Source organism: Paenarthrobacter sp. NPDC089714 (genome assembly GCF_044748905.1).
Taxonomy (GTDB): Bacteria; Actinomycetota; Actinomycetes; order Actinomycetales; family Micrococcaceae; genus Arthrobacter.
The window spans coordinates 1-57,671 of record NZ_JBIVGX010000008.1 but is presented as its reverse complement, the minus strand read 5'-3'; the positions used below and the strand labels follow the sequence as shown (position 1 = coordinate 57,671).

49 protein-coding genes (1 of these 49 running past the window's edge) are annotated in these 57,671 nt (G+C 61.5%); 12 read left to right on the top strand and 37 right to left on the bottom strand.

Features of this window, described 5'->3' with window-relative positions:
- The 13 genes from ACIPY3_RS14665 to ACIPY3_RS14605 all read right to left on the bottom strand — a co-directional run.
- Positions 1–49, bottom strand: the beginning of a protein-coding gene (locus tag ACIPY3_RS14665) for a methylaspartate ammonia-lyase (RefSeq protein WP_400335153.1). The gene continues 1,235 nt to the left of window position 1, outside the view; the window shows 49 of its 1,284 coding nt (coding positions 1–49); its start codon is at positions 47–49; its stop codon lies off the left edge, out of view.
- Positions 46–915, bottom strand: coding sequence for a MaoC family dehydratase N-terminal domain-containing protein (locus ACIPY3_RS14660; protein WP_400335151.1), 870 nt, complete (start codon positions 913–915; stop codon positions 46–48). Before ACIPY3_RS14660 ends, ACIPY3_RS14665 begins: the two co-directional genes overlap by 4 nt.
- Before the next feature lie 243 nt (positions 916–1,158).
- Positions 1,159–2,580 carry an aldehyde dehydrogenase family protein gene (locus ACIPY3_RS14655; RefSeq protein WP_400335150.1) on the bottom strand — a complete coding sequence of 474 codons (1,422 nt, stop codon included), beginning with the start codon at positions 2,578–2,580 and terminating at the stop codon, positions 1,159–1,161.
- Positions 2,581–2,735: 155 nt separating this feature from the next.
- Positions 2,736–3,632, bottom strand: coding sequence for a pyridoxal 5'-phosphate synthase lyase subunit PdxS (pdxS, locus tag ACIPY3_RS14650; RefSeq protein WP_400335403.1), 897 nt, complete (start codon positions 3,630–3,632; stop codon positions 2,736–2,738).
- A gap of 482 nt (positions 3,633–4,114) precedes the next feature.
- A complete protein-coding gene (locus ACIPY3_RS14645) occupies positions 4,115–5,644 on the bottom strand; it encodes an amino acid permease (RefSeq protein ID WP_400335148.1) in 1,530 nt (509 codons plus the stop codon).
- A gap of 1,457 nt (positions 5,645–7,101) precedes the next feature.
- On the bottom strand, positions 7,102–8,346 hold the full coding sequence (locus ACIPY3_RS14640) for an alpha/beta fold hydrolase (RefSeq protein WP_400335146.1): 1,245 nt from the start codon (positions 8,344–8,346) through the stop codon (positions 7,102–7,104).
- Positions 8,343–9,164, bottom strand: a complete 822-nt coding sequence (locus ACIPY3_RS14635; protein ID WP_400335144.1) for an N-acyl homoserine lactonase family protein — start codon at positions 9,162–9,164, stop codon at positions 8,343–8,345. The genes ACIPY3_RS14640 and ACIPY3_RS14635 overlap by 4 nt, the downstream gene beginning before the upstream one ends.
- A 31-nt stretch (positions 9,165–9,195) precedes the next feature.
- Positions 9,196–9,633 (bottom strand): carboxymuconolactone decarboxylase family protein, encoded by a 438-nt coding sequence (locus ACIPY3_RS14630; RefSeq protein ID WP_400335142.1) that lies wholly within the window; start codon positions 9,631–9,633, stop codon positions 9,196–9,198.
- Positions 9,634–10,000: 367 nt separating this feature from the next.
- Positions 10,001–10,759, bottom strand: coding sequence for an ABC transporter ATP-binding protein (locus tag ACIPY3_RS14625; RefSeq protein WP_400335141.1), 759 nt, complete (start codon positions 10,757–10,759; stop codon positions 10,001–10,003).
- On the bottom strand, positions 10,756–11,664 hold the full coding sequence (locus tag ACIPY3_RS14620; RefSeq protein WP_400335139.1) for an ABC transporter ATP-binding protein: 909 nt from the start codon (positions 11,662–11,664) through the stop codon (positions 10,756–10,758). Before ACIPY3_RS14620 ends, ACIPY3_RS14625 begins: the two co-directional genes overlap by 4 nt.
- Complete coding sequence (locus tag ACIPY3_RS14615) at positions 11,661–12,995, bottom strand: branched-chain amino acid ABC transporter permease (protein WP_400335137.1); 1,335 nt, start codon at positions 12,993–12,995, stop codon at positions 11,661–11,663. Before ACIPY3_RS14615 ends, ACIPY3_RS14620 begins: the two co-directional genes overlap by 4 nt.
- Before the next feature lies 1 nt (position 12,996).
- Positions 12,997–14,049, bottom strand: coding sequence for a branched-chain amino acid ABC transporter permease (locus tag ACIPY3_RS14610; protein ID WP_400335135.1), 1,053 nt, complete (start codon positions 14,047–14,049; stop codon positions 12,997–12,999).
- Between the two features lie 139 nt (positions 14,050–14,188).
- Positions 14,189–15,454, bottom strand: a complete 1,266-nt coding sequence (locus ACIPY3_RS14605) for a branched-chain amino acid ABC transporter substrate-binding protein (RefSeq protein ID WP_400335133.1) — start codon at positions 15,452–15,454, stop codon at positions 14,189–14,191.
- A 716-nt stretch (positions 15,455–16,170) separates the two neighbouring features.
- Here ACIPY3_RS14605 and ACIPY3_RS14600 point away from each other — a divergent pair.
- Entirely contained in the window at positions 16,171–16,962 is a 792-nt protein-coding gene (locus ACIPY3_RS14600) for a FadR/GntR family transcriptional regulator (RefSeq protein WP_400335132.1), read from the top strand.
- Positions 16,963–17,524: 562 nt separating this feature from the next.
- Here the strand turns inward: ACIPY3_RS14600 and ACIPY3_RS14595 are convergent.
- From ACIPY3_RS14595 to xylA, 6 genes are all read right to left on the bottom strand, one after another.
- Positions 17,525–18,733, bottom strand: coding sequence for a CaiB/BaiF CoA transferase family protein (locus tag ACIPY3_RS14595; protein ID WP_400335131.1), 1,209 nt, complete (start codon positions 18,731–18,733; stop codon positions 17,525–17,527).
- Positions 18,734–18,756: 23 nt separating this feature from the next.
- Positions 18,757–20,181, bottom strand: coding sequence for an aldehyde dehydrogenase family protein (locus ACIPY3_RS14590; RefSeq protein WP_400335130.1), 1,425 nt, complete (start codon positions 20,179–20,181; stop codon positions 18,757–18,759).
- 817 nt (positions 20,182–20,998) lie between these two features.
- The gene (locus tag ACIPY3_RS14585; protein ID WP_400335129.1) at positions 20,999–22,303 is read right to left on the bottom strand and encodes a M20/M25/M40 family metallo-hydrolase; all 1,305 of its coding nucleotides are present in this window, start codon (positions 22,301–22,303) and stop codon (positions 20,999–21,001) included.
- Between the two features lie 9 nt (positions 22,304–22,312).
- On the bottom strand, positions 22,313–23,626 hold the full coding sequence (locus ACIPY3_RS14580; protein ID WP_400335127.1) for an MFS transporter: 1,314 nt from the start codon (positions 23,624–23,626) through the stop codon (positions 22,313–22,315).
- Between the two features lie 599 nt (positions 23,627–24,225).
- Complete coding sequence (locus tag ACIPY3_RS14575; protein ID WP_400335125.1) at positions 24,226–25,242, bottom strand: aldose 1-epimerase family protein; 1,017 nt, start codon at positions 25,240–25,242, stop codon at positions 24,226–24,228.
- A 201-nt stretch (positions 25,243–25,443) separates the two neighbouring features.
- Positions 25,444–26,631 carry a xylose isomerase gene (gene xylA, locus ACIPY3_RS14570; RefSeq protein ID WP_400335123.1) on the bottom strand — a complete coding sequence of 396 codons (1,188 nt, stop codon included), beginning with the start codon at positions 26,629–26,631 and terminating at the stop codon, positions 25,444–25,446.
- A 272-nt stretch (positions 26,632–26,903) separates the two neighbouring features.
- Here xylA and ACIPY3_RS14565 point away from each other — a divergent pair, with 272 nt between their 5' ends.
- Together ACIPY3_RS14565 and ACIPY3_RS14560 are read left to right on the top strand one after the other, a co-directional pair.
- Positions 26,904–27,575, top strand: a complete 672-nt coding sequence (locus ACIPY3_RS14565; protein ID WP_400335121.1) for a GntR family transcriptional regulator — start codon at positions 26,904–26,906, stop codon at positions 27,573–27,575.
- The gene (locus ACIPY3_RS14560; protein WP_400335119.1) at positions 27,572–28,783 is read left to right on the top strand and encodes an MFS transporter; all 1,212 of its coding nucleotides are present in this window, start codon (positions 27,572–27,574) and stop codon (positions 28,781–28,783) included. Before ACIPY3_RS14565 ends, ACIPY3_RS14560 begins: the two co-directional genes overlap by 4 nt.
- A gap of 103 nt (positions 28,784–28,886) precedes the next feature.
- Here the strand turns inward: ACIPY3_RS14560 and ACIPY3_RS14555 are convergent, their stop codons facing one another.
- Positions 28,887–29,927 carry a LacI family DNA-binding transcriptional regulator gene (locus tag ACIPY3_RS14555; protein ID WP_400335117.1) on the bottom strand — a complete coding sequence of 347 codons (1,041 nt, stop codon included), beginning with the start codon at positions 29,925–29,927 and terminating at the stop codon, positions 28,887–28,889.
- A gap of 260 nt (positions 29,928–30,187) precedes the next feature.
- Here ACIPY3_RS14555 and ACIPY3_RS14550 point away from each other — a divergent pair, with 260 nt between their 5' ends.
- The 3 genes from ACIPY3_RS14550 (at position 30,188) to ACIPY3_RS14540 (ending at position 34,410) form a co-directional block, all read left to right on the top strand.
- Positions 30,188–32,050 carry a right-handed parallel beta-helix repeat-containing protein gene (locus tag ACIPY3_RS14550; protein ID WP_400335116.1) on the top strand — a complete coding sequence of 621 codons (1,863 nt, stop codon included), beginning with the start codon at positions 30,188–30,190 and terminating at the stop codon, positions 32,048–32,050.
- Positions 32,051–32,115: 65 nt separating this feature from the next.
- Complete coding sequence (locus tag ACIPY3_RS14545; RefSeq protein ID WP_400335114.1) at positions 32,116–33,417, top strand: MFS transporter; 1,302 nt, start codon at positions 32,116–32,118, stop codon at positions 33,415–33,417.
- Between the two features lie 150 nt (positions 33,418–33,567).
- Positions 33,568–34,410 carry an ABC transporter ATP-binding protein gene (locus ACIPY3_RS14540; RefSeq protein ID WP_400335113.1) on the top strand — a complete coding sequence of 281 codons (843 nt, stop codon included), beginning with the start codon at positions 33,568–33,570 and terminating at the stop codon, positions 34,408–34,410.
- Between the two features lie 1,310 nt (positions 34,411–35,720).
- Here the strand turns inward: ACIPY3_RS14540 and ACIPY3_RS14535 are convergent.
- A complete protein-coding gene (locus tag ACIPY3_RS14535; RefSeq protein ID WP_400335111.1) occupies positions 35,721–36,527 on the bottom strand; it encodes a helix-turn-helix domain-containing protein in 807 nt (268 codons plus the stop codon).
- Between the two features lie 71 nt (positions 36,528–36,598).
- Here ACIPY3_RS14535 and ACIPY3_RS14530 point away from each other — a divergent pair, with 71 nt between their 5' ends.
- The gene (locus ACIPY3_RS14530) at positions 36,599–37,111 is read left to right on the top strand and encodes a VOC family protein (protein ID WP_400335109.1); all 513 of its coding nucleotides are present in this window, start codon (positions 36,599–36,601) and stop codon (positions 37,109–37,111) included.
- Positions 37,112–37,174: 63 nt separating this feature from the next.
- Here the strand turns inward: ACIPY3_RS14530 and ACIPY3_RS14525 are convergent, their stop codons facing one another.
- From ACIPY3_RS14525 to ACIPY3_RS14480, 10 genes are all read right to left on the bottom strand, one after another.
- Positions 37,175–37,537, bottom strand: a complete 363-nt coding sequence (locus ACIPY3_RS14525; RefSeq protein WP_400335107.1) for a VOC family protein — start codon at positions 37,535–37,537, stop codon at positions 37,175–37,177.
- Positions 37,538–37,540: 3 nt separating this feature from the next.
- Positions 37,541–37,801 (bottom strand): DUF4235 domain-containing protein, encoded by a 261-nt coding sequence (locus tag ACIPY3_RS14520; RefSeq protein ID WP_400335105.1) that lies wholly within the window; start codon positions 37,799–37,801, stop codon positions 37,541–37,543.
- A 79-nt stretch (positions 37,802–37,880) separates the two neighbouring features.
- Positions 37,881–38,057, bottom strand: coding sequence for a CsbD family protein (locus ACIPY3_RS14515; protein WP_400335103.1), 177 nt, complete (start codon positions 38,055–38,057; stop codon positions 37,881–37,883).
- A gap of 86 nt (positions 38,058–38,143) precedes the next feature.
- Positions 38,144–38,818, bottom strand: coding sequence for a dihydroxyacetone kinase phosphoryl donor subunit DhaM (gene dhaM / locus ACIPY3_RS14510; RefSeq protein ID WP_400335102.1), 675 nt, complete (start codon positions 38,816–38,818; stop codon positions 38,144–38,146).
- Positions 38,815–39,465: a dihydroxyacetone kinase subunit DhaL gene (gene dhaL / locus ACIPY3_RS14505; RefSeq protein WP_400335100.1), complete on the bottom strand. Its 651-nt coding sequence runs from the start codon at positions 39,463–39,465 to the stop codon at positions 38,815–38,817. Before dhaL ends, dhaM begins: the two co-directional genes overlap by 4 nt.
- Before the next feature lie 2 nt (positions 39,466–39,467).
- Positions 39,468–40,469, bottom strand: coding sequence for a dihydroxyacetone kinase subunit DhaK (dhaK, locus tag ACIPY3_RS14500; protein ID WP_400335098.1), 1,002 nt, complete (start codon positions 40,467–40,469; stop codon positions 39,468–39,470).
- A 98-nt stretch (positions 40,470–40,567) separates the two neighbouring features.
- Entirely contained in the window at positions 40,568–40,738 is a 171-nt protein-coding gene (locus ACIPY3_RS14495) for a hypothetical protein (protein ID WP_400335097.1), read from the bottom strand.
- Positions 40,739–40,747: 9 nt separating this feature from the next.
- Positions 40,748–42,136: an FAD-binding oxidoreductase gene (locus tag ACIPY3_RS14490; protein ID WP_400335096.1), complete on the bottom strand. Its 1,389-nt coding sequence runs from the start codon at positions 42,134–42,136 to the stop codon at positions 40,748–40,750.
- 207 nt (positions 42,137–42,343) lie between these two features.
- Entirely contained in the window at positions 42,344–42,853 is a 510-nt protein-coding gene (locus tag ACIPY3_RS14485) for an amino-acid N-acetyltransferase (RefSeq protein ID WP_400335094.1), read from the bottom strand.
- Positions 42,854–42,930: 77 nt separating this feature from the next.
- On the bottom strand, positions 42,931–43,941 hold the full coding sequence (locus tag ACIPY3_RS14480; RefSeq protein ID WP_400335093.1) for an NAD(P)-dependent alcohol dehydrogenase: 1,011 nt from the start codon (positions 43,939–43,941) through the stop codon (positions 42,931–42,933).
- A gap of 95 nt (positions 43,942–44,036) precedes the next feature.
- Here ACIPY3_RS14480 and ACIPY3_RS14475 point away from each other — a divergent pair, with 95 nt between their 5' ends.
- Complete coding sequence (locus ACIPY3_RS14475; RefSeq protein WP_400335091.1) at positions 44,037–44,696, top strand: TetR/AcrR family transcriptional regulator; 660 nt, start codon at positions 44,037–44,039, stop codon at positions 44,694–44,696.
- 112 nt (positions 44,697–44,808) lie between these two features.
- Entirely contained in the window at positions 44,809–46,047 is a 1,239-nt protein-coding gene (locus ACIPY3_RS14470) for a Fic family protein (RefSeq protein WP_400335090.1), read from the top strand.
- Here the strand turns inward: ACIPY3_RS14470 and ACIPY3_RS14465 are convergent.
- The 6 genes from ACIPY3_RS14465 to lysS all read right to left on the bottom strand — a co-directional run bounded on the left by ACIPY3_RS14465 (position 46,044) and on the right by lysS (position 54,578).
- Positions 46,044–48,140 carry an alpha/beta fold hydrolase gene (locus tag ACIPY3_RS14465; protein ID WP_400335088.1) on the bottom strand — a complete coding sequence of 699 codons (2,097 nt, stop codon included), beginning with the start codon at positions 48,138–48,140 and terminating at the stop codon, positions 46,044–46,046. The genes ACIPY3_RS14470 and ACIPY3_RS14465 overlap by 4 nt on opposite strands.
- Positions 48,141–48,261: 121 nt before the next feature.
- On the bottom strand, positions 48,262–49,482 hold the full coding sequence (locus ACIPY3_RS14460) for a glycosyltransferase (protein ID WP_400335086.1): 1,221 nt from the start codon (positions 49,480–49,482) through the stop codon (positions 48,262–48,264).
- Positions 49,483–49,564: 82 nt separating this feature from the next.
- Complete coding sequence (locus ACIPY3_RS14455; protein ID WP_397325474.1) at positions 49,565–52,057, bottom strand: ATP-dependent Clp protease ATP-binding subunit; 2,493 nt, start codon at positions 52,055–52,057, stop codon at positions 49,565–49,567.
- A 358-nt stretch (positions 52,058–52,415) separates the two neighbouring features.
- The gene (locus ACIPY3_RS14450; protein ID WP_387439078.1) at positions 52,416–52,745 is read right to left on the bottom strand and encodes an Lsr2 family protein; all 330 of its coding nucleotides are present in this window, start codon (positions 52,743–52,745) and stop codon (positions 52,416–52,418) included.
- A gap of 127 nt (positions 52,746–52,872) precedes the next feature.
- Entirely contained in the window at positions 52,873–53,046 is a 174-nt protein-coding gene (locus ACIPY3_RS14445) for a hypothetical protein (protein ID WP_397325475.1), read from the bottom strand.
- Positions 53,047–53,048: 2 nt separating this feature from the next.
- The gene (gene lysS, locus ACIPY3_RS14440; RefSeq protein WP_400335084.1) at positions 53,049–54,578 is read right to left on the bottom strand and encodes a lysine--tRNA ligase; all 1,530 of its coding nucleotides are present in this window, start codon (positions 54,576–54,578) and stop codon (positions 53,049–53,051) included.
- Positions 54,579–54,634: 56 nt separating this feature from the next.
- On the opposite strand from lysS, the gene ACIPY3_RS14435 reads away from it, so the two are divergent.
- Genes ACIPY3_RS14435 through ACIPY3_RS14425 form a run of 3 tightly spaced genes read left to right on the top strand, consistent with a single transcriptional unit; the run spans position 54,635 to position 57,272 of the window.
- On the top strand, positions 54,635–55,525 hold the full coding sequence (locus tag ACIPY3_RS14435; RefSeq protein ID WP_400335082.1) for an alpha/beta fold hydrolase: 891 nt from the start codon (positions 54,635–54,637) through the stop codon (positions 55,523–55,525).
- Between the two features lie 9 nt (positions 55,526–55,534).
- On the top strand, positions 55,535–56,389 hold the full coding sequence (locus tag ACIPY3_RS14430; RefSeq protein WP_400335080.1) for an alpha/beta fold hydrolase: 855 nt from the start codon (positions 55,535–55,537) through the stop codon (positions 56,387–56,389).
- 49 nt (positions 56,390–56,438) lie between these two features.
- Positions 56,439–57,272: an alpha/beta fold hydrolase gene (locus ACIPY3_RS14425; protein ID WP_400335078.1), complete on the top strand. Its 834-nt coding sequence runs from the start codon at positions 56,439–56,441 to the stop codon at positions 57,270–57,272.
- Positions 57,273–57,671 lie beyond the last annotated feature (399 nt).

Genomic DNA, 57,671 nt, shown 5'->3' with positions numbered 1-57,671 from the left:
GGGATGCGATGACATCGACGATGGTGCGGATGGGCTGAGGTGTGGTCATGGCCGTCGTGCCTCCGGGGTCAGGACCGCCGTGGCGGTCATGGTTTGTGTTCCGTTGCTGAAGGCTGCGATTTCGGCAACTCCGGCCCCGCCGGAGCTGCGGTAGCGCAGCACCAGGGGGGCGTTGTCGAAAGCCGGGGCCGTGGAACGGAACGAGAAACTGGTGGGTCGGTGGTGGGGCAGTACCACGGATAGTGCGTCTGCGAGGAGGACCGCCTGCAGCGGCCCGTGGACCACGAGGCCTGGGTAGCCCTCGGTGTTGACCGCGTAGTCCCGGTCGTAATGGATGCGGTGGGCGTTGTAAGTCAGCGCCGAGAACCGGAACAACAAAGCCGGGTCGATGTCCACCGTCCGACCCCATTCCCATCCGGTGTCCTGATCGGTGATGGCGGCCGTGCGTTGGGTTCCTCCCCCGGTCTTGCCCGGGAGGGGGGCCGGGTGTTTGTAGACAATGTCGTTGCGATCGCTGAGCTCACCAGTTGCGCTGGAGACTCCGTGCTCGACGGTAACGAACATGAGTTCACCGGACCGTCCGGACTTGTGTTGGACATCCGTCACGGTCGATTTGCGGGTCAGCGGGTCACCGATCCGCGGTGGCTTGGTGACCGTGACGTGCCCGCCGGCATACATGCGCTGCCTGCCACCGCTGGGCGGGAGGAACGTCCCAGTGACTGGGTGCCCGTCGGGGCCGAGATCAGATTGGCGGGCCTGGGGAAGGAAAGCCAACCAATGCCACAGCAGGGGCAGTGGGTCGCCCAACCTCGGTGCGTTCCCGCCGGTATCGAGCAGATCATGTAGCGCAGTCGCCGCAGCTACGCTCACTACGTCCCGGCGTTCAACGGTGGTGGGAAGCCACTGGTCAGTCACGGAACCACCACCGGCGCGGGAAGCTTAGCAAGTGCCCCGGATACGTGGGATGGTTCAGTCGCGGCCGAACCCATCTCCGCCAGCTCGGGCCACGGGGCCCTGCCCGAGGGCGTGGCGCGGTGAGGGGCTTGGGATTGTGAGCCACAGTCTTCTGTCGTGCCGTGTGGACGGCACTCAATGGAGAGGATCGTAATTCTTGCCTCGGGAAATGTCACAGTTGTTCTCCTGTACTGCCGCGGCGGCCTAGGCGGTTTCGCTCACGAGGCGAAGGTGGGTGAACGCCAGAATGCCTTCCAGACCGCCCTCGTAGCCGGAGCCGCTGTTGCCGAGGCCACCGAGCGGAACATCCGGCAGGGACGGAGCAAGCTGATTAACGCCGATGTTGGAGGCGTTCAGTTTCCTGGTTACGACGTTCTGAACGGCCAAGGAGTCAGTGAAGAGATATGCGGCGAATGAGTATGGTGCGGCATTGGCCAGCGTGATGGCCTCGTCAAGAGTGGAGAAAGGTATCACTGCACAAAGCGGACCAAAGGGCTCCTCAGTCATGATCCGTGCGGTTGACGGGACACCGGATAGCACGGTGGGCTGAAAGAAGAATCCTTCCCGGCTCAGGGTTTCTCCGCCGGTCTCGACGGTGGCACCTTTTTCGCGAGCGTCCTGCACCAGGTTCACGAGGGCCTCCACGCGACCTTGATGTGCCACCGCACCCAGGGTTGTACCGTCCTCGTTGCCATGGCCCAGTTTGTAGGACTCCGCCTTTTCCACAAGGGCGTCGACGAAGTCCCGGTACAGGCTGGAATGGACGAAATACCGGCTGGGAGCGACACAGGACTGTCCCGCGGACCCGAACTGGGCCGGTGCCGTCGTGGCAATAACCTGCTCGACGTCGGCATCCTTCCAAACGATCACTGGTGCGTGCCCGCCCAGTTCCAGGACGGGGCGGATGAGGTTTGGTGCGGCCAGGGCCGCGAGTTGCTTACCCACTTGGGTGGATCCGGTAAAGGTCAGTGCCTTGACTTTCGGAGATGCGAGGATCCGCTGTGTCACAGCGGCAGCATCGCCGAAAACAAGATTGATCACACCTGCTGGTACGCCGGCGTCGATGAAAACATCCAGCAGCAGCCGGGCTGTGGCAGGGCAGAATTCAGACGCCTTGAGTACCACTGTGCACCCGGCAGCCAAAGCAGCGCCGACCTTGCGGGTGATCAGGACGGCCGGGAAATTCCAGGCCGTGATTGCTGCTACGACACCCAGAGGTGTGGGAACGGAACGCCGGGTACTGCCCTCGACGTTGCCCGGATAGACCGCGCCGTGGATTCGACCGGCCTGCTCGCCGTTCCACGTCAGCGTGTCGATGGCACGAAGGATCTCGCCATGGGCGTCGACCTTGGTCTTGCCCGTTTCGAGCAGGATGGTGGCGGTTGCTTCATCGGCACGTGCGGCCAGGATCGCAGCAGCTTTCCTCAGCATTGCACCGCGGGCGCTGGGCAATGTGGAGCTCCAGGCCCGGAACGCCGTATCGGCGGCGTTGACGGCATCATCGATCTGCTGGGGACTCGCCAATGAAACCACACCCAGTACGGCCCCGTTGCCAGGATCAATATTGGGCAAGGTTCCGGCACCGCCAGGAGCCCAGGATCCACCAATATGCAGATCTGAGCTCATGTTGGGTGCAGGTGCCGGCTGTACCGCAGGTTTTGGTTGCACGCGTGCAGTGAGCGCAACCGGGTGTGGGTAAAGAGCGGATGAGCGCGGCTTCGAATGCAGCGCGATCGTCCCGGCACCGGTGTATCGTGACCTGGACTTCATGACTGTTCCTTCTACCAGCCGCGTTCGGCGAGGCGGTGGGGTTGCGGGATGTCGTCGACGTTGATGCCGACCATCGCTTCGCCGAGGCCGCGCGAGACCTTGGCGATGACGTCCGGATCGTCATGGAAGGTGGTGGCCTTGACCACGGCGGCGGCGCGCTGGGCGGGGTTGCCGGACTTGAAGATCCCGGACCCGACGAACACGCCGTCAGCGCCGAGCTGCATCATCATCGCAGCATCAGCAGGGGTGGCGATGCCACCGGCGGTGAACAGCACCACCGGAAGCTTGCCCGTGGCAGCGACTTCCTTGACGAGTTCGTACGGGGCCTGCAGCTCCTTGGCAGCCACATACAGTTCGTCCTCGGGCAGCGAGGAGAGCTTGGCGATCTCGGCACGGATCTTGCGCATGTGCCCGGTCGCATTCGACACATCTCCGGTACCGGCTTCACCCTTGGAACGGATCATCGCCGCACCTTCGTTGATGCGGCGCAAAGCCTCACCGAGGTTGGTGGCGCCACAGACGAACGGGACGGTGAAGTTCCACTTGTCGATGTGGTTGATGTAGTCCGCCGGGGTCAGGACCTCGGACTCGTCAATGTAATCAACACCGAGTGACTGCAGGACCTGGGCTTCGACGAAGTGGCCGATGCGGGCCTTGGCCATCACCGGGATGGACACCGCGGCGATGATCGCATCGATCATGTCCGGATCGGACATGCGGGACACGCCGCCCTGGGCGCGGATATCGGCCGGGACGCGCTCAAGGGCCATGACGGCAACGGCACCGGCATCCTCGGCAATGCGGGCCTGCTCGACGTTAACGACGTCCATGATGACGCCGCCCTTGAGCATCTCCGCCATCCCCCGCTTAACACGGCTGCTACCGGTTTCCGGGCGCGCGAGCTCGATTTCGCTGGAACGTCGGTGGTCTTCGTTGACGCTAAACACGGGAACTCCTGTTTGGGATGTATGTGCGGGGCACCCTCGCCTGCGGGTTACCGCTGCGGGTGCTGACTTGAGAAGGCGAATTGGCGGACGCCAGGCTCCGACGAGCGGTAGTACCGTCGGCTGGATCAGCTGGAGGCGCCTTGTCGATGCCTCCTGGAACCACCCTCAAGCTCGATGCCTCGGGCCGGGTGCCATGTCTAGCTTCGGGAAATGCGCGCCGCCGGCGATCAAGGACCACTGACTTCCTATTCATGATTCATAATACATCGTATCTATTTTGATGGGAAGAGGCTTCCAAACCACGACCGTCGAGGACCGGGCCCCTGCAGTCATCGATCTGGGCGGTACGCGGCATCCATCATGTAGGTAGTGTCGGCGAGTGAGGCCATCGCCATTCCTAAGATGTCGAGGAATCCGATCCCGCCCACGAATCAATGAACGTATTAGTTGTCGGTAAGGGACCGGCTGTCCTCGCCTGTCGGGTGTTCAACCAATCGGTTTCGTTCCTTGGCCAGTTCCAGGATCCGTCCCTTGCAGGCGAACCATCCAATGACCAGAAGCGGAACGGCCACCACAAGGGAGCCGACGGTGATTGAGCCAGCCGGATAGTCCAAAGCAATCATGACCAGGATTCCAACCAGGAAAATCAGAACCATGTACGAGGTGTAGGGTGCGCCGAACATTCGGTAGGACGGCCGCTGCACCAGTCCCTTCTTGGACCAGGCGACAAGCCGCATTTGGCAAAGGATGATGGTGCCCCAGCTGCAGAGAATGCACAATGTCGTAAAGTTCAGCACGATTTCAAAGGCTTGGTTGGGCACTGCGGCATTGAGGACCACGCCAAGCAGTGTTACCACGGCGGTAATGGCAATACCGCCGTAAGGGACGCCCGCCTTGCTTATGCGGCCCGCGAAGCGAGGTGCCGAGCCGGATGCTGACATGGAGTGCAGGATACGCCCCACGGAATACATGCCGGCATTAAGCGAAGACATCGCGGAGGTCAGCACCACGAGATTCATGATCGCGTCCGCGCCGTCCCAGCCAATGGAGCCAAAGAAGGTGACGAAGGGGCTGACCCCTGCCGAGTATGCCGTGTACGGCAGAAGCAGGCTAAGGAGCAGGACGGATCCCACATAGAAGACGACGATCCGGAAGATGACGGCGTTGATTGACTTTGAAATGATCTTTGCGGGGTTCTTGGTCTCACCTGCGGTGGTGCCGATAAGTTCGGCACCTGCGTAGGCGAAGACGACGCCCTGGATCATGATGATCGCCGGCAGTACGCCGTTGGGGAACCAGCCTCCGTTGTCCTGGATCAGCGTGAACCCGGCGGCATGTCCCTGGACTGGTGTCCCGAAGATGACGAACAAGACGCCCACGACGAGGAATCCGACCAGAGCGATGACCTTGATCAGCGCGAACCAGAACTCCAGTTCACCGAAGACCTTCACCGACACCAGATTCAGCGCAAGCACAATCAGCAAAGCGCCCAGCGCAAACACCCACTGCGGCACTGCGCTGATGGGCTCCCAGTACCGGCTGAAGAAGTTCATGTAGAGGGCGACCGCTGTGACGTCGGCGATGGCGGTCATCGCCCATGAAAACCAATATAACCAGCCTGAAACAAAGGCCATCTTCTCGCCGTAGAACTCTCTGGCGTACGAGACGAATGACCCGGAAGTAGGGCGGTGGAGGATCAGTTCTCCGAGAGCACGAAGGATGAGGAAAACAACAAACCCGCAGACGGCGTACAAGAGTGCCAATGAAGGACCGGCTCCAAGCAGGCGACCGCCGGCGCCCATGAACAACCCTGTGCCGATGGCGCCGCCCAGTGCCATCATCTGGATTTGGCGAGGCTTGAGGCTCTTCTTGAAGCCGTTGTCTTCCTGTGGAAGGGCGCTTGCAGCGGCTATGGATTTTCGGCCATCTTCGGGCGAGCCGGCGTCCTGTTGAGCTGATAGTGGGGTTGTCATGACATGAATCCTTCGATGCGTGAGGGGCCCGGCCCGCCCTGTCGGGATGAAGATGCGACCGCGAGGGCGTCGCGGGCCCCGAGGCGATCACCCTGGGTTTACCTGTGCCTTTGGCCGCCGGGCCGTGAGGACAGCCACAAGCATCCAGGGGTGGATGAACTGTGCAGTTGTCGGAGATCAAATAGCTTGCGGAAAGTCCGCCCGCTCAGGAGTGGAGGCTAGTCAAGCGGCCGCTGTATGCAACAACCGACACCGAGGACGCCACACCCTTGTACGTCAATGTCGCAGCCCCACTCCAATAGTTAAACAATCGCTCTGGTTGAACTTACATTTGGAAGAAACGAGCAGTATTTGTGGTGCAAACCACAGTGCACTGCGTGCTCTATCTTACATTCATCCATTCTTAGGTCAAGTTATGGTGATACATATTACTTTAGTCGATCGACGTCAGGATTCACATCCCTACATGATATGTATCATTGTAAATGTGATTGCGGTTACATGCAGGCCGGAGGCCCGACCATGCCGCATCGGGACCTTCCCGTCGACAGATCAGGAGAGAGTTCATGACGGAACATAAGGCTGAATACCTTCCGGGGTCGAATGCTCTTGATGCCAGACAGGGCCGGGAAGTTGATTCCACCGGAGCCAGACGATGAGCCCGTTCTTTCCCTCTCCCCTGCCGCCGATGGACAACTGGTTGAAATCGGAAGAAAGACTTCGTGCCTGGAAAACTCTCACCCCTGGATCCCGTGTCCGGGTGCTGCAGCCACGTCAGCTCGCCGAGACCGGAACCATTGAACGCATGACCCCAAGGTGCGACGTCATCTGGATCAGGTATGACAGCTCATCGCGCAGCCACGTCTTCCACCACGGTGATGATGTGGAACTGGAAGCCCAGACGGGGCATGGGTCAGAAATATTAGTAATGGCCTTCTCGGCCACCACCACTGCCCCTGGGAGGCCCTTGGCAAGTCTCCTGCGCGGGTGGTCCTGCTTCGCTCGCAGGGGAACGTCGTAGACCGGTTCAAGGGTCACAATGGGACTAAGTATGTGGGGCCGAGGCGTTAAGCCAGCAGTTCTCCCGTCAGCCCGCGGGCAGTACAGCCGATACCTGGCCGCCGGAACTCGGTCCCGGCCACCCGGAGCTCCCTCGACGGCCTGCCGGCTGGCACGGCGAGCTCATCCATCGCTGTCTCGTGAATCAGTCATCCACTGACTGATGTCAATGACTGGAAGAGGTCGTCGGCAGGTCCAGTCCCTTAGTGCCGTCAGGGCGCATCCGGACAGCAGGCTTATCGCCTGCTAACGCTTAAATGCCGCGTGGGCGCCCAGCTTTCGATGGCTGAGCACCCACGGCGGCCCGAGCTTGCGTTGCCGACGGTCAGGCGGAAGTCACATCCCGAGGCCCCAAAAGTGCCCTGTTGCTAACGGCACTTGCTGATGAAACGACGTGCTTATCGCCCAGACATTTCTGCAAGGGCTTCGAGGATCAACGGTCGGATCAGCCCGTAGTTTTCGGCCACGGGGAAGTGCCCGATGTCTTCGAGGATGCCGCCCTTTATCCCTGAGTTCTCTTTGAGGGTGAGCCGGGTGTCCTCCGGTGTGCAGGCATGGTCGTATTCTCCGGTCCACAAGTACACGGGGCACGCCTCGGTGTCGATTTCACTAATTCTTCCCCGGAGGTCGGAGTCCTCGGAGTAGAAGTAGGTGTCGCCGCGGTACATGCCCGGGCCGCCCTGGGCGTATTGCCACCACACTGCGCGCTTTGCATGTTCCGGACTCTGGGGCGCCATCAGACCATAAGTCCAGGATGGGATGGACTGGTGGGCGTTGACATCTGCATGCAATGACCAATCCGCAAAACGGCCCGTGACCTTTGCTGCCCCAGAAAAGCCGATGACGCCGGTGAACTCGTCCGCGTGCTCCAGCGCCAAATGCAGTACCAGGGAACCGGCCATCGAGCAGCCAACCACCATCGGGGTATCGAGGTTGAGCGCCTTACAGAATGCCCGCACCGTCTCGATGTACAGCGACCGGGTCAGCCGGTACTCGCGAAGCCACCACTTGCCGGCCGGCATGCTCTTGCCATGACCCGGCAGGTCGAACGCGATCACCCGGTACTTGCTGGTAAGCTCCGGATCCGCCAACATCTCGTGATACTGGCGAGAGTCTGACCCTGCCGTGTGAAGACAGACGACAGCCGGACCCTGTCCGGCTGATTCGTAGTAAATCGTCTGTCGTTCTCCGTTGATCTCACACGTCACGTAGCGCCCCACCGGACCGTCCTGGAGGTCTATCGGCCCATTGCTGACGGCAGCGCGTGCGTTGCCGGCCTCTCCTTCGAGCCCCTCACGCGCGGCCGCGCACCACCGGTTAAGCGTACGAAGGTGCCGGATGACGGTCTCGAGTTCGCTGTCAAGAGTGAACGTGCCGCTGTACTTGTTCAGGGCCAGGAGGCCGTTGTACTGCGGGCGGGGGAAGCGCTGGAGCAGCCCTGCCCAGTCCGCAAGACTTCCGCTCAGGGATACTTCTTCACTGTCGTGCTCCGGCTTCCCCAGATCCACCGCGAGATGCTCGCCGTCGATGTTGAATACCAGGCGAACTGGTGAGAAATGGGCCAAGAGTCTAAGTTCCTGGTCTTCCTCAAGGTGAAGCTCTCCGAGCCGGTGGATAAGTTGCTGGGCAGTTTCAAAGCTCATGCTGCCTCCTTAGGTGAAAGTACGACGGCGAATGGGGCGCGTTCGGCGTCAACGGGCGGATATTTGGTCGCAACAACGGGATCGTGACCGGTAACTACGTCGACGTAGGTGCCCGACTCCAGCCTGCTCTCGATCATGTCGAATACTTCGAAACCCGTCGGCAGGTCCGTCATTGAGCAGAACGGCATCCGCTTCTCAAGGGTGTCGTTGAAGTGGACCGCGTCGGAGGTGAGCAGCAGGACTCCGTCCCGCGTGTCGATCTCGACAATCGATTGCCCGGGTGAGTGCCCGCCAACCTCGAGGACCCGGACACCGGGGACGGGTTCTGCCACGCCACTGAAATAGCGCAGCCGACCTTCGGATTCCAGGATGTCCAGGTCCCTGCCGGCCTCAGGATCGAAGTAGGCAGAGAAGAGTTTGTTCTTGGCCAGATCGCTGTTCCAGAACTCGCGCTCGGACTTTGCAAGAACGAACTCAGCGTTGGGGAAGTCCAACAGGTTGCCGGCATGATCCCAATGAAGGTGGGTCATGATAACGAGCCGGATGTCTTTCGCGTCGACCCCCAGGGTCTCCAGGGCGGCTACAGGATGGCGGTTCATCTGCCGCTTACGACGCTCGCCGCCCTCGGGGTAGAACCCCGTGTCGACCAGAATCGGGCCCTGCTCATGTTCGATAAGCCAGAAGTAGTACGTCGTGTGCTGCTCGCCATCCGGCTGACCATAGAGCTGGTAGCTCATGTGCACCTCGCTCTTGAGCGATTCACGCAGGCCGAACTCAATCGCAATTACACGGCGGACCGGGGAGTGAGATTCACTCATCTCAACTTCTCCTCCATCTTGGTCGTTACTTTCAGCCGTTCGATCCGCTGCCGCCGTCGTGGGCCTGCACGCTGGGCTCCAGGCCCTCGGCGCCAACGACTTCCTTCCATGCGTCGAAGCCAGTCTGGAACGCGACAACGCCCGCTTCAGGAATTGCGATTTCGATTGCTTCGAGAATTTCCTGAGGGCTCAATCCGAGGTCGAGTGCCACGCGGATGTGGGACTGGATCTGCCCCTTGGATGCCCGCATGACCGTCAGCGAAACAATGAAGATCAGTTCCTTCGTCTTGCGGTCAAGCAGTCGTTGGTTAAGGTAAGCGGCTGAAACGATTCCGTTGGCCGCCTTAAGAACTTCAAAGTCATGCAGCGCCATCACTTTGTGGTAGTCCAGCACGTAGCCGCGCTTTGCGACCATGTCGTCAACATAGGCCTTTGCTTCAGGGTGAATTTCAGTAGTGTGTCCAGACATTTTCTGCTCCTCAATGCTTATGGGCTTCAGTTCGGGGTGGTTCCTTGGCTGTACTGCCGGTTCCGTTCCGTGGAACGTATGTCGTTCACTGCGCGAGACGGTGGTTCCGACCAGCGGAGGTCCCGAACTCCAAAGATCGCTTCATCATACATAATAGATAGTACCTATTTTTGGTGCTGTTTCAAGGCTTGTCACGCTGTCGCATGAGCAGCTTGATCCCGTCTTCCTGTTCCTCCCCAGGCAAACCAGGCGGGGGCCTCTGTTTCAATGGCCGACGAAGCGCGCGTCTGACCTGGTCGGTATGAATGGAGCTCGGGGCTGCCGACGGCGAGGGCCGGTTGCGTTCGACCCTCGCCGTTTTGTGACGTCAGTGGCCGCCGAGATAAGCCGCCGTTACCGCTGGCTCGTAAAGGAGGATGTTGGCATCGCCTTGGACGTTGAGCCTCCCGGACTCCATGACGTAGGCGTAGTCGGCTATTTCGAGGGCTGCGACGGCGTTCTGTTCGACGAGCAGGACGGTTACCCCTTGGTCGCGGATCCTTTCGATGGTCTCGAAGATAACGTCCACCAAGACCGGGGCCAGACCCATGGAGGGTTCGTCGAGCAGGAGCAGGGTGGGGTTGCCCAGCAGTGCTCGGGCAACGGCCAGCATCTGCTGCTCACCGCCTGACATTGTGCCGGCTTTCTGGTTGATGCGTTCACGGAGGCGGGGAAAGAGCTCCAGTACGCGTTCTCGGTCCTCATTGATCGCGGTAGTGTCGTTGCGCGTGTATGCTCCGAGGTCGAGGTTCTCCATGACGGTCATTTTCTGAAAGATCTTCCGTCCTTCAGGTGAGTGGCACACGCCGAGTTTGACGACGTCGTGGCCCGGAATACCGTTGATCTTCTTGCCTTGGAAGATCACTTCGCCTTGTCGGGGACGGAGGAGGCCGGAGATGGTGCGTAGTGTGGTTGACTTGCCTGCCCCGTTGGAGCCAATGAGCGTGACGATTTCTCCGGCATAGACGGTCATCGAGAGGTCCTGCACCGCAGCAATGTTTCCGTAGTAGACAGAGAGTTCTTTGAGGTCGAGAACGACGTCTTTGCCTTGTCCCCGCTGCTTCGTGGGGTCAACGAGTGTGCTCATGCTGGTTTGCTCCTTTTGCCTTCGCGGGTGCCGGTTTTACCCAGGTAGGCTTCGATGACGTTCTGGTTGTTCCTGATGTCGTCGGGGGTGCCCTCTGCGATTTTTGCTCCGCGGTCGAGCACCGTGATTCGTTCGCTGATCTTCATGATGACGCTCATGTCGTGCTCAATGAGCAGCACCGATATTCCGCGCTCGTCCCGGACCTTGTAGACAAACTCGTTGAAATTGGCTGATTCTTGCGGGTTCATACCGGCAGTCGGCTCATCGAGCAGAAGGACTTTGGGTTGCAATGCCATGGCCCTGGCGATTTCCAGGCGCCGCTGGTCGCCGTAGGACAGGTTCCGTGCCAGTTCACCTTCCGCGTGCGGGATTCCCACGTACTGTAGGAGCTCGCGTGCAGTGTCCCGGGCTTGCTTTTCCTCGCGGCGCTGCTGGGGCAGGCGGAGCACCGTGGAGAAAACCCCTGCTTTGAGGTGCGGATGCATTGCCACCATGATGTTTTCTTCAGCGGTCATCAGGTTGAACAGGCGGATGTTCTGAAAGGTGCGCGCAAGGCCGATTGACGCCCGAATGTGCGGTTTGGTGAGGGTGATGTCCTTGCCGTCCAGGAACACGGATCCGTGGGTGGCCCGATAGAGTCCGGTGATCACATTGAAGAAGGTCGTCTTTCCGGCACCGTTAGGACCGATCAGACTCACGATTGACCGGGGCGGGATGGAGAACGAGACGTCGTCGATTGCGACCAGGCCGCCGAACTTTATTGAGATGTGATCGGCGTACAGCACGTTCTCGGTGATGGGTCCGCCCGTGCCAGGCAGGGCAGCAGTGACAGTGCCGGAGTCGGCAGCGCCCAAAACCGCTGGCCTCTCCCCGAGTTGTGTTCCGTCAGGCAGCGACTGGCTCATCGGCCCTCTTCCTTCGTTGTGTGGCCGCGGTCGTGGCCGGGCTCATCTGCCAACGCCGGGCTGACTGCTACGGCGGAGGCGGCGATCTTGGCGTCAGCCTCGGGGTCGGAGTGAACTATCGCCTTGGTTTCGGCCTCGGCTTCCAGGCTCTCGGCACCAAGGTCTTCGGCTTCGGTCCGGCTCGGTGTGCTCAGCAAGGCTTTCGTCCGCTGCTCGGGCAGCAGACCTTCGCGCCTGAACAGCATCATCAAGACCAACAGCAGGCCAAGGATCATGTAGTTGTAGCGGGGAAGCACTGCGGCGAGCTCGGTGCCGAACCACGTGTCGATCTGAACTCCAATTTGCTTGAGCCCGTTGCCGTTCAGCCATGCCAGAAGGAAGGCACCGACGGTGACTCCCCAGACGTTGCCCATGCCGCCGAGCACCACCATCAGCAGGACCAGAACGGATTTGCCGAAGTCGAAGCCTGACGGGGAGACCGCGGTAGTAATGGCAGCTGCATTGGCAACGCCGCCGATTCCGCCGAAGATCGCCCCAACTGCATACGCGAGCAGCTTTACCCGCACCAAGGGGACACCCATCATGGAGGCGGCCAGCTCGTCTTCGCGCAGCGCCAGCCATGCCCTGCCGAGGCGTCCCTCACGGATCCGCAGCGAGACAAAGATGCACAATGCGACCAGGAGGCCGAGAACAAGGATTTTCCAGGTGTTGCCCGATGCAGAGTTGGTCAACAGATCCGGTGCGATATTGAGAGCGCCAAGGGGGCCGGTGCCAATGGGATCGATTGAGGTGATTCCTGAATCGCCATTGGCGATGTTCACGCCGGCGATGTCGTTGGAGTTCCGGAAGAACTGGGTGATCACTTCACCAAAGCCCAGGGTGACCAGGGCAAGGTAGTCCCCACGCAGACGCAGCGTCGGGGCACCGATAATCAGACCGAGGATGGCACAGACCACGCCCGCGACGAGCAAGACCAACCAGAAATTGATATGTGTACCCGGGGCGGAGTCAGGCACCGGTGAAAACAAATGGAAGTCCCATTGCCAGTTGAAGGGGTAGGCCATGAGCCAGCCGGCCGTGTAGCCGCCGACCGCCCAGAAGGCTACGTAACCCAGATCCAACAGGCCGGCGTAACCGACAACGATGTTCAAGCCAAGTGCCATGATCGCCCACATCAGGCATTCGTTGATGGTTGCGACGGGCAGCCAAGCGATGACTGGAGCCGAGGCCGATCTTCCAAGAGCAGGCAGGATCGCCTGATAGAGCAGGAAGAGGAACACGATGGAGACGCCGTAGCCAACCGGCCATCTGTACCTTTGCAGTGATTTCATGTCACACCTTCTCCGTCGTCGGGCGGCCGAAGATGCCCTCGGGCTTGAAGACCATCAGCACAATGAGAATGAGGAACACCACAGACTGGGACCAGTTCGAGCCCAGCCCATACGCCCCGCCTTCGTTGAGCGCCTGGATAATGCCAATAGACAGGGCACCCACCACGGCGCCCGTCAGGTTGCCAATGCCGCCAAGTACGGCGGCTGTGAAGGCGATCAGACCCAGCTGGGTGCCTGTGTCGTAGTAGGTCTGTGTCTGGCACAGGAAGTACAGGACGGCTGCGGCTCCGGCCAGGCCGCCTCCGAGGGCGAAGGTAAACGAAATCGTCCGGTTGACATTGATACCCATCAACCTGGCGCCGTCCTGGTCCTGGGCCACGGCGCGCATGGCCTTGCCCATCTTGGTCTTCGTCACGATGTAGGACATGGCCAGCAAAAGGGGAACGGTCACGATAACGACCATGAGCAGCTTGTACAGCGACACCCCTTCGATAAGGGGGCCATGCCAGATAATCGGCCAGTTCTTTTGGGCCGATCCGTTGATGTAGTCCTGCTGGGCGATTCCTCGGAAGAGAAAGGAGAGTCCGACGGCTGTCATCAGTGGGGCGAGCTTGGGTGCTGAACGGAGGCGCCTGTACGCGATGAACTCGGCCGAGACATTGATCAAACTGCCGAAGGCGATACACACGATGAGCGCCACAACGAGCGGGATGATCGTTGCCAGGGTGATGTCAGTGACACCCATGACGCCGACCAGCAGGCCCGCGGAGACGATCGTTGCCAGCATGAACAGATCACCGTGGGCGAAGTTGATCAGTTCGATGATGCCGTAAACCATGGTGTATCCGAGGGCGACCAGTGCGTACAGCAGCCCGTTCTGAAGCCCCACCAGTAGGGACCCGAGGAACCGCTCAGGATCTGCGACTAGATTCGCTACCACCCAGATCCCTCCTGCTGCGACGATGACCGCTCCGAGTGCCCGGGTCACCAGCGGGCTGATCAAGGCCGCTCTTCGGCGTTTGACGGCTCCCAGTGTCGTGGATGCTATGGACATGGGGACTTTCCTCTTCTTCTAACAAAGTTGGTAAGGGGCGGCCGCGATTTATCGCGTCACCAGGTGTGCCGGAGGCAGAGTGGAGCTTTGATGAGAGATGTTGCCGGGCCCCGGAAGCTGGGGCCCGGCAACATGTGGGTCACTGGACGGATTGCGTTTTCACGAATGTTTCCTGACCGCCCTTGACGACCTCGACGGTGATGTCGCGGGCCGTGGTGTCACCGGTCTGAGGGTCGATCTTGATCTCCCGCCCGGTCACTGACTGGTCTGCCGGGATCGTGATTCCGTCACCGTTGAATACGGCGTCATTGACGCTCTTGCGAGTGCCGTCGGACTTGGCGATCGCGGCGAGAATGACCTGTACAGCAGCGACGCCGTAAAGCGGGTAGGCACCTTCCGGGTCCTTGCCGTACTTGGCCTTATAGGCCTCCAGGAGCTTGGCCCCGGATCCACCGTCCTTAACCAGCTGCTCCTGGGTCAATCCAGCGAAGGTAACGTTCAATCCTTCGGACTGTGGGAGTTTCAGCAGGTCAGGGAAGCCGCTGAACCCGTCGGGAGCCATCAGCTTGACCGCTCCCTCGTTGCCGCCCAGCACGGCGACCTTGTCCTTAACAAGCTGGCCACCGTTATTTTCGTACGTGCCGCCGAGGTACACCATGTCGGCCCCCGAGGCCTTCACCGACTGGAAGAGAGCGGTGTAATTCGGCTGCTTCACGTCCCATGACTGCTGCCCGACGATTTCGATACCGAGTTTGGTGGCTGCCTCGGCAAACGACTTGGCCACGCCCAGACCGTACGTCTGGTTGTCATTGAGTACGAAGGCCTTCTTGACCTTCAGTTCGTTGAAGGCGAAGGTGGCGGCCGCCTGGCCCTGGTAGTCATCCGTGGTCGCGATCCTGGCGAAGTTGCGAGTTCCGGTCGGGTAATACTTGGTCGGCTCACCAGTCTCCCACGCCTTGGTCAGACCAGGATTCGTGTTGGAGTGGCTGACGATCAGCATCGAATCTTGATTCAGTGTCGGAACTTCGATCTTCGTGCAGCCCGAGTTGAACGTGCCCATGACGGCGACTTCGTCAGTGTTGGAGACATGATCTGTTGCGTTCTTGGCACAAGCGGCATCGTCCCAGCCACCCTTCGCCGCCGTTGAGTCATCGTAGGTCTTGAGGGTGATCTCGTAGTCGCCTGCCTTGTTGCCGATCTGGTCAAGGTAAAGCCGGATCAAGTTGTTCGTCGATTCGCTGTTGGTGGCGCTCGTTCCCTGCAGGGGCAGGTCGGTCGAGATCGTCAGCTTCTTGCTACCCGCATCGCCACCTCCCGCGCCGCCGGCATTTCCGCCACAGGCCGTGAGCGCCAGCGTCGCCGCGATACCTATGGCAGTTGCGCGGGCCAGTGATCCTCTTGCCATCGCTTCTCCTTCTCTCTGGAAGCACGTTCTGCGCACCATGCGCAAAGTGATTGATGTTCAGGCGAATGCACCGCGGTAATGCAGCACATCCGAGACGTCTCACAGCGGGTCTATGTCCGGGAGACTTCCGGGCCGGCCGCCTCTACGGTGCCCGCCGGGGCGTCCTCTTCGTCGGCCGCTTCCGCGGACCCACACCTTCCGCGATGGGGTGCGGAGAGTTTGTGAGAACCGTCACATCAAACATGATTAATAATACATACCATCAATCGGCTGGCAATGGTTTTCTCGTGATCTCGTCACAAACATGTTCTTTTGACCCCGAAGGGCCTTCTCGCCAGGCAGATGCGCCTGTGCTTGTTACTTCACCGCGTCAGATTTTCCTGCAACTAGGGGTAGGCGATGGGCGCGAGTGACAGTTGCTGCCGAAGGTTCGATTCGCCCAGTAGGCTGGCGGCCCGGCCCTGTGCCCTGAATCCAATCCGTATCCCGAAGGCCATCCCGGCGCGCTACGCTCCCGAAGCGGGCGGTCGGAGCTAGAGTAAAGTTGGCGGAACGCCTGGGCTTCGCGGTGGCGCCACTCGTTCGCCCTGGCTGGACAAGTCCACCAATTTACGCCGCGCCCCAGGATGTATCTTCGTAGGTGCTATCCACAGCCATGGCACACCGGTGCTAGCATTAGATACTAGATATGATGTATCTAGATGAAGGGACGGCCCATGCCAACCGCTGATATCGCACGAGAGCAATGGAGCAGTATCGCCAGCCAGGTCGGTGTTCTCAAGAGCGATCGCGTTGTCGCGGTGTTGGAGCAACAAATCCTAAGTGGCGCACTCCCGACGGGCACTGTGCTGCCCAAGGAAACGGATCTGTGTGAATCTCTCGGAGTGAGCCGCACTGTTCTGCGCGATGCCGTGCGGGCCTTGGTTGCCCGGGGTCTGTTGTCTGTGCGCCAAGGCCGCGGGACCGTCGTAACGGAGCCTAGTGATGACGCCTTTGCTGGCGCCATGGTGGCCCTGCTTGCACGATCCAATCTCTCCACCCGCGAAGTCATGGAGTCGCGCGAGATGTTGGAGACCCTCATCGTCGGAATCGCTGCTGAGACTGGCACTGAGGACGACTGGGCCCGCCTCCAAAAAGCCTACGATGCGCTGAGTGACGCCGTAGCCCAAGGCGACACCGATGCCGCAAGCCAGGCGCACGCCGATTTCCATATCGGCATCCTCGAGGCGACCCACCGGCCCGCATTGGCACTCATGCTCTCCCCCATGAACAAAATCGCGGTTCTGACTGGCTTGGCGTCAGTTCGGACGGGTTCGATGAGCGGCGACTGGGAACTCGAGGCGCATTTGCCCATACTTGAGGCCCTGCGCAACAAGGACCCTGAGGGGGCGCGGAAGGCCATGCGGGACCACTTCATCGCGTCGACCCGCCCGGCCGATTACCAGGAATTTCTCGATCAGTCGTTCGCTGCGACGCACTTCAGCCAGAACCCATCTGTCGTCGCCTGACGGGCGACCCAACCGCGGCATTAGGCGGCTGATGCAGCGCGGACAGCTCCGCCGCATCCGGCTGGGTGATGGTTGTCTTGAGTGCCGCGCAAGAGAATCATTTGCCTGCTTCGCCGGTCGCCGATGACCGGGGTGATCTTCTACCGCGAGCTGGAGTTCGGGGGTTCTGAGGGCACCGGATTTCCGACCTGCGGCGTCGAATCTGCTCCAACACCATACCGCTGCCATCGACACCGGTGTTCATCATGGTCAACTCATCACGAGCGCGGTGGCCGCTTCATCTAGCACCCTGCTGAGGCGACAGTTGATTACACACCGGGAGGGACGACATGGCGGTCGGCCAAACGAAACGAACAGCCGGGACGGCCACCTTCCCTCCGCCGGAATGCAGCTGCGAGGTGCCCAGCAGGCTTCGCGGCAAACCGTTCGCCCCAAAGACGGGAACCGGTCATGACGGTTGTGGCCGGGTCAGGTCACCCTGCCCAGCCACAGTCGTCAATCTATTAGTCGCGGACCGCGTCGGATGGACCCGCTTCTTGCCGGCTCCGACGCGGTCCGTGCCCTACGAGCCGGTCGTACCGAAGGCTCCGGCCGCCGCGGCGGCGGCGTATTCATCTGCGCCGACACCTACGAGTTCTGCAAGCACGGAACGGGTATGCTCGCCGCGTTGGGGTGCACGTGTTGGCTTGCGGGTTTCCGTTCCGGCTTTTACCGGCGAAGCGATGGTCCGAACAGTGCCATAACGCGGATGCTCAGCCTCGACGATCATGCCCCGCGCTTCGGTCTGAGGATCCCTGAACGCCTGTTCCACACTGTTCACCTCCCCCACTGGCACGCCCGCAGCCTTGAGAGAGTTAACCCAATGCTCTACAGGCTTCGTCAGGAAGATCCCATCCAGGATGGCGAGAAGCGCTTCCGAGTTGCGTTGCCGGTCGGAGAGTGACTTGAAGTCCGGGTTTTCAGCGAGATCGGGACGCCCAATTGTCTCCGCAACGCGTGTCCAGAATTTCGGCTTCGCGGCGGCTATGACGAACCAGCCATCGGATGCCTGAAATGCCTGGAACGGAACGACGGACGGGTGCGCGGAGTGCCGGGTTCGTTGGGGCTGGAACCCGGCATTAAGGTGCCACACTCCGGGATAGGTCAACATCGCGATTCCTGTGTCAAAAAGGCTGACATCACAGTCCATGCCCACGCCGTCGCGCTTCGCTGCCCATAACCCTGACATAAGTGCCAACGCCGCGACGTACCCGGCCGAGAAGTCCACGATGGACAGTCCCGATTTGGTCGGTGGTCCGTCGGGCTCGCCGGTTATGTCCATCCATCCGGTGAGACCTTGAATGACGTAGTCGTAACCGGGTTCCTTCTTCCGAGGGCCGGTCATGCCGTAGCCGCTCAGGGAGCAACAAACGATGGCCGGGTTCAGGTGTTTCAGCTGCTCGTAGGTAATCCCGATCTTCTCCGGTACGTCCCCTCGCATGTTCGAGTAAACCGCGTCGCTTTCCCTGACAAGCCTGGAGAAAATATCTCGGCCGGCCTCACTGTTAAGGTCGAGGCTGATGGATTTCTTGCCACGGTTGAACGACTCGAAGAACAGCGAGTCTTCCTCTTCAAAGTACGGGGGGATATATCGTCCTATGTCACCTCGAATCGAAGGGTCTTCGATCTTGATGACCTCGGCACCGAGATCTGCGAGATGCGATGAACCGAAGGGCCCTGCGCCGTATTGCTCAAGCGAGAGGATCCGGATTCCTTCCAGGGGTAGCACCACGGCGTAGGTACCTTTCTGCTCGGTTAGTTGGCTGTCTGGCTGACAAGGCGGAGCTGAGTGAAGGACAAGATGCCTTCGAGTCCACCTTCATAGCCGACACCGCTGTTGCCCAGTCCACCCAGCGGGACGTCCGGCAGAGACGGGGCCAGCTGGTTGATGCCGATGTTTGACACGTTGAGTTCTGTGGTGACTCGATCGCGGACGGCCATGGAGTCTGTGAAGAGGTATCCGGTGAAGGAGTACGGGTTCGAGTTGGCCAAACGCAGCGCTTCGTCGATGTCCTTGACCGGGATCACTGCGGCGATTGGACCGAATGGCTCCTCAGTAAGGACCTCCGCGTCCTCGGGAACATCGGCCAGAACGGTGGGTTCGAAGAAGAAGCCGTCGCGTTCCACTTGCTTGCCGCCGGTCACAAGGCGGGCCCCCTTCGCCACGGCGTCCTCGGCGAGGCGCACCAAAGCGTTAACACGGCCCTGATGGGCAACGGCACCAAGTGTCACGCCGTCCTCGTTTCCGTGTCCGATCACATAAGACTGGGCCTGCTTCGCCAAGGCCTCGACAAAGTCCGAGTAGAGGCTCTCGTGAACGTAGTAGCGGCTCGGCGCGACGCAGGACTGACCGGCGCTGCCGAACTTGGCACCCGAGGTAGTGGCGATCACCTTGGCGACGTCGGCGTCTTCCCAAACGATGACGGGGGCATGTCCGCCCAGTTCGAGCACGTGACGGGTCAGTGTCGGGGCGGCCTGTTCGGCGAGTACCTTGCCGACGTGCGTTGAGCCCGTGAAGCTCAGGATCTTGACCTCAGGCGAGGCAAGGAGTTGCTGGCTCAGAGCGGCGGGATCTCCGAATACCAGGTTGATCACGCCAGCGGGCACGCCCGCTTCTACGAAAATCTCGACAACGAGACGCGCGGTGGCGGGAGTGTATTCCGCGGCTTTCAGCACGACGGTGCAGCCGGCAGCCAAGGCTGCGCCCAACTTGCGCGATGCGAGTACTGCAGGGAAGTTCCAGGCATTGATGAGGGCCGCGACACCCAGCGGAACGGGGGTCGAGTAGCGTCGGCTACCGACGGCGATGCCTGGGAAACTCTTGCCTTGGACCCGACCGGCGGCCTCACCATTCCAGCGGAGGGTGTCAATAGAGCGTTGGATCTCGCCACGCGCATCGGCCTGTGTCTTACCAGTCTCAAGCAGCAACGTGGCTGCAGCTTCGTCGATACGCTCGCTGAGGAGTTGGGAAGCACGCTTGATAATTTCGCCGCGCGCGGACGGAAGCATCGTGCTCCACGACGTAAACGCCGTCTGGGCCGCAGCGATGGCCTGGGCTACCTGGTCAGCCGTTGCGAGGGATACCTGCCCCACAACGGAGCCGTTTCCGGGGTCGACGTTGTCGAGGGTGCCGGCTTCGCCGACAACCCAGGCACCGTTAATGAAAAGATCAGCGCTCATGCGCGGTTCGACATTTGACATTGTGTTTTCCGTTCTGTTTTGAAGGTAAAAATCGAGGAGGCCACTGTTCCAGGCGGTCGCCTCCTCATGGTCGGTGGGGCGAGAGGCAAACAGCTCGACCCAGCCTCCGGTGCGATCCCAGTTATCTCCGCGACCCGCTGTCAATCGGGGCCGCAGGTGCCCGCTATGCCCGACCAGCGGCCTTGCCACGCAACCTGCATTGGACACTCCCTTCAACCACGTGACGACCCGCCGGAGCCTGGCGGGGAGCCCCGTGGCGGTGTCCTCGAACGTCGGTTGATTTGATCGGCATTACTTGGTGTAAATCGTCGAGGCGTCGGGATAACAATCCGTTTGACCTACAGACAAAATCATAGGTGTTACGTATGATGATTTCAATGCCAAGGGTTAACCTGAGAGGAGCTTGGATGCTTCAGATCGGAAAAGATCCCGTCTCCGTTTTACGCCGGCGCCGGGGCTTAGGCCGGGGCTGCCGGCGACAAGCCACGCCGGACCCCAACGACCACAAACAGCAGCCCTACGCCCTCAGAAGCCCGACGGGGATCCAGACGCTGACAATCAACGCTTCATGTGCCCGCCCACCGTTGCAAAGGAAACCAATGCCTACGCTGTACCCCACCCGCACAGAAGAGTCTCTCGCCTTACTTGAAGCTGAGGATGTATGCGATGGCACCTATCCGGCAGGGTGCCACTATTGCACGGGACCCGAAACAGATTAGGTGCCGTGAGCGGACCTGACTGGAAACCGGGGTATGGCGCGGCTAGACGCTTCGGGTGGATATCCGGACAAAGTCCGCTACACGCGTCGGAGGAAATCCGAAAGCACACCGACACCAAAGGTCAATGACTCAATTGGGACCCGCTCGTCGACGTTGTGGAACATATCCGCGAAGTTGAACTCGGCCGGCAGCAACATCGGAGCAAATCCGTACCCATTGATGCCCATCTGGGAGAACATTTTGTTGTCGGTGCCGGCAGGGAGTATGTATGGAAGAACGAGCGCATCGGGATCCTTTGCCCGAATCGATGCCGTCATGGCCTCCATCACGGATCCGGTAGCCGGCGAGCTGACTCCGGGGAGGTTGGTGACCACCTCGACTTCGATATCGGCTCCGACCAACCGCCGGACCTCCGCTATGGCCTCGAGTTCCCCGCCTGGCAAGGCACGAACGTCCACTAGTGCTTCTGCAACTGCGGGCACGACATTTTGCTTCATGCCGGCACGGAGCACCGTCGTGTTTGCTGTCACGCTCAGACCACCCTCAATGAACCCGGACGCATGTCCAAGCGAGGCTAGGGCCTCTTGAGGACTTAGCGTTTCAGGAGCCCCTAACTGTGTGCGGATGGCAGTGATGAGCACGTCTGTTGCCTCAATCATCTGAACCGGCCAGGAATGAGCCGATAGACGGGCGACGGCTTCAGCGAGTCGTGCTATGGCTGTTCTGCCATAGGCGCGGGAACCATGACCCGCAGGACCTCTCGCGATGAGGCGGAGCCACGTGAGACTCTTTTCCCCCGTCTGAACCAAGTAGGCGCGGCGCCCTCCAACATCCACCGAGTACCCGCCAACCTCACCGACGGCAGCGATCGCACCAGCGAAGAGCTCCGGCTTGGAATCAACGAGATACTGTGCACCAAGGCGGCCTCTGTCCTCTTCGTCTGCAAGGAACGCCAGGATCACGTCGCGTTGAGGCTGCTCCCCCTCCACGAGCATCTCATGCGTCGACGCGAGAATCATGGCGACCATATTCTTCATGTCAACAGCCCCACGACCCCACAGGCAGCCGTCAGCGATGACGCCCCCATAGGGGTCGTGCGTCCATCCCGCATCGTCAGCAGGAACGACGTCAAGATGTCCATGAAGGAGGAGCGGCGGGAGACTGCCGTCCTTCCCGGGGATTCGGCTCACGAGTGACGTGCGCCCTGCTTCGGGAGAAAACGATGTTGATGAGAGCCCCATCTGGGTCAGCCGCGACTCCACATACTGGGCGGCGATTTCTTCCCCACGTGATTCTCCGTTGCCGAAGTTGGTAGTGTCGATTTGAATCAGGTCTCGTGCGATTGTGGCTACAGAGGACAGTTCTTTAACACCGTTGTTCACCACGATCTCCTATCCCTGCACGTACTGATGTCCGCGCCGTACAGCAAGCCAGTAGAAGACAATGCTGCGGATCGACAGCACGGAAATGTACACAGGGAAAACCCAGTAGAGGTCGTTGACCCTGAAGAACAGCAGCAGGTATGAGGCTGTGCCACCGAACACCGCAGCAGCGATGCCGGTTCCCAGGGAGACGCCGGTTGTCCGTGCTGACTTCGGCATCAGCGATGTGGCTATGTAGTTGTAGAGACCCATGTTCGAAGCCACTACGGTGCCTCCTACGAACATCACCAACGCGTAGCTCAGAATTCCGGGCTGTGAGTAGAGGAGCATTACGAATGATGCAGGCACCAGCAAAAGCCGCAGAATGGTGAAGACGCGTCCGGCGCCGTAGACATCCGCCATGCGTCCGACGATGGGCCCGGCGATAATGAACAAAACGCCCATCCCCACGAGGATCAGGAAGACGAGAGCTGGATCCTCCTTGTAGATGGTATTGGCCAGATTGGGGAGTCCCACGTTCCATGAATAGGTCGCCACGGTCACGCCTGCGATCACGAAGATCACGGCAAGCAGTGCAAGCCTGACTTTCCAAACAGACGCCCAGACAAGACCGATACGATCGGTGACGACATCAAGCTCACTGGTTTCGTCCTCCGCCTTCTGAGTGAGTGTCTCTGGCAACGTGCGCCGCAACAAGATGACCACGATGCCGAAGATGCCCCCGAGGATGAAAGGAATTCGCCATCCCCATGCAGCCAGCGCGTCGGCAGGCATGGCCAAGCTGGCTACATACGAGATCACTGCGGAACCGACGATGCCGCATTGAATGAATGTACCGGCGACGAGGCCCAGGTAGCGGCCTCGTTCGCCTCGTGGCGCCAGTTGTATTGCCACCGCATTTGCTACACCGGCTTCAACGCCAGTCGACAACCCCTGTATCAGGCGAAGGCCAACCAGAATGAAGCCTGCTGCGATGCCTATCGTCTCCGACGTCGGCAGTATGCCCATCAGGAACGAGGTCACACACATCGTGGTCACGGAAAGGATCATCACCTTCCGGTGGCTGAACCGGTCCGCAAGTGGCCCCAGAAGCACGGCGCCAAGCGGCCGAGCGATGAACCCGACACCAAACACGGCGAGAGCGCTCAGAGTTGACGTGACTGGATTGTCAGATGGAAAGAAATGGGGACCGAGGAACGCGGCCATCAAGCCATAAATGTTCCAGTCGTACCATTCGAGGGCGACACCGCCCCCTAGCCCTGCAGTTACGCGCTTAGGCGGCCGCTCAACCTTCTGATCGGACTTAACGGAGTTTAGTGACATTAGTTCCCCCCAGTCTTCGTATGTATTAGATATGATGTTTCAGGTCACATCCAAGCCCACCACTGAGCCCGATGTCAATGAAAGGTGCCGTTTTGGTCAAGTTGATCCGACTTCTCAAGACCTTGTGGGTGCTGCGCCTTTGGCTGATGGTCTGATTCGTCGAATATCGATTCGTCTTAGGACCATGAGCCTTCGCCCGCTCGTCAGTGGCGGTACTCGCAGCGTGCGGGACACAGAAAGAGGAACGGCCCCGGCCGCAACCCAGAAAGCGGAAGAGGAATTCCAAGCCATCAGGCACGCTCGCATTTGTTGCCAAGTGCTGGAGAATCTTCGATATCCGAGTCCCTCGACGCACCGACCGTCCTGGATATCTCAAACGCCACGAACAATCCGGCCGGAGTACACCCCACCCGACCTCACAGCCCTCAGTCGCGGGCGGACTTGGCCAGGGTCCGGGTCTCAGTTATCCCAGCGTCCGCCCTGCAGCATCAAGGCAGATAAACATTGGCTGACTAGAGCAGCAGGGTTTCGACTTCACGGCTGATCCGAAGTCGAGCTGTAAGCATGTTCCTCGTTGGAAGACGGACGAAGCGGTGGTTCTAGTGAAGCGCTCTGATGAACCAGGTACCGCGGTGGCTTTCCCCGGGACCAAGCAGGACGATATCTAGTCGGTTATTGAATGCATCTGGCGGGCAAGTCATAGGTTCTACCGCCAGCCCCAGTTCGGGTTTACTACCTGTGCAGATCTGTAGCCATGGCCATTCCTGCCCAAAAGCTAATTCAACTCCAGTTCCTGAGGGTTCTCGTAGCGTCACCCTCGCGAGGCCGTCTGACCCTCGGTTCACCTTCGTAAAAGCATGGTCGATCCTGATGCCTTGCAAGAATTCTCCCCTGCGGAAGTCAAAGTGGCTTCCTTCGACCTTGACCTCTCGGAGGGGAAGCAGGCGGTCTGGGCTGGTTTCCAGGAAGCTGTCGGCGGGTATTGTGACAACCCATTGATGCATCGGGGAATCGCCGGCAACCAAATAGGGATGAGGGCAGGATCCGTACGGGAGAGTTTTGGTTCCCGTGTTCGTCGCGATTATTGTGCCTGTCAGCCCCGCTGGACCAAGGGCGTACGTTACCTGGAGGAGAAGTTCGAAAGGATAACCGACTTCTTGCGACAGGGTGGTCGCCAGTGTGAGACTGTTCTCCCGGACGGCGATGACTGACCAACGGCGATCGAAAACCATTCCGTGAAGAGCATTTCGGCGATCGGGCTCATTGGTATCGGCTTGGATTTCACGCCCGTCCCACCTATAGCGACCATCTGCCAGCCGATTTGGCCAAGGGGCGCAAATAACCCCTCTGAAGTCCGTAGTGTTGGAACGAGGTTCGAAGGGCAACACCAAGTCTCTTTGCTCGTAACGCAGTGTTTGAAGCGCGGCCCCCTGGCTTGAAATGACAGCGGCGTAGGGCCCGAAGCGTAGTTCGAGTATTTCGTTTTCAGAACTGCTCGTATTCACTGTGCGGCATCGTTCTCTAGTTCGGGATCCCAGTGGGGACCTAAGTGCAGGTTGGGTATGTGCCAGGTACCGGATTTGGTGGTCCCGGAACCAAGATCCAGAGCCGATCATTCCGGGCAAAATCCGGCGATGAACCGTGTAAGGCCATGCATGCCTGTAGATTCGTAGCTCCCGAAGATGCCCAGCGTTCAGGGATGAACACACCGGCTTCTTCGGCTATTGGTGTCTTTCTGGAACAGCCGCCGGGTCAGGACGTGAAGCTCCGGACCCGGCGGCGGACATGATGGACGGTGTGGATCAGCGCAGGCTGGCTTAGCGGGCTCCGAGAAGGTGCTCGATGGCCAGTTGATTGAGCCGGACGAAAGCGAACGAGCGCCCGGCGGCCTTGTCGGCGTCGAAGGTCTCGAAGGCCGTGGCGTCGGCCAGCAGCTCGGCCGTGGTTTCGCCGGCAGACAGGGTGGTCTCGCCCAGCTCGAACACGCCGGAGGTGGCGAGTGCTTCCTGCACTTCGGGATCGGCGCGGAAGGCCAGGGCACGTTCCTTGAGGAGCAGGTACATGGCCATGTTGGCCTTGGCCGATTCCCACACGCCGTCGTAGCCGTCGGTCCGGGAGGGCTTGTAGTCGAAGTGGCGGGGGCCCTCGTACCTCGGGCCGCCGTTCGGGAAGCCGTTCTCCAGGAGATCCACCGTAAAGAAGGCGCTGGTGAGGTCCCCGTGTCCGAAGACCAGGTCCTGGTCGTACTTGATGCCGCGCTGGCCATTGAGGTCGATGTGGAACAGCTTGCCGGCCCAGAGCGCCTGGGCGATGCCGTGGGTAAAGTTCAGCCCGGCCATCTGCTCGTGGCCGGTCTCCGGGTTGAGGCCCACGATGTCGCCGTGTTCCAACTGGGCGATAAACGCCAGGCCGTGGCCCACGGTGGGCAGGAAGATGTCGCCGCGGGGTTCGTTCGGTTTGGGTTCAAGGGCGATGCGCAGGCCGTAGCCCTTTTCCTTGATGTACCCGGCGGCCGTGTCCACGCCTTCCTTCATCCGGTCCAGGGCCGCGGAAAGGTCCTTGGAACCGTCGTATTCGCTGCCCTCACGGCCGCCCCACATGACGAAGGTTTCTGCGCCGAGCTCGGCCGCGAGATCGATGTTGCGCAGTACCTTGCTGAGGGCAAAGCGGCGGATGGAGCGGTCGTTGGAGGTGAAGCCACCGTCCTTGAACACGGGGTGGCTGAACAGGTTGGTGGTGACCATGGGCACCTTGAGGCCCGTCTCGGCAAGGGCAGCCTTGAAGTTCTTGAGGATGAGGTCGCGTTCCGAGGCGGAGGCGTCGAACGGAACAAGGTCATTGTCGTGGAACGTCAGGCCGTAGGCACCGAGTTCACTGAGCTTGTGGACGGCTTCCACGGGATCCAGGGCGGCACGCGTGGCGACACCGAAGGGATCCGCGCCCGTCCATCCGACGGTCCAGAGGCCGAAAGTGAAGCGGTCCTGCGGGGTTGGCTGCGGGGTCATTCTTGCTCCTTTGCAAAGCATGGGTGGAGGCGTGGGAGGAAGCATTCCAATTAGTTTTTAATCTGAACTATATAATTAGACATGCTTGTGGTCAATGGCGTTGCGAGAGCCGCGGAAGCAACCGGCCCTAAGGCTGCGGATGACGAGCGCGAACTCCGGATTGCTCGCCAGAGAAGCTGACACCCTGCCCCCGCTCGGCATCTGCGGCCGCAGCGCCTCACCTTTGACTTCCAATTGATGCATTCATTGATGCATGCATTAGAATAATGTTCATGAATGAGATTTCCGGCTTGCCGTGGACGGTTGAGCAAAGCACTTCCGTCGCCAGCCAGATCGCGGCTAGCACTGCACGCGCCGTCGTTGAGGGTGAGATAGAGGCTGGGTGCTTGCTCACGGAAGTGGAACTCGCCGCGGCGAATGGTGCTAGTAGAACGCCCGCTCGCGAGGCAATGCTTCGCCTTGAGAGATGGGGACTAGTTCAGCTTGTGCCCAAAAAGGGAGCAATCGTTACGAACCCCAGCGCGCGGGAGCGGCGAGAGCTTCTGGCCGTGCGATCCATGCTTGAGGTCAACGCGGTGTCTGCCGATATCGAGGACGAAGATCGCAGGCGCCAGCTGCTTGAGGCTTTAGACGTCAACCTCCGCGCGCAGCGGCAGAGCATTAATTCACCTGCAGACTTTGCGCTTCTTGACTACGAGTTTCATCTGCGGATCATTGCAAACAGCCAGAACAGCATTGTCGACGGGATCGCTAAAGAACTTGGCCCTCGGTTGTACAGGTTAACTTTTCTCGCTGTTGACTCATTAGCGGGAGAGCTGAAAGCCCTCTATGCCGAGCACGTCGCCCTCGCCGACGCAGTTCGAGGCGGTGACGACCAAGCATTTCGTCACCTCATTGGCCGCCACTTGTCGCTGGGGCATGCCCGATATGCGGTGGCGAAATGAGCGATGCTTCTCGGCGCAGCCCCTGGATGTCTGTGGCGCCGTCGGTTTTTGTCCTCGCCTGGGGAGGCAATCACTTTACGCCGCTGCTTCATATGTACGAGACGCTGGGCGGCTACGACGCGTGGCAAGCAAACCTCCTTCTGGGAATGTATGTTGTCGGACTCATCCCCGGACTCCTGCTTGCCGCCGCTCTGGCGGATCGCCTCGGCCGCAAGCCTGTAGCGCTGGTGGGAATAGGGGCAGCTGCTGCAGCGAGCCTTCTGCTTGCCTTCGGGATGACATCGTTCATACTTCTTTGTGTTGGCCGGACGCTGGCTGGTGTCGGTGTGGGAGTCGGCATGTCCGTGGGCTCCAGTTGGATCAAGGAACTCTCGGACCGCAGTCGCGAACCCAGCACCCAACAAACCTCCGGCGCCCGACGGTCGAGTATGACCCTAACCCTGGGCTTTGGAGTTGGCGCCGGCATAACGGGCGCTCTCGCCCAATGGGCGCCGGCGCCCGGGCAGTTGCCGTACCTTGTGCACCTCGCCCTTTGCGTTATGGCTTTCGTGGCATTGCTAAGGGCCCCGGAGAGCTTGCCTCTGGCGGCCCGCGCCGTTGGCCCGTTGTGGCGAGACCTGGTCGTTCCGTCGGCAGGTCATCGGACGTTCTGGGGGGTTGTCGTCCCGGCGGCTCCTTGGGTGTTTGCTGCGGCAGGTGTCGCTTATGCGATCATGCCGGCGGTGGTTCAATCGCGGCTGGGCGATTTCTCGACCCTCTACGCAACAGTGCTGACCGTTGTGACGCTGGGAGTGGGAGTGCTCGCACAGACAACCGTCGTCTTCTTGAACAGGATTACAAGAGGTCGGGCACTTATCGTTGGCCTCGCAGGCATGTCCATCGGGATGGGGTCCGCCGTCGTGGCGTCTGCTGTGGGAAGCCCATGGCTCGCGATCATCGTGGCGGTGATCCTCGGCGCCTCCTACGGAGTTTGCGTAGTTTCCGGCCTAATCGTTGCCCAGTCGATTGCGACACCGCGTGATCTCGCCGGGATGACCGGCATCTACTATTCCCTGACATACTTGGGCTTCTTGTTGCCAACGCTGCTCGCGGCTTCGCTGACCGTGATTTCTTATACCATCGGCTTGGGGTTGGTGGTTGTCGCGTGTGTTGCGTCCCTGATCAGGGTCATGACGTCCCTTCGAACGCCCGGAAGCAAGGCAGCATGAGGGCCGTCCGGACCGGATGCATCGACTGTCTGCGGCAGGGACACTTATCAAGAGACTGATGTTCCCGGCGCTCGGACCCCGCCCTCGGAGTCAAGGGGCAGTCTTAGCCAGGTGAGGCCGTGGAGCCGCGCATTTCAAAGGTCGTCGACAATTGGAGATGGGCAGTCGCCGGGGGTTGGCCATCAACCATGTTGATGGCCGTTCGGACGGCTTGCGCCCCCATTTCCACCAACGGCTGTCGGACCGTGGTGAGCTGTGGAGAGAAGCGTCGAGCAGCCGGAATGTCGTCGAATCCAACGACGGAAAGATCCTTTGGCGTGTTGAGCCCCTCGCCGCGAGCCCCTTCAATGACACCGAAGGCGACCGCATCGCAAAAGCAGACGACAGCCGTCGGGGGTTCATCCAGCCTGGCAAGTTTAATGCCGAGCTTCCGACTGTCCTCGAACTTCTCCAAGGACGACACGTCACTTTGGCCCACATACTCAGGGCGAACCGATAACCCGGCACGTTCCATGGCGCTCCGGTAGGCCGAGAAACGTTCCACCGAATACTCGACTGAGTCGTCGTAGCCAGCGAAGGCGATCCTCTGGTGTCCGAGTTCCAGGAGATGATTCGTCGCCACTGTCACGCCTGCCCAACTGGTTGATCCAACTGTGACGACTCCGACATCCGGCGCGTTTTTAGGATCGATAGCCACCAACGCCAGCCCCTGCATTCGGGCTGCCTCAACGAGCTCGTGTGTAACCCGCGTGGCGATGAGCACGGCGGCGCGGCTGCCCAGCGCGACCTGTCGTTCGACCCACTCGGCGGCACTCTCCGCGCGTGCCAGTCCTGGGGCATAGTCGAGAACAGTGCGAAGCCCAAGGCTGGACGCTTCGTCAAGGGCCCCTGTCAGGACCGTACTTCCGTAATCGTGACCGAAAGTGTCGAAAGCCATAATTATCGACGTCAGTGAAGGCGCCTCGGGACGGCCCACGGGAACGTAGCCGAGTTCCTGAAAAGCCTCGCGCACCCGCATAACAGTCTCAGCTTTTACGTTCTCCTGCTCATGGAGGACCTTCGAAACCGTAGGTACAGAAACTCCCGCCCGACGGGCAACATCCTTCATCGTGATACGACGCGGCCGGACCTTTACTTTCTCCATGGGCACCAAGTATAACGATCCCGAAATTTTTTCTCACATGGCACTCCCAACCTCCGTGTGACGCCTTGGCGCCGCGAAGGGGCAAGAAAGTACTGGTGGATTGATGTGAGCTATGCAATAGTTTCTTTTAACGAAATTGTTTCTCAATGAAGAGTGAGCCAAAAATGTTTGAATATCACGTATCACCCCATGGATCAGATGCCGCTAGCGGAGATGCTGGACATCCGTTCCTTACGATCAGTCGGGCCTCGGATCAGGCGATGCCAGGGGACTTGGTCATCGTCCACGCCGGCGAGTACCGCGAATGGGTGCGCCCTCGACGTGGAGGACTCAGTGATTCCCGACGAATCACCTATGTTGCTGCCGACGGCGAACGTCCGGTCATCAAGGGGTCAGAGCGTCTCACGTCATGGCATCCTGTGGGCTCAGGCGTCTGGCAGGTGACGGTGCCGAATTCGATCTTCGGCGCATTCAATCCGTTCGCCGTTGAACTCAACGGCGACTGGATCGTCTACGAGAAGGACGCCCCGAAGAAGCACCTCGGCGAGGTGTACCTCAACGGCAGGAGCTTGTTCGAAGTCCCGACTATTGGGCACGTGACCGAACCCGCGCGCCGCGAAACAGCACGCGATGCTTGGACCGGAATCACCAAGACGTTCTACGACCCCGACTGGTCCACATTTGTTTGGACGGCCGCCGTCGGCGCAGAGGAAACGACCATCTGGGCGAACTTCCACGGCCAGGATCCCAATATTGAAATCACTGAAATCAACGTCCGGCCGTCCGTCTTTTTCCCTGATCGCCACGGCATCGACTACATCACGGTGCGGGGATTCGAGCTCGCGCAGGCTGCCACGCCGTGGACCCCGCCAACTGCCGACCAGCCCGGACTCATCGGCCCGAACTGGTCAAAGGGATGGATCATCGAAGACAACTTCATTCACGACGCGAAGTGCTCAGCGGTCTCCCTGGGCAAGGAAATCTCCAGCGGCCACAACTACATGACCGACCGCGGGGACCGGCCGGGCTACCAGTACCAAATCGAATCCGTGTTCTCTGCGCGCGCTATCGGGTGGGACCGTGAGCGCATCGGCTCCCACATCGTTCGCCGTAACACGATCTTCGATTGCGGACAGAACGGTGTCGTTGGACACCTCGGAGGTGCGTTCTCGACGATCGCCGAAAACCACATCTACAACATCGGAACAAAGCACGAGTTCTACGGCTACGAGATAGCCGGAATCAAGATGCACGCCCCCATCGACGTCACTCTCGTGGGCAACCGCATACACCACTGTGTCCTTGGCACCTGGCTCGACTGGGAGGTCCAAGGCACCCGAGTCAGCCGTAACATCTACCACCACAACCGCCGGGACATCTTCATCGAAGTAAGCCACGGTCCCTACGTCGTCGATAACAACGTCTTCGCCTCACCAGCATCAATGGAAATCATGAGCCAAGGCGGCGCATTCATCCACAATCTGTTCGCCGGCGCGATCCGATTCGCTTCAGACATGGACCGCGCGACACCATACCATCGGCCGCACAGTACCGAAGTCGCTGGCTTTGCCGTCATCTACGGTGGCGATGACCGCTTTATCGCGAACATGTTCCTCGGCTCAAATGAGCTGGAGGGGTGGGCGGAGGAATGCGAGGCATTTGGCCGGACGTGGCTCGGAACCGACGTATTCGATCACCACCCAGCCTCGTTCGACGAATACATGGAGCTCATCGACCAACGCCCACCGGGTACCCACAAACGCTTCATCGGCGTCCCGCAAGCGGTCTACATCAGGGACAACGTCTATGCCAATGGCGCCAAGGGTTACGCGCACGAACATGGTGCCGTAACCCTTACTAACCCCGTGACGGCCCAGATCGACGAAGACTACGGTCAGCTGTTCATGGAAATTGACGTGCCACCCGAGTTCGCAACATCGACCCGAGCCCTGGAATCTTACGAACTGCCACCGGTCAGATTCGCTGGCCTCGACTTTGAGTCCCGTGATGGAAGCCCCCTCACGTTCGTCCACGACGTCACAGGCGAGATTCGATCCGGCAACACGGTAGCCGGCCCCTTCAGTGCGCTCCAAGTCGGGACAAACCGTATCCGGCTGTCCTGACTGGACTCCCACATAGGGGTTCCAATCTGGATCAGCCCCATGACACCATCACATAGGAGACAAAGATGACTCACGAGCTTCAATCACTGCACAAACCCCACACCGAAACCGCCATCCTGCAAATGGAACAGACCGGGCAGAAAGTGGGCGGCCTTTTCGTCACCCGCTACATCGCCTCTCTCATCGGCATCTGGCTGGCACTGCTCACTCCCTTGTCAGTAACCATTGCCATCCGCGTCGGTCAAATCGACCCAGCAGGAAAAGCGACCTCTCTGGCGCTCGTGGCAAGTGTCGGAGCAGCAGCATCGCTTTTCGCCAATCCGATCTTTGGCGCCCTCAGCGACCGATCTACCTCCCGATTCGGTCAACGCCGACCGTTCATCCTCGGAGGCGTCAGCGTGGGCGCTCTCGCCGTAATCGGGGTGGGATTCGCCCCAAACATCTGGCTGGTCGCCGTCATGTGGGCCATCGCCCAAACGGCCTTCAACGCTGCCATCGCCGCGACGATCGCGATACTCCCCGAACGAGTGCCAAGCAAGCTCCGTGGGAGAGTGTCCGGCTTCATGGGAATGACAACCCAGGTTGGCGTGGTCGGTGGAGTATTCATGAGCCAGCTTCTGGGAACCCAGGGCGCCGCCATGTTCATCGCCCCGGCGGTCGTCGGAGTGCTGCTGGTCCTTCCCTTCGCACTGACCCTTCGCGAAGTCCCCAAGACGAAGAATGAAGTACCCCGCACATCCATCCTGACGATCTTCGCCGCTTTCTGGATCAACCCGTTAAAGAACCGGGATTTCGCCTTGGCCTGGATCGGACGATTCTTCGTATGGATAGCCCTGTACCTGCTGACAACGTACAAGACCTACTTCCTCATCGATCACCTTGGATACAACACCAGTAACGTCGCCCCTATACTGACCATCGCCATGTTTGTCCTGGCTGTATGTATTGCCGCCTCGAGCATCCCCGGGGGCTGGCTTTCGGACAAGCTAAACCGCCGCAAGCCCTTCGTCGTAACCGCTGCACTCCTTTTCGTCGTAGCCATGACCATCGTTGCATTCTCCACCACCGTCGAAATGTTCATCCTGGGAATTGCGATCGCCGGTTTGGCGAACGGCCTGTACCTCGGCGTCGACTACGCACTTGTCGCCCAAGTCCTCCCGAACGTTGGCTCGGAAGCCGCAAAGGGCATGGGCGTGTTCAACCTCTCCAGTACCATTCCGCAGACCATCGCACCGATCATCGCCCCAATGTTGCTGACCATCGCCGCCACACCCGGCAGCGGGAACTACACCTCTCTGTACCTGTGCGCCGCGGTTCTGGCGCTCATAGGAGCTGGATTCACCCAAATGCTGCGCAGCATCCACTAGTGCCCCCGGGCGCGCGGCAAATCTGAAAGGAATCCGCGCGCCCAAAACTTGCTTCGCGCGACGGAGCCGCGCGGTCACGGCCTTCCCTTGGCAACTGCCAGGCTCCTGATAGGCCGAGGATGCCCTTCTCATTTATTCCTTAGGAGTTTCATGACCAGCCAAGCGCCCAGCGAATGCGTATTGGACCTCGAACATGTTTCATTCCGTCGAAACAACAGGCACATCATCAGCAACATCTCCTTGTCCGTGCGTTCGGGAGAACATTGGGCATTGCTGGGAGGGAACGGGGCTGGAAAGAGCACCTTAATGGGACTCTGTGGAGCAATCCACCACCCCACAACAGGAACAGTGTCGGTCTTGGGCAAACGCCTGGGAAGGACTGAGCTGCAGGCATTGCGGAAGTCGATCGGACACGTCAACCCCAGACACATGATTCTGAGTCCGTTGAATATTCGCCAAATTGTGCTCACCGGTCTGACCGGCGGCAACGAACTGCCTGTCCGGTGGGAACCAGCGGCAGCTGAATACGCCAGGGCTGACAACTTGATCGAACACCTTGGGCTAGCAGGCAAGGCGTCATCCCCTTGGCCTACCCTATCCCAGGGCGAACGCGGGCGGGCGCTCATAGCCAGGGCCCTCATATCTGAACCGCAACTGCTACTGCTTGACGAACCTTGCACTGGACTGGACATCGCTGCCCGTGAACAGCTCCTAGAAATCATCGATTCCCTCGCCCTAACCCACCCGCAGATGGCGTCTGTCCTCGTCACCCACCACTTGGAAGAACTGCCGACCACAACCACGCACGCAATACTCATAGCAGAGGGACAGACGGTCGCAGCCGGCCAGGCCTCCGAGGTCATCACCACAGAGAACGTCAGCGCGGCCTTCAAACACCCGATCAAGGTCGAGTACCTCCACCAACGCTGGACCGCCCGAGTCGACCGGGCCATAGAAACGTCGGCGGCGCCAAAGGCACTGATGATGTCCTGAACGAATCAAACCCCGAGTCGCCATGCTGTGCCACAGGACGTGGCGGGTGCGTCAGCGACATCCTTGGCTGCGAGAAACTTCCAAAAGTGTCGATACATAGCCTCAGTCGAAGTCTTCTGCTGCAAGCCGGCAATACGAGCAATCGTCGCGTACCGACTGGAGGACGTGAGATCGGAGGCAACTGCTGCTGAGCTTGCCGATGTACTTGGCAGCGCACCCCACATCGTCTTCGACAGGCTTAGGACAGCCTCCTTGGCGCCGCTTGTCAGAGCTATCGCCGTACCCAGACGAAAGACCTGGTCAGAGGACTACCCCGGTAGGGTTTCGATGGCCCCGAAGTTACGAGTACATACGAAGTTTTCAGAGACGAATCAACCGATACGCCTATCTACGTGGTGGTTCCCCAACCATCCAAACTGCCTTCATAAACGAAGTAGTCTCACACGTTCTTGACACGGAATCGTGACATTCGAAACTCACGAAGCCCACATTTCAAGCATTGAAACCATGTAAAAAGGGGGGGCTGAATCGAACAACTCATTCTGGACTCTAGGACTTGCCGATTGTGACTGAACGCCACCTCTTGGGATCCAGCTTCCTTTGGCCGAAGTCCCATACATAATCGCTGCCCATTCCGCGGCGGCCTACACGACCTCCGGATCCTACGCCATGCCGGATAAAAGGAACATCAGATGCCAGCAGAGACCCCAACGTACTCGTCACCGGAAATGGTCGAGGTTAGGATCAATGATCCATCCCAGCTCGACGCTGCCTTGGACCAGGCAGTCGAGACGATCAAAACTGCCGCCACGCGTCACAATACAGGGATCCTGATCACCAGAACCGGCCCGGGTGACTACATAGTCCGTTCGCATCCGGCAGTCCCGTTCGGTCTGATACGCCAACAGCACTCGTCAAAAGCGGCAGGAGGCCCCCAATAGGCGCTCAATCGGAGCAGCATTACTTACCCTCGATGACTAACCGAGGGTCGTGTAAGACAATGCGGCCGATACGAGCTACCCCTGGAAACGAGCATTTCGCCGGAGGGATCGTTGAGTAGAACGGCGCAAGCCAGGACGAACTGACAAAACTACCGGAGCTTTTGTGTCGAGCTGAACCACACCCCAACCTGACGTCAGTCCCCACCCCCAAAAGCCGTCAGGTTAGGGTGCCGAAGCGACTTTCTGGGCAGCACTTGGTGGGAGTCTTAGAGTTCAACCTGACACTCCTCGCCCACGAGTCGGCGCAGCAGTTCCTCAGCAACGGCTTCAATCTGCGACTGTCGCGAACGGGCGCCCGGCTACCAACACCTAACCCCCGCCAACAGCCCGCCGGTACCCACTCGGCGTGAATCCCAGGTACTTCCGGAAGTCATTCGTGAGATGGGCATGGTCGGCGTAGCCAAGCTCAGCAGCGATCGCGGCCAGATCCGCTGAAGCGTCCAACCGTGCCCGCTCGGCTGCGTCCTGCAAACGACGTCGCCGGATCAGCGCCGCCGGGCTCAGTCCGATGTACTTCCGCGCCACCCGCTGCAACGTCCGTGGCGAAACGGCCAGCTCCGCAGCTGCGTCCTCCAAACGGAGAACAGACGGATCGGAAGCCAAGAGATCCATCATCCGGTTGGCGAGCAGCGCCTCCTCGGACACCCCGGACCCGGCAAACAAGGCCAACCAGTGAACAAACGCGTCCACCGCGCGCTCCCGGCGAGCGCCGCCGTCGTCGGCATCCGAAGGCGAAGGCGACATCGCCGCCGTGACAGTACGGTGAAGTTCGACGGCGGCAAAGTCCACTTCCGCGTCGCGGACTCCACGCGGGTCGGCCGTGAAATGCGGGACGGCAGCGGGCCGCAGCAGCGCACCTACCGCCCATCCACGCCCGGAGAGGTCTTGATAGCCGGCACGAGTGGTCGGGCCGGCGAAATCCACGCGCTCAAGTCCCACCACAAGGTTGCAGGCAGGGTAGGCGATCACGTGCTGCCGTGAAGTACGGCCGGGCTCGATGTCCCACTCCGGAATCCAGAACCACTGGACCAGGTGCTCCACCGCGGAAGGTGCGGGGAGCCGGTGGAACGTGGGCAAGCGGGCGGGATACAGGACTCCTTTGAATGAATGATCCATACCCACCCTCGAACAAGAGTTGTCGCAAATCTCCAAGCGATGCCAACGCGCAAAGGCGTAGCGTCAAAGACATGACCGATACTACAAGCACCGAATCAACCACGGCCGCCCACGGGGAGCACACCGTCCATGGAGTTCCCAAGGGCCTCACCAGCCTCACCCCGTTCCTCGCAGTCAGGAACGCGAAGGCGGCCATCGACTTCTACAAAGACGTGTTCGGCGCGCGCGTCGTGGGCACCACGGAGATGGGTGGCGTGGTGGTCCATGCCGAACTCGACTTCGGCAACGGCCACCTGCAGCTCGGGGAGCCGAGCCCCGATTACCACCTTGTCCCCGCGCCGGAAGGCGAGGACGACTGCTATTCCATGGGACTCTATTGCGCGGACGCTGACGGCTTGGTCCAGCGCGCGGAGCAAGCCGGCGCCACCGTGCGCGAACCGCTCAGCACGTTCGTTTCAGGCGACCGCTACGCCAGCATCCGCGATCCCTTCGGCGTGCGCTGGTCCATCATGACGCGCGTCGAGGACTTGTCCGAAGAGGAAAGCAACCGCCGCGTCGAGGAATGGGCCGCGAATCAAGGCTAAACAACAAGACCAAAAAAGGGCCCGGTACTGCCGAATGCAGTACCGGGCCCTCCGCGTAACCAGCTAGGAAACGCACAAACAGAACGGATGCCCTGCAGGGTCCAGGAACACCCGGAAGGTCTCACCCGGCTGGTGGTCGTGCTTCGTGGCGCCGATGGCCAGGACGGCCTTCTCGGCCTCATCCAGGTCCTCGACGATCACGTCGAAGTGCATTTGCTGCGGAACTGTCTGCCCGGGCCACACGGGCGCTTGGTAGACGTCCACTTGCTGGAAGGAGATGCAGTTGCTGCCATCGGCGGGGCGTACATCCGCCCAGTCGCCGTCGTCGCGGGTGACCTCCCAGCCGAGAAGTTCTCCGTAGAAGGCCGCCAGGGCGCGGGCATCCGGACAGTCGATAACGACGCTGGGGTACTTCGCAATGGCCATTCGCTACACCTCGTCTGCAGTTTTCTTCATGCGGGCCAGGGCGCTCTTCGTTCCGCGCTGGGTCAGGACGTGCACCACGGCACCAACCGCGGCAGAGACTACGGCGAACACCAGCACGCCGGGCAACGAATCATCCAAGTCGGTGCCGTCTTTCGGAGCGGGCTTTCCTGTCTTCTTTTCCCAGAGCCCCTCAAGGGTCTTGTTTGCCAACGCGCCGGCTCCGACGCTCACGGCCAGGCCGAACAGTTTCACCAGTAAGTTCACGGTTGCCCCGTTTCACATCGATGACCATCACTACCAACAACAAGGCAGGGCCGCTGCAACCAGCGGCCCTGCCCGATTCCTAGTCCTTCTTGAAGGCGTCCTTCACCTTCTCGCCGGCGTTCTTGAGGTCGGCCTTGGACTGCTCGCCCTTGCCTTCGGCTTCGAGGCGCTCGTTGTCAGTCAGCTTTCCAGCCGCTTCCTTAGCCTTGCCTGCAATCTTTTCGCCGGCATTCTGTGCTTTGTCGTCTGCACCCATGTTGCACCTCTTTCGTTGTGAACCTGTACCTCTACAACATCACTAATCAGGATACTTATCAATATTTTGGGTGAAAACGATTGAACTCAGAGCTCCCCGAAGCCCTCCTCCACCAGCCTGCCCACGTAATCCACGGCCTTCTGCGCATCGGCACCGTGGGCCTCCACGTGCAGGTTCGTTCCCTGGCCAGCGGCGAGCGCCATCAGTTCCATCATGGACGCCCCGTCGACGCCGTTGATCGTCACCTCAGCGTCCAGGCCAGAGAGGCCACCGGCAATCTTGGCTGCCGGCCGGGCGTGGATACCCATGGGGTTGATGAGCTCGAATTCGGCCGTGGCGTCCGGCTCACCCCGTACCGCGGGACCGGCATCCGGCGCCACACCTCCCGCGGCTTCGGCAGCTTGGCGTACGTCCACGACGGCGGCCCCTCCTTGGGCGGCGACGGCCGCGGCCACCAACCCCTCCACCAAGGGCGCATCGGCCAACTGGACAGCGTCGGGATCACTGGCGAACTCCACGGCGGATTCCGCCGTCATCACGGCCGAGCCCAGGTCCGTCAGCACCACCACCCCGTCGCCGCCGGCGTCCGCAAGGGACTGCTCGACGGCGGCCAGCACCTTTTCGAGGCTGGTGCCGATCCGCCCGTCGTCGGTTCCCCCTGCGGCGACGAGTCCGACGTCGGGCGCCATCTGGGCGGCGAGTTCCACGGCCCCTTCAGCGATCTTGCTGCTGTGCGAGACCACCACGATCCCAACCGTCATGCGGCGGTGCCCCCGGAAGCAGCGGCCGCAACCGCAGCAGCCCGAAGGAGCAGTGCCGTGGACTGCGCGCCGGGATCGCGGTGGCCGGCACTCCGTTCGCCCAGGTAACTGGCACGGCCCTTGCGGGCAACAAGGGGTTCGGTGGCGACGGCTCCGGACTCAGCGGCTTCCGCGGCGGCCTCCAGGGCTGCGAGCGCGTCGCCGCCGTCGTCGGCCACCTTTTGCGCCGCCTCCACCGCAGGGGTCCACGCATCAATCATGGTCTTGTCCCCGGGTTCGGCTTTACCGCGGGCCACAACGCCGTCGCGCGCCGCAACCAGGGCGGACAGCACGGCTGCGGCATCAAGGTCCGTGGCATCACCCAGGGAAGTTGCCGCCCGGAGGTACGCCGTTCCATAAAGGGGCCCCGCCGCTCCGCCAACCTTGGACATGAGCGCCATGGCGGCGGCCTTCAGTGCCGCGCCGGGTGTTTCCGGTGGCGATTCGTCGAGCTTCTGGAGTACGGCCTGGAAGCCACGGTCCATGTTCTCGCCGTGATCGGAATCGCCGATTGCGCGGTCCAGTTCGATGAGTTCAGTGCGGTGTTCCGCCATGGCCTCTGCCGAGAGTTTCAGCCAGCCCACGGCCCAGTCAACGCCCAATCCCATGCTCACACTCCCCAACGAAGGGCCGCAGTGTGGACGGGAGCGTCCCACAGCGTGGTCATCTCATCGTCCAGTCGCAGCACCGACACGGAACAGCCCTGCATCTCCAAGGACGTCACGTAGTTTCCCACCAGGGAACGCTCCACCGTGGCACCGCGTTCTGCCAGCACGTTCGCGGCCCGGCGGTAGACGATGTACAACTCACTCAGCGGAGTGCCGCCCATGCCGTTGACGAACAGCAACACTTTGTCCCCGGAGCCGATGGACAGGTCCTCAAGGACCGGTTCCAGGAGGCGGTCGGTAATCCCATCGGCACCTTCCATGGGGATCCGGTGCCGCCCGGGTTCACCGTGGATGCCGATGCCAATCTCGATCTCGTCGTCGGCCAGTTCAAAGCTCGGAGTTCCGGCGTGCGGCACGGTGCAGCCGGAGAGCGCGACGCCCATGGTCCGCACGTTGGCCACCACGCGCTCGGCGATGCCGGCCACGGCGTCAAGATCGTCACCCCGCTCAGCAGCGGCGCCCGCGATCTTCTCCACAAGGACGGTGCCGCCCACCCCGCGCCGGCCGGCCGTGTACAGCGAGTCCTCCACGGCGACATCGTCGTTCACGAGTACCGAACGGACAGCCACGCCTTCGGCTTGGGCCATCTCTGCGGCAGTTTCGAAGTTCAGGACGTCACCGGTGTAGTTCTTCACGATATGTACGACGCCGGCACCCGAGTCCACTGCCGTGGTGGCGGGAATGATCTGGTCCGGTGTGGGCGAGGTGAAGACGGCGCCGGGAACAGCAGCATCCAGCATGCCAAGCCCCACGAATCCTGCGTGGAGTGGTTCGTGGCCGCTGCCACCGCCGGAAACCAAGGCAACCTTGCCCGCCACCGGCGCACCTTTGCGGACGACGAATTTCGGGTCGGGGTGGACGTCCACGAGGTCGGCATGTGCCATGCCGAAACCCTCGACGGATTCGTCCACCACCGCACGTGGATCATTGATGAGCTTTTTCATGGGATGCTCCTGAGCCTGCAGTGGTGTGGTGCTCTGACCCTACTACCGGCGGCAGGGACCACGGTAGGCCCGGAGTATCCCCCGTTGGCAGCCTTCGGCTATCCGCCGTCGCCCGCCGCTTTCGCCGGCGCCTCATGGCTCACCTGGACGTCCGGCCAGAAGTCGCCGGAAATCTCGTGGTGCGGGTGTCCGGCCCCGGACCACTCAGTATCGTGCGGCCAGGAGCCATGCGGGATATCAATCTGGAACGCCGAGAAGTCCGGAAACATGGCGGGTTCCTAGTTGTTCAGCACGGCGTCGCCGCCGGCAGTGACAACGTCTTCGAGCAGCACGGTCTGGTCGATCACCGGCAAGCCAACCACGTGGCCGAAGCTGAACATGTTCTTCGGATCCAGCTCCGCCTTGGCCTTCCGCAGCCGTTCGCGGACGGTCGGAGTCCAGGGCCGCTCCCTGTCCTCGGCGTCCACGAAGTGGCCATGCAGGTTCACGAACGTCCCGCCATTGGAGGCGTCGCGCAGGTCCTCGCGAACGGCGTCGTACACCACGGGCAGCAGCTCAGCGAGAGGCGGGACTGCCATCCCCGCCATGAAGAAGCTGAAGGCCGCATCGCGGCCGCCCACGCTGTCCTCACCGTCGGCGCACGTTGCCAGCGCCCCGCCCAGCAGGCGGAGTTCGGCGAGCAGGACAGGACTTTCGACGCCGTGACCGAAGTGCCGCAGAATGGCTTCCTTCGCGGGATCGTCGAGGCGGTCCAACAGGAACCCACGCTCGCGGACCGGAACGGGCTGATCCGGATCCTGGTGGATGGTGTCGAACTGCGTCGACTCCAGCGGCCCGGTGGCGTCCATCATGAACGGCGCACTCCGGCGCATGGGCTCCAGCAGGCGCGTGGCCACGTCGGCGTCACCTTGGTAGGCGTAGCGCAGGTGGACCACGAACTTACCGCGCAGCGGTTCGGGAATGATGTCCATGTCCGGCAAACGCAGGAAAGCCAACGACGCCGATGCTTCAGTGGGGAGCGACGGCACCCATTCGCTGAACTGCTGGAGCACGGTGGCTGCGTGGACGCCGGCGAAGTAAAGCCCGCCGGCAAAAATATCCTGGTTTGGGAAAAGGTGGAATTCCATGGCTGTGACAATGCCGAGATTGCCTTTACCTCCACGGAGGAGGAAAAAGAGTTCGGGGTCTTCGTCTTTAGTGACCCGCCTTTGCGTGCCATCGGCAGTGACCAACTCGAAGGCGATCACGTGGTCCGAAGCGAAACCGTACTTGCGGCCCATGATCGGCAGTCCGCCGCCAAGGGTGTAGCCCACGACGCCTACGTCGGTGGTGGAACCGCAGAGACCCATGAGGCCGAAGGTCGATGCGAGCTCCACCACCGCCTTCCAGCGAACGCCGGCCCCTACCCGGGCGGTCTTTTCGACGGGGTCGATGCTGAGTTCCAGCATGCGGCGGGTACTGATGAGCAGGCCGCCTTCAACGGCGTTGGTGGCGCCGTGGCCGGTGGACTGGACGGCCACTGGCATGCCGCGCTCAGCAGCCCATTTCACTGCCGCCGAGACGTCCTCTGCATCGAGGGCGCCGAAGGCGACATCCGGCTGGTGTTGGGTGGAAAGGTTGAATGCGGCGACTTCGTCTGCGAAGCCTGGGTCAGCGGGTGTGAACACTGGACCGCGCACGCTGAGCTGTAGTTCTGAAATGCTTGAAATGCCTGAAAAGGACGCGTGGGACTGCATGATCTTCTCTCGATATGACCGATGTGGCGGAAGCTCCCCAGCAAGCCTCAACCAGTTTATCCATCAACTTTAGATAAAAGAAGGGTGTTTAAATCACGCATAATTCCTGGACTTTTGACTGGACTGTTGCAGATGTGGCTAGAGGTGCTTGATCATGCGGGTGTTGCCCAAGGTGTTGGGCTTGACGCGGGCCAAATCCAGGAATTCGGCAACACCTTCGTCATGCGAGCGCAGGAGTTCCGAGTAGACCTCGGGATCCACGGCGCTTTGGTCCGCCATCACTTCGAAGCCGTGGCGGACAAAGAAGTCCACTTCGAAGGTCAGGCAGAAAACCCTGCTGACACCCACCTCGCGGGCTTTGTCAATGAGGCTCTCCACCAGCTTGTGGCCCACCCCTTTACCGCGCCAGGAGTCGGCGGCAGCAAGCGTGCGGATTTCGGCAAGGTCCTCCCACATGACGTGGAGGGCGCCGCAGCCAATGACCTCCCCCTCGGAGGATTCGGCGATCTGGAATTCCTGCAGGCTCTCGTAGTAGGCGACGGTTTCCTTGGAAATCAGGATCCGCTCGTCGGCCAGGCGCGCCACCAGCCTCTTGATCGCCGCAACGTCGCTGGTGCGGGCAGGGCGAAGGCTGAAGGCAGAATCCACTCCCCCATCCTAGCCAGCCGCGGGTGCGGTTCCGTCTTCGTGACTGCCGGCCACCCCTATCAGACGGGCCATCCCTATCAGGCGGTGAGCGCGATCTTCCCGCGGGCGTGGCCGTCTTCCAGATAGCGCAGCGCGTCAGCCGCTTGGTTGAGCTTGAACGTGCGGTCCAGGGGCGGGGTGATCTTGCCGGCTTCGATCAGCTCCGCGAGTTCGCGCAACTCTCCAGCACGGACCACCCCGAAGAACATCGTCAGCCGCTGCTTGATGAAGGGCGAGAGCATGATGGCACCCACCTGCCGTTCCAGCCCGCCAGCGAAGGATCCGCCACCTTCACCGCCCGTAATCACGGCCGTTCCCGTGGCGGTCAGGGCCCGGCGCATGCGGCGGATCCTGGGATTGCCTGCGATATCGAGGATGAGGTGGAAGGGACCCGAATCCACGAAGTCCTCACTGGCGTAATCAATTACCCGGTCCGCGCCCAGGCTGCGCACAAAATCCATTTTGCCGGAGCTGCATGTCCCCACAACCTCGGCGCCAAAGGCCTTGGCCAACTGGACCGCGTAGCTTCCGACGCCGCCGGATGCGCCGGTAATGAGGACTTTCTGGCCGGCCTTCACCCGCCCGGCACGCAAGCCCTGGAGTGCCGTGACTGCTGAGACCGGCACAATCGCAGCCTGCTCGAAGGTGATACCCGCGGGCTTGGAAGCCAACTTCGCCTCCGGGGCCACGGCATATTCGGCGAACGCCCCGCGCCCGGACCCGAACACCGCATCACCCACGCTGAACGTGGTGACGCCAGGCCCAACCGCCTCCACAATGCCGGCGAGATCCATGCCCAGGCCCGGATCCCGCGGTTTGCCGATACCGAAGGCAATCCGCCCCAAGTACGGCAGGCCAGTCATCACGTGCCAGGCGCCGCGGTCCACTCCGGCCGCGCGGACCCTGACCAGCACTTCCTTGGCCCCGGCTTCCGGCCTCGGGAGGCGCCTCTCCCCCAGGACGTCAGGACCGCCATACGTTTCCCGGACCACAGCCCGCATGCCGCCGAACGGCTGGGCCTCGGGATGTGCGCGCTGCTGGGCTTTCATGGCCGGGCCTTCCTCCAAACACGATTCGTACGCTGTACGAAACTGACGTTACAGTACACTGTACGAAACCGAAAGAGCCAACCTGGAGGAACCTCATGGCCGCAGCCGTAAACACCGCCAAGCGGCCTGAACTCAGCCGCGGCAAGGTGCTCCAGAAGGCCCTCGAACTGGCGGACAACGAAGGCATCGCCGCGTTGTCCATCCGCTCGCTCGCCCAGAGCATGGGCACCAAGCCCATGTCCCTGTACTACTACGTAGCCAACAAAGACGAGATCCTGGACGGACTCGTGGACCTGGTCTTCGACGAAATCCACACTCCGGAGGCCGGTGGCGAGTGGAAGGAGCAGATGCGCACGCGCGCCCATTCGGCCCGCGAGGTGCTCCGGCACCACCCTTGGGCGATCGGGCTCCTGGAATCACGGAAGGCACCCGGCCCGGCGACGCTGAAACACCACGAGGCAACCCTGGCTACGCTAAGGGCCGCCGGGTTTACCGTGCAGCAGACGGCCCGCGCCTACTCCCTGCTGGACAGCTACATCTATGGATTCGCCCTCCAGGAAGCCGCGCTCCCCATCGCGGGAGGAGAGCCCATGGCAGACGTCGCCTCGCCCATCATGGAACGATTTGCCACCGGCGAGTACCCGCACATGGTGGAGGTCGCCACGGAACTCGTCATGCAGCCCGGATACGACTACGGCAACGAGTTCAGCCACGGACTCGAGCTGATCCTCGACGCCCTGGAGCGCTCCCGGTAACGACCTCAACTGCGGGACAATCCGAGCCTTACCAACACTTATGCGGCTAAATGTTGGTAAGCAGCAGTAGTAGGTTACACTTATGGTGCTAAGTGTCAGTAAACTGGAGTTCGTGCCAACACCTCCCGATGCCCGCATTCCCATCGAACCAATCTCATTCGAGACCCTCGACTGGCAGCCCCGCGCACCTGAGATGTACTCACGAGCCGAGGTGAACAGGCAAACCGGGCCCTACCAGGCCAGCATTACAGCCCCCATCGCAGAGTGGACACCCGAGGTCTCAGGCGAAGACTCCGCCGACGTCGAGGATGCCACCCGCCAACTGGTCGCATTCGACAAACACGCCCAGCGCAGATTGGGAACCAACAATCCAGCGCTCGGACCGATGACGGCAATCCTGCTGCGGACAGAGTCGGCTTCCAGTTCGCAGATCGAACAGCTGACCACGTCAGCAAAGCAGCTCGCCCTCGCCGAGATCCATGAGGGCGACAAAGCAAACGCACTGACCGTCGTCGGCAATGTCCGCGCCATGGAGGCAGCGCTTCGGCTCGCAGACGAAATCAATGAAGACTCCATCTTGGCCATGCACAGAGCATTGATGCTTCACCAGCGCGGGTTGGACCCTGCCGGTGCCGGGCAATTTCGGAATGAGCAGGTGTGGATAGGGCCTGGTCAAGCGGGACCACGGATGGCTGAGTTCGTCGCACCGCACCACCACCGCATTCGCGACGCGATAGGCGATCTGGTTACCTTCGTAGGCCGGCACGACGTCTCCGTCCTCGTCCAGGTAGCGGTCAGCCATGCGCAGTTCGAGACCATCCACCCGTTCCCCGACGGGAATGGCCGGACCGGGCGCGCCCTGGCTCAGTCCATCCTTCGCAACAAGGGACTCGTCGGCTCCACCGCGGTGCCGATCTCCGCAGGGCTCCTCGTCCACACGGATCGCTACTTCGCAGCCTTGGGCTCCTTCCGTGAGGGCGACGCCGGACCGATTGTCCGGGAGTTCGCCATGGCGAGCAGGATCGCCTCGACCACCGGGTCACGGCTCGTGGACGACCTCGTCGAACAGCTTGAGGAGTCCCGGGGGAAGTTGGCAGGGCTTCGCGCGGATGCCGCGGCGTGGCGCCTTCTTCCCACCTTGATCGGACAGCCTGCGGTGAACACGAGATACCTCATGGCCCAGCTTGGGCTTGGCGAGATGGCAGCACTGCGCGCGCTCGATGCTCTGACCGAGCGCGGCGTGCTGAGTGAATCCACAGGCCGAGACCGCAAACGCGTGTGGCAGCACCGCGGCATCCTTGATGTCCTGGACGCCTACGCCGCTGGCATCCGCCGAATGTCTGCAGGCTAAACCCCCAGCTCCTCCGGCAGTTCCACATCCTTCCCCAGAACCTGCTTCGCCAGGAAGTGCTCCACCACCCCGTACCAGATCTTCGCGTGCTGCGGCTGGAGTACCCAATGGTTCTCGTCCGGGAAGTAGAGGAATCGGTGCGGGCTCTGTCCGCTCTCATCCGCTGGAAGCCCCGAGGAAGACAACAGCTCGTACCAGAGCCGCAATCCCTCGCCGATGGGCACTCGGTAGTCCTTGTCTCCGTGGATCACCAGCATGGGTGTCTTGATGTTGCCCACGTTGAGGTGCGGCGAGTTTTCCATGGCCATCTCCGCCGTCATTTCCTTCAGCCAATACTGCGCGGCGTCCGTCGTCGGGCCGAACTGGTCCAGCGCCCACAGGCTGGCGTGCGTGACGATCGCCTTGAACCGGTCGGTCTGGCCGGCCACCCAGTTGGCCATGTATCCGCCGAAGGAGCCGCCCATCGCGGCGGTCCGGGTTTCGTCGATATCGGCGCGCGCAACCACGGCGTCGGTCACGGCCATCAGATCCGAGAACGGCTTCTTGCCCCACTCACCCCATCCGCGCTGGATGAACTCCTGGCCGTAGCCCGTTGAGAGTGCAGGGTCCGGCAGCAGGACGGCATAGCCCTTGGCAACCAACAGCCACGGGTTCCAACGCCACGTCCAGGCGTTCCACGAGCCGAGGGGTCCGCCATGGATCCAGAGCAGGAGCGGGGCAGGTGCCTCGGCGGACGCTCCGGAAGGAAGCGCCAGGTACGCCGGTACGCGCACCCCATCGGCAGTCTTCGTTTCCACCCGCTCCAAGCGCCCGCTGTACACGGGACGCTCGGCCGGCGCCGGGAGCCGCACCACGTCTCCCGTCGACAAATCGATGCGCACTGCCTCCGAAGGGAACTCATACGAACTCCGCAGGGCGTACGCTGTGCGCCCGTCCCCCGCAACCACGACGTCGGTGTACACCGCTGCGTCCTTCGTCACCCTCGTGACCCCACCGTCAGCGACGTCCACCCGGAAAACCGGCGACGCGCCGTCGTCGTCCGCTGTGACCAAAAGGCCGCTGCCGTCCGGAAGCCAGGCAACCGGCGTCGCCCAGCGGTCCCACTCGTGGGCCAGCGGCACAAGCCCGGCGGCTTCCCCGCCCGAAACATCCAGCAGGTGCAGCTTGACCAGCGGCGCCTGGGTGGGTGTGGTGTCGCTTTCGCTCTGCACCACCAGCGTGCGGTTGTCCGGGCTCACGGGGCCGGGGAAGTAGCTCATGCCTTCGTGGTCCAGCAGAACTTTGACAGCGCCGGTAGCAACGTCGACGGCGGCGAGCACCTCCCGGCTGTCGGCCTTCGCTAGCGCCTTGCTGAGGCTCGTATAGATGGTCTTGCCGTCGGGGCTCACCACGGTTTTGGCTTCCCGCAGCGAACCTCCGACGCCGGGAGTCAGGTTTCGCAGCGAGACCGGCGGTTCCGCGTCAACAGTGGCCGGCCTGCCAGGCTCGTCGGCCGGCCCGGCTTCGACCGCGAAGATGCGGGGCTCCGAGGGACCAAGATCCGCATCCCAAAACCTGACCGGGTAGCCACTGTGCAGGATGGCAGAGACCTTGTTGTCCTTGCGGGCTTTGCGTCGCTCTTCATCGTTCTCCTCGCCGGTGGACCCGGCCAGGACGTCGGCCACCAGGAAGGTTGCCCGGGCATCCGTGGCAGCCAGGACGGAACCAACGCCACCTGCGCGGGAGTGCGCAATGCGGGCCTCTCCGCCATTGGCAGGAAGCACCCACAACGCGCTGACGGGATCCTCGTCGGGCTTTTCCGGGTCCGGCCGCGCCGAGGTGAAGTAGAGGTTGCCATCGGCGGCGAACACGGCACCGGACTCGCCCTTGGCACTCCGGGTGATCCGGCGGGCCTGTTCCCGGCCCGTGGGGTCCAGCTCCCACAGGGCCGTCATGAACTCTGTGCCCTTGCTGTTCAAGGTGGAGACAGTGGTGACCAGTCGTGTGCCGTCTGGGCTGAGGGTGAGTCCACTGACCCGTGGGATGGCCAGGTAGTGGTCAAGATCGTGGAAGGGAGTTTCGGGTTGCGGGGTATGCGAGCCAGTCGAATCCATGGTCCGATTCAACACGGAATGTGCCGTCGATCACAGGGTGGTTCACTAAGAGTGAAACACTACTTTCACATCCCCCCAACTAGGTCGCATTAGTGCGCGTTTTGAGGCCTCTAAACGCGCACTAATGCGACCTGGTTGGGATGTTGCGGAGGGTTTGGAGCACGGGGGCCACGCCGTCCTCACCGGCGATCGCTGCTGCCACAGCTTTCGCCCGGGCAGCATAGGACGGCGTGCTGACCGCCGCCTTAATGGCCTGCCCCAACCGCGCCGCGGTGAGTTGCTTGTAAGGAACCGGTTCCGGCCCGGCTCCCAGCGCCTCCACGCGGGATGCCCACAAAGGCTGGTCCGTGAAGACGGGAACGCATACCGCAGGCACCCCAGCACGGAGGCCGGCCGCCGTCGTTCCTGAACCGGCGTGATGTACCACGGCAGCCATCCGGGGAAAGAGCCACTCGTGCGGGACCTCACCGATGCCGATTGCATCGTCACTGTGAATGCGTCCGCCCTGGATGACGGCACGAACACCGGCAATCCGCGCCGCCGCCACGGCGAGCTCCACATCGACTGCCGCGCCGCTGCCAAAACCAATGAAGACCGGGGCCGGACCAGCCGCCAGGAAATCCGCCAACGCCCGGTCGGGCTGCCAGTTGCGTTCCCCCGGCGGCCACCAGTATCCCGCCATGACAAGCCCCGCGTGCCAGTCCTTCGGACGGGGCAGCACCGTGGGACTGATGCCATGGAGGGTGGTCGCCTTATTACGCCGACGACGGCGGTCGGCAGCTTGGCGGGACAGCGTGGGCAAGCCCAGCCCGCGGCGAAGCCTGGCACCCGGAGCGTCGTAAGGAGCTGGTCCGGCGAGAACCCTCCTGCCGATCACTTTGTTGCCCACGGCGCCGAGGTCACGGCCGGAACCGAGCAGCACAGGCGGATATGCTCCGCTCGGCTCCACGGGTTGCAGGTGGGCGCCGATGGCAGGAAGTTCCAGTGCTTCGGCGATGTCGTAGGCAAAGGGTGCCACCGAATTCGCCAAGATAACGTCCGCCCCTGCCTCGGCTGCGGCCAGTGTTCCCCTCGCCGCCTGTTCCATGTAGCCGCCAAGCGCCTGCCACGAGTGCCGGACATCCCTGAATGAGGGCCTCTCCGCCGATTCGGTTCGTTGGATGATGCGGGTGAGGTCCCCAGGGAGCGCCCTGTATTCACAGCCGGCCGACACAACAAGCGGGCCATAGGCAGGGTTCGCAGCTATGGCCACCTCAAAACCGTGTTCCTGCAGTGCCGATCCCAGCCCAGCCATGGGCGCCACGTCTCCGCGCGTACCAGGAGCCACCATCAAAATCCGCATTCAATCCTCGCTTCCGGAAACACGAATGCCCCGCACACTCCTAGGAGAATGTGCGGGGCACTCTGCTGATGAGGCCTCTGCCTTACGCGGTGGGAGCAATCTCCGGGATCCGCGGCTTGGCGTTGCCTTCGAACGTGAACTTGGCTTCGTCACCTTCACCCTCGACGTCAACCACAACGATGTCGCCGGTGTGGATGTCGCCGAACAGGATCTTCTCGGACAGCTGGTCCTCGATCTCGCGCTGGATGGTGCGGCGCAGCGGCCGGGCACCCATGGCGGGGTCGTAACCACGGGTGGCGAGCAGGACCTTGGCGGCCTTGGTGAGCTCGATGCCCATGTCCTTGTCCTTCAGGCGGCGCTCCAGGCGGGTCACAAAGAGATCCACGATCTCGATGATCTCGTCCTGCGTCAGCTGCGGGAACACCACGACGTCGTCAACACGGTTGAGGAACTCGGGGCGGAAGTGCTGCTTGAGCTCTTCCGTCACCCGGGCACGCATCCGGTTGTAGCCGGTCTGGGTGTCCGTGCCGGACTGGAAGCCGGTAGCGACACTCTTGGAGATGTCGCGGGTACCCAGGTTGGTAGTCATGATGATCACGGTGTTCTTGAAGTCCACCACGCGGCCCTGGGAGTCGGTCAGACGGCCGTCTTCCAGGATCTGCAGCAGCGAGTTGAAGAGATCGGCGTGCGCCTTCTCGACTTCGTCGAACAGGACCACGGAGAACGGACGGCGGCGAACCTTCTCGGTCAGCTGCCCGCCTTCTTCGTAGCCGACGTAGCCCGGAGGGGCACCGAAGAGACGCGAAACCGTGTGCTTCTCGGAGTACTCGGACATATCCAGCGTGATGAGGGCGTCCTCTTCACCGAACAGGAACTCGGCCAGGGCCTTGGCGAGCTCGGTCTTTCCGACGCCGGTGGGGCCGGCGAAGATGAACGAGCCACCCGGACGCTTGGGGTCCTTCAGGCCGGCACGCGTACGGCGGATGGCCTGCGAAAGGGCCTTGATGGCCTCGTCCTGGCCGACCACGCGCTTGTGGAGTTCCTCTTCCATCTTGAGCAGGCGGGAGGACTCTTCTTCGGTGAGCTTGAAGACCGGGATGCCCGTGGAGTTCGCGAGGACTTCTGCAATCAGGTCCTCGTCAACCTCGGAGATGTCATCCATGCCCCCGGACTTCCAGTTGCGTTCCTTCTCTGCGCGCTCGGCAATGAGCTTCTGCTCCTTGTCGCGCAGCGAAGCGGCACCTTCAAAGTCCTGGGCGTCAATCGCCGATTCCTTCTCCAGCTTCACGTCAGCGATGCGCTCGTCCATGGCCTTGAGCTCCGGCGGAGCGGTCATGCGGCGGATGCGCAGGCGGGCACCGGCTTCATCGATGAGGTCGATCGCCTTGTCCGGCAGGAAGCGGTCCGAGATGTAGCGTTCTGCCAGCTGCGCGGCTGAGGCGAGGGCGCCGTCGGTAATCGTCACGCGGTGGTGTGCCTCGTAACGGTCCCGCAGGCCCTTCAGGATCTCGATCGCGTGGGCAACCGAGGGTTCCTTGACCTGGATCGGCTGGAAGCGGCGCTCAAGGGCGGCGTCCTTCTCGATGTGCTTGCGGTACTCGTCCAGCGTGGTGGCACCAATGGTCTGGAGCTCGCCACGGGCCAGCATCGGCTTCAGGATCGACGCGGCGTCGATGGCACCTTCGGCAGCACCTGCACCTACCAGGGTGTGGATCTCATCAATGAAGAGGATGATGTCCCCACGGGTGCGGATTTCCTTGAGGACCTTCTTCAGGCGCTCTTCGAAGTCACCACGGTAGCGGGAGCCGGCAACCAGCGAGCCAAGGTCAAGCGTGTACAGCTGCTTGTCCTTGATGGTCTCCGGGACATCGCCGCGAACGATCGCCTGGGCGAGGCCTTCGACGACGGCTGTCTTACCGACGCCGGGCTCACCGATGAGCACGGGGTTGTTCTTGGTACGGCGGGAGAGGACCTGCATGACGCGTTCCATCTCCTGCTCGCGCCCGATCACAGGATCGAGCTTGTTTTCGCGGGCAGCCTGGGTGAGGTTGCGGCCGAACTGGTCCAGCACCACGGAACCGGCGGGGGTTCCTTCCTGCTGGCCCTGGCCGGAACCCGATCCTGCGGTTTCCTTGCCCTGGTAGCCGGACAGCAACTGGATGACCTGCTGGCGGACCCGGTTGAGGTCGGCGCCAAGCTTCACCAGGACCTGGGCAGCAACGCCCTCGCCCTCACGAATGAGGCCGAGGAGGATGTGCTCGGTGCCGATGTAGTTATGGCCGAGCTGAAGAGCCTCGCGAAGGGAAAGCTCAAGTACCTTCTTGGCGCGCGGGGTAAAGGGGATGTGACCGGAAGGAGCCTGCTGGCCCTGGCCGATGATCTCCTGAACCTGTTCGCGGACGCCGTCGAGCGAGATGCTCAGAGACTCAAGAGCCTTGGCGGCAACGCCTTCACCCTCATGGATCAGACCCAAGAGGATGTGTTCTGTACCGATGTAGTTGTGATTGAGCATCCGTGCCTCTTCTTGGGCAAGGACGACCACGCGACGGGCACGGTCCGTAAATCTCTCAAACATTTCGCCACACTCCTAGCTACGACGTACTTTGATGCTACGTGCCGGGGCGGGACTTTTGGAGCGTGTTCGCCACAGGGGAAACATGACGTACTTGCGGAATAAATATCATCGTGCCTGCCCGGTTCCCCAACCCGCCCTGCCCCGGAGCAGCAGGCGCCGCCCTGCACACGGGCCATCGGACCAATCCGGGTGCTTGGTGTTCTGCCCCCCGCATTCCACGTACCCAAATGATCCCGGGTTGAAGCGCCACCGGAGGACTCCGGAATATTGCTGCCCGGTAAAAAGGTGGCACGCCGTATGCCTATTAGGTTTAAACACCAAAGCCCCGGCACTGAGGCCGGGGCTTAGAGGCGGTGAATCAGGAATTCGCCTTCTGGTACGCTTCCTGAATTTCAGCTTGAATACGTCCACGGCTGTTGACCGTGTAACCGTTATCCCGTGCCCACTGGCGGATCTGAGCCGAATCCTGGCTCCGCGCAGCCGTAGCGCGGCCCCGGGTGGCACGGCCGGAAGAGGAAGTCTTCCGGGCTTTGGCGACGTAAGGCTCAAGTGCCTGACGCAGGGAAGCTGCGTTTGCGGTGGACAAGTCCATCTCGTAGCTCACACCGTCAAGGCCAAAACGGACAGTTTCATCGGCTGCCCCTTCATCCAAGTCGTCAACCAGGATGATTTTTACTTTTTGTGCCATGAGTAGCCTCTCTTTTGGAGGGTTGATATTCAGAAATCCCCATGTTGCTATTCCTGATTATCGTTCACGGCACGCACACACGTCAAAGGCATATGTGGATTACTGCTTTGGACCGCCAATTTCCGGGCTATTTAGCGGCGGGCCCGTCCGCTTCGGGACCTGAATTGCGCAGATTCGCCTCAGCCTGCGCACGGGCTTCCGCCTGGCGCTCGGATTTGTCCGCATTGAATATGGCCTTCATGGCAAACCAGAAGATCAAACCAACAACTACTGACGGCGCCAGGACGGCGATGTACTCCATGATCAGTGACCTTCTGGCTTGAGTAGTGGGAAGAGAATGGTTTCGCGGATACCGGCACCGGTAAAGAGCATGACAAGACGGTCAATGCCCAATCCAATACCACCCATGGGCGGCGCGCCGTATTCCAAGGCACGGAGGAAGTCCTCGTCCAACTGCATGGCCTCGTCATCGCCGGCTGCGGAACGGCGGGACTGTTCCGTCAGCCGTTCCCTCTGGATCACGGGGTCAATCAGCTCGGAGAACGCCGTCCCACGCTCCATACCGCCAATGATCAGGTCCCAGGCCTCAATCAGCCGGCCGTCCTCGCGGTGCGGGCGGGCCAGCGGCTGTGCGGACGGCGGGTAGTCGTAGACGAACGTGGGGTTAAGCAACGTGGGTTCCACAATCTCGCCGAACAATTCCACAACCAGCTTCTCGGCGTCCCACTTGGGATCCACTTTGACCTCGTGCTTGGCGGCAATGGCCAGCAATTCGTCCACCGTGGTGTCCGGAGTAATTTCAACGCCCACGGCTTCGGAAAGTCCCGGATATACCGCAATCCACGCCCATTCGCCGTCGAGGTTAATCTCGCCCGCATCCGTTTGGATGGTGCGCGTGCCCACAACGTCAGCCACATTCAGGATGATTTCCTTCATGCGCTCGGCCATAACGAACTGGTCCGCCCACGCCTCGTAGCATTCAAGCGTGGTGAATTCGGGGCTGTGGGTGGAGTCGACGCCCTCATTGCGGAACACCCGGCCCATATCGTAAACGCGGTCGATTCCGCCCACCACTGCCCGCTTGAGGAAGAGTTCGGTGGCAATGCGCAGGGTCATCTTCTGGTCAAAGGCGTTCATGTGGGTCTCGAACGGACGGGCCGTCGCGCCGCCGTGCACCAGTTGCAGGATGGGTGTTTCCACCTCCACGTAGCCGTGGCGGTCCAAGGTATCGCGGACCGAACGGGTGATGGCAGCGCGCTTGTACACCATTTCGCGGGCTTCATCGCGGACCATGAGGTCCACGTACCGCTGGCGGACGCGGGTTTCCTCGTTGAGCTCAGCGTGGAGAACGGGGAGCGGGCGCAGGGCCTTGGAGGCCATGGACCACGAATCGGCCATGACGGACAGCTCACCGCGGCGGGAGGAAATAACCTCGCCCTTGATGAACACGTGGTCGCCGAGGTCCACCAGTGCCTTCCATTCGGCAAGCGCTTCGTCGCCGACGTTGGCCAGGCTCAGCATTGCCTGCAGCCGGACGCCCTTGCCGTCCACGCCGCCTTCCTGCAGGGTGGCGAAGCAGAGCTTGCCCGTGTTGCGCACAAACACGACGCGACCCGTAACGCCCACCACGTCGCCAGTGGTCTGGTCAGCTTCAAGGTGTGCGTACTTCTCGCGGATTTCGCCCAGCGAATGCGTCCGCTCAACGCCCACCGGATAGGCCTCCGCACCGCGCTCGATCAGCTTGGCACGCTTGTCCATGCGGATGCGCATCTGCTCGCTGGCGTCGACAGGCTCGGCGGAGGTGTTCGGGGCGGAGGTGTTTGCGGAAGTCACAATCCTTAAGTTTACCGCCGATTACGGACCGCTACTTCCGGTCATAGACTCGGGCTGTGGAGACGTGGACTGTTGAAACGGACGACGCCGGCGGGCAGCTGGAGGTGCATACCTTCCGTCCGCTCTCAGCAGCCTCCCTTCCAGGCCCGAAGGCACCTGCCGAACCAGCCGGCGTCGTCATGGTGCATGGCACTCTGGTGACCGATTCGCTGTACTGGCCCTTCGCCCGGAACCTCAGCCACATGCTGGGGCGGCCCGTCCACTGCTACAACCGCCGTGGCCGCGGACAGTCGGCCCCCCAGCCCCCGGGCTATTCGGTTGAAACGGAAGTAGCGGACCTCGCCGCAGTGCTGCGAAAAACCGGCTCGGCCGACGTCGTGGCCCACAGCTATGGCGGCTTCGTCGCCCTCAACGCCGCGCGAAGCACCAGGATCAAGCGGCTGGTGACCTACGACGCCGCGGTTTCCCTGTCCGGGAGCCTCCACGGCCGCTGGCGTCCGGAGCTGGAAGAAGCGGTCACGGCAGGCCAACTCGATCACGCTTGGGCCCACCTGGTCCAAGGGCTGGGAACAGCGGGACCCATCTCCTACCTGCCCATGGGCGCCTTGCGCGTGCTGAGCATCATCTCCGCCCAGACCCGGCTGGGTTTGGAGATGCGTTCCCTGTTGCCCACGGCTGTCACCGAGATGCGGGCAGTCCTTGCCGCCGATGCCACGCTGCACGATTTCATTGCCCTGCAAACGCCCACCCTTATGCTCAGCGGCGGCTGGAGTCCGTCCTACTTTGCCGAAACCGGCCGCATCCTCGCGGGCGCTGTACCGGCCATCGACTTCGCCATTGTGCCGTTGCAATTCCACGAGGGTCCCCTGCGTCCCGGAAAGCGCCTCGCGACGCGAATCGCCCGTTTCCTGTCCGGTGACCACGTTAACGCGGCCGTCGGCACCTAGGATGATCCGGTGAGGGAACGCGACATCAAGACGCACGACGGCGGCAAACTCGCCTTGTATACGTACGGCGACGAAGACGCTCCCGGGGAACGCCGGGTCATGGTCATCGGCGGAGCCTTCCTGACCGCCTTGATCTACCGTCCGTTCTCGATTGCGCTGGCGAAGGGCCTCGGAGACGGCTGGGCCGTGGATGTCTACGATCGGCGGGGACGCGGCAAGTCCACCGACCAGCCGCACAACTACTCCATGGCTACCGAGATAGCGGACGTGCGCACCATCATGGATGCCACGGACGGACGGAACATCCTTGGCCACAGCCTGGGTGGATCCGTAGCCCTCAACGCTGCAATGGCCTTCGCCGGAACCCACCACGAGCCTGCCAAGCTGGCTGTCTATGATGCTGCCGTCAACATCGACGGCAGCATGAGCACCGACTGGCTGGCGGGATTTGCCGACGCTGTGGACGCAGGTGACGTGAGCCGGGCGATGGCAAGGATGAAGCGTGGCATGCAGCCCGGAACAGCGCTGGCACGCGTTCCCGAGCCGATCCTGGCAGGGCTCATGGCGGTTGTTTCGCGGACCAAGGTCAACAAGCTCTTCCGTGAACTGCTGCCTTCCGGCGTGGGCGAGCTGAAAGCCGCCTTCGAGGCCGATGCCACGCCCAGGGACTTTTCCGTGCTGCCATCCACCACGCACTTCATGGTGGGGAAGAGAAGCCCCCAGTTCTACAAGGTCACTGCTGCACGGCTGAACCGTGCGGTTGCCGGCAGCACCCTCGAAGTCTCTCCGCGGGGATTCCATGGCTCCGTTCCGGCAGCTGTCAAAGAGCTGGTCCATGACATTTCGGACTACTTCAAGCGCTGATCCCCGACGTATCCGGCCGTCGTTCAGGTGGCTCGGCTAGGCTCAAGTCATGACGCGCGAGATCATCACCACAGCTGACGGCGGACACCTCGAGGTACTCACTACGGGAGGTGACCGGAAGGACGCAGGTTCCGGCGTCGTCGTCGTGCCTGCCTCCATGGTGACAGCATCCGACTACACCCGTTTCGCGCAGAAACTCAGTGAAGCGCTGGGCCGCCCCGTTCACACCTTCAACCGTCGCGGACGCGGTGACTCCTCACCGCAGGCCGAGGACTACTCACTGGAGGCCGATATCCGCGACCTCGATGCTGTCATGAAGCACACCTCCAGCACCGATGTGTTCGGACACAGCTTTGGCGGCGCGGTCGCACTGCACGCGGCACGCACGCTGCCCGTCGAGCGCCTTGCCGTGTACGACCCCGCCGTTTCCGTCAACCAGAGCGTCAAGGCGGACTGGACGGACGAATACGAACGCGCGACGGCGGCGGGAGACTACGATCGCGGACTCGCTGTCCTGATCAAGGGGGTCGAGACAGGCGGCGCTTTCGCGCGCATGCCGCTCTCCATGCTTACCCTTGCCACGAAGCTCACGGCCGGCACGCCCCTGGGCAAGCAGATGCGTGAGCTCATGACGTGCGGCGTCCGGGAGATCAAGGCCGTGATCGCCGCTGACATGCCGGCCGAGCCGTTCCTGGCGCTGCCTCTTGAGACTCTGATTGTGGTGGGCGAAAAGAGCCCCGCATACTTCGGCGTGGCCTGCGGACAGATCCACGACGTTCTCTCCGGCTCGAGTTACACCATCCTGCCGGGCTTCGGCCACGACGGGCCCAACAAGGCTCCGGACAAGCTGATCGCGGAGCTGTCAGAGTTCTTCTCCGGGTAGGTTACCCAGGCGGCTCCACGATTCCAGGGTCCCGTTGTGGGGGCCATCCGCGGTTTGGCCGCTCGCGGACTCCGTGCCGGGCTCCCTCGCTGGGCTTCTTGTTGTGGGGGCCATCCGCGGTTTAGCCGCGCACGGGCTCCCGTGCCGGGCTTCTTGTTGTGGGGGCCATCCGCAGTATGGCAGTGCGCGGACTCCCGTGCCGGGCTTCTTGTTGTGGGGGCCATCCGCAGTATGGCAGTGCGCGGACTCCCGTGCCGGGCATCCGTGCTGGGTTGCTTGTTGTGGGGTTTGTGGTGCGTGTTCTTGGTGTGTTAAAGGTGTGGAGCCCCGACCGTCGTGGTCGGGGCTCCTGTTAAGTGTTGTCCGGCGGTGTCCTACTCTCCCACACCCTCCCGGGTG

Excerpts from the sequence above, each read along its gene's own strand:
- ACIPY3_RS14655 (WP_400335150.1), bottom strand. The coding sequence starts at position 2,580 with ATGAGCTCAGATCTGCATATTGGTGGATCCTGGGCTCCTGGCGGTGCC.
- ACIPY3_RS14645 (WP_400335148.1), bottom strand. The coding sequence starts at position 5,644 with ATGACAACCCCACTATCAGCTCAACAGGACGCCGGCTCGCCCGAAGAT.
- ACIPY3_RS14640 (WP_400335146.1), bottom strand. The coding sequence starts at position 8,346 with ATGAGCTTTGAAACTGCCCAGCAACTTATCCACCGGCTCGGAGAGCTT.
- ACIPY3_RS14635 (WP_400335144.1), bottom strand. The coding sequence starts at position 9,164 with ATGAGTGAATCTCACTCCCCGGTCCGCCGTGTAATTGCGATTGAGTTC.
- ACIPY3_RS14630 (WP_400335142.1), bottom strand. The coding sequence starts at position 9,633 with ATGTCTGGACACACTACTGAAATTCACCCTGAAGCAAAGGCCTATGTT.
- ACIPY3_RS14625 (WP_400335141.1), bottom strand. The coding sequence starts at position 10,759 with ATGAGCACACTCGTTGACCCCACGAAGCAGCGGGGACAAGGCAAAGAC.
- ACIPY3_RS14620 (WP_400335139.1), bottom strand. The coding sequence starts at position 11,664 with ATGAGCCAGTCGCTGCCTGACGGAACACAACTCGGGGAGAGGCCAGCG.
- ACIPY3_RS14615 (WP_400335137.1), bottom strand. The coding sequence starts at position 12,995 with ATGAAATCACTGCAAAGGTACAGATGGCCGGTTGGCTACGGCGTCTCC.
- ACIPY3_RS14610 (WP_400335135.1), bottom strand. The coding sequence starts at position 14,049 with ATGTCCATAGCATCCACGACACTGGGAGCCGTCAAACGCCGAAGAGCG.
- ACIPY3_RS14605 (WP_400335133.1), bottom strand. The coding sequence starts at position 15,454 with ATGGCAAGAGGATCACTGGCCCGCGCAACTGCCATAGGTATCGCGGCG.
- ACIPY3_RS14600 (WP_400335132.1), top strand. The coding sequence starts at position 16,171 with ATGCCAACCGCTGATATCGCACGAGAGCAATGGAGCAGTATCGCCAGC.
- ACIPY3_RS14590 (WP_400335130.1), bottom strand. The coding sequence starts at position 20,181 with ATGAGCGCTGATCTTTTCATTAACGGTGCCTGGGTTGTCGGCGAAGCC.
- ACIPY3_RS14580 (WP_400335127.1), bottom strand. The coding sequence starts at position 23,626 with ATGTCACTAAACTCCGTTAAGTCCGATCAGAAGGTTGAGCGGCCGCCT.
- ACIPY3_RS14575 (WP_400335125.1), bottom strand. The coding sequence starts at position 25,242 with ATGATCGGCTCTGGATCTTGGTTCCGGGACCACCAAATCCGGTACCTG.
- xylA (WP_400335123.1), bottom strand. The coding sequence starts at position 26,631 with ATGACCCCGCAGCCAACCCCGCAGGACCGCTTCACTTTCGGCCTCTGG.
- ACIPY3_RS14565 (WP_400335121.1), top strand. The coding sequence starts at position 26,904 with ATGAATGAGATTTCCGGCTTGCCGTGGACGGTTGAGCAAAGCACTTCC.
- ACIPY3_RS14560 (WP_400335119.1), top strand. The coding sequence starts at position 27,572 with ATGAGCGATGCTTCTCGGCGCAGCCCCTGGATGTCTGTGGCGCCGTCG.
- ACIPY3_RS14555 (WP_400335117.1), bottom strand. The coding sequence starts at position 29,927 with ATGGAGAAAGTAAAGGTCCGGCCGCGTCGTATCACGATGAAGGATGTT.
- ACIPY3_RS14550 (WP_400335116.1), top strand. The coding sequence starts at position 30,188 with ATGCCAGGGGACTTGGTCATCGTCCACGCCGGCGAGTACCGCGAATGG.
- ACIPY3_RS14545 (WP_400335114.1), top strand. The coding sequence starts at position 32,116 with ATGACTCACGAGCTTCAATCACTGCACAAACCCCACACCGAAACCGCC.
- ACIPY3_RS14540 (WP_400335113.1), top strand. The coding sequence starts at position 33,568 with ATGACCAGCCAAGCGCCCAGCGAATGCGTATTGGACCTCGAACATGTT.
- ACIPY3_RS14535 (WP_400335111.1), bottom strand. The coding sequence starts at position 36,527 with ATGGATCATTCATTCAAAGGAGTCCTGTATCCCGCCCGCTTGCCCACG.
- ACIPY3_RS14530 (WP_400335109.1), top strand. The coding sequence starts at position 36,599 with ATGACCGATACTACAAGCACCGAATCAACCACGGCCGCCCACGGGGAG.
- ACIPY3_RS14525 (WP_400335107.1), bottom strand. The coding sequence starts at position 37,537 with ATGGCCATTGCGAAGTACCCCAGCGTCGTTATCGACTGTCCGGATGCC.
- ACIPY3_RS14515 (WP_400335103.1), bottom strand. The coding sequence starts at position 38,057 with ATGGGTGCAGACGACAAAGCACAGAATGCCGGCGAAAAGATTGCAGGC.
- dhaM (WP_400335102.1), bottom strand. The coding sequence starts at position 38,818 with ATGACGGTTGGGATCGTGGTGGTCTCGCACAGCAGCAAGATCGCTGAA.
- dhaL (WP_400335100.1), bottom strand. The coding sequence starts at position 39,465 with ATGGGATTGGGCGTTGACTGGGCCGTGGGCTGGCTGAAACTCTCGGCA.
- dhaK (WP_400335098.1), bottom strand. The coding sequence starts at position 40,469 with ATGAAAAAGCTCATCAATGATCCACGTGCGGTGGTGGACGAATCCGTC.
- ACIPY3_RS14495 (WP_400335097.1), bottom strand. The coding sequence starts at position 40,738 with ATGTTTCCGGACTTCTCGGCGTTCCAGATTGATATCCCGCATGGCTCC.
- ACIPY3_RS14480 (WP_400335093.1), bottom strand. The coding sequence starts at position 43,941 with ATGAAAGCCCAGCAGCGCGCACATCCCGAGGCCCAGCCGTTCGGCGGC.
- ACIPY3_RS14475 (WP_400335091.1), top strand. The coding sequence starts at position 44,037 with ATGGCCGCAGCCGTAAACACCGCCAAGCGGCCTGAACTCAGCCGCGGC.
- ACIPY3_RS14465 (WP_400335088.1), bottom strand. The coding sequence starts at position 48,140 with ATGGATTCGACTGGCTCGCATACCCCGCAACCCGAAACTCCCTTCCAC.
- ACIPY3_RS14460 (WP_400335086.1), bottom strand. The coding sequence starts at position 49,482 with ATGCGGATTTTGATGGTGGCTCCTGGTACGCGCGGAGACGTGGCGCCC.
- ACIPY3_RS14455 (WP_397325474.1), bottom strand. The coding sequence starts at position 52,057 with ATGTTTGAGAGATTTACGGACCGTGCCCGTCGCGTGGTCGTCCTTGCC.
- ACIPY3_RS14450 (WP_387439078.1), bottom strand. The coding sequence starts at position 52,745 with ATGGCACAAAAAGTAAAAATCATCCTGGTTGACGACTTGGATGAAGGG.
- ACIPY3_RS14445 (WP_397325475.1), bottom strand. The coding sequence starts at position 53,046 with ATGGAGTACATCGCCGTCCTGGCGCCGTCAGTAGTTGTTGGTTTGATC.
- ACIPY3_RS14425 (WP_400335078.1), top strand. The coding sequence starts at position 56,439 with ATGACGCGCGAGATCATCACCACAGCTGACGGCGGACACCTCGAGGTA.